This is a genomic window from Romboutsia weinsteinii (genome assembly GCF_002250835.2).
GTDB lineage: Bacteria > Bacillota > Clostridia > Peptostreptococcales > Peptostreptococcaceae > Romboutsia_A > Romboutsia_A weinsteinii.
The window spans coordinates 1-56,861 of record NZ_NOJY02000021.1 but is presented as its reverse complement, the minus strand read 5'-3'; the positions used below and the strand labels follow the sequence as shown (position 1 = coordinate 56,861).

Genomic DNA, 56,861 nt, shown 5'->3' with positions numbered 1-56,861 from the left:
AACTCTATGGGTGCAGTATTAATGGTATTACCTACGTTTTTACAAGGTATAGCAATGTTTATTGCAAACTTATTTATTAATATGTTTATAACATCTGGTAGTGGACAAGCTGCAGTTGTAATGCCTATGTTTGTACCTCTTGCTGATATGGTAGGTATTACAAGACAAACTGTTTTACTAGCGTTTAACTTCGGAGATGGTTTTTGCAATTATGTATTACCTACGTCAACGGCTCTTATGGGGATATTAAGTGTGTCTAATATTCCGTATGATAAATGGATGAAGTTTATGTGGAAGCTATTTTTAATATGGATGGTAGTTGGAAGCTTATTGATGCTAGGAGCTCAGATAATAAACTTAGGACCTATGTAAGCTTGATGTAAACAGCATGATTTCTGTATATAACTGAAACCATGCTGTTTTTTTGTTTTTAATAAGCGCTTATTAAAATTACTAATAATTTTTAACAAAGAAGATACTATCAAGTTATTTGCTGATAGTATCTTCTTTATTATAGAGAGTTGGAACAAGTCACAAATTAATTTGAATTAGAATATATTGAATTAAAAGTTTAAAAAGGGGGAATCCACAATGAATGTTAGCGGGAGAGTGCTATTTAGTCCAAACAATAGCTCAAACGTGTACGAAAATATGGGAAATCCGATAGCTAATGTTCCTATAGTACTTCAGATAAAAGGGGACACATCAGCTATTGGAGCTACATCAGGTATGGGTGTAGCAGCTCTAACTGATAGTTCTGGAAACTATACATTTACGGATGTTCCATCAGGAGAATATAGATTAATAGAAGCATGGGGATACTCAGGTGCAACTTCTAGTGTTGTAAGTTATTCTAATGCAGACAATATTACTGTAACTCCAAAAGATCCTGATGTATCTGCAGTCTCAAATCCACCAGCAAAAACTAATAATATCCATTCACTAAGTCCAAATACCTTATTTATCACAGTATCAGGTGATGTAACCAATCAATTTTTTCTAGATGCTCCAAATCAAGAGATACCACTAGCATTAAATACTTATATAACGGTAGGAGATAATCAATTTTTAGAGATAAGTTATGGTACTTTTGGAAATATGCCTAATGGTACACCAGTACAAACAAGTGGGCTTATTGCACCCTTCCCTATTCTTACATCATTTATTTATACACCTTATCAGTGGTATAGACCTTCGGATGGTGAATACTCAATAGTAAATACTGTGACAAATAGCAATTTTGATGGGCACTGGTTTAATTTATCTGACCATACAACGGGTGATGAAACTGGCAATATGGCAATTATAAATGGGAGTAATCCAGGACAAGATATTATTAGAACAATGGTGTTTGTAAAAGCTAACACTAACTATGTTTTTTCAGCATGGGTATCAAATATAGATAAACTAAAAGGTGAAGAATTGCCTTTATTTAGAGTAGAAATACTATCAGGTGATGGAGACGTATTATATGATGAAGATCTTGCGGGAAATTTAGAAGCTACAGATATTCCGACGTGGAATCAAATTGGATCAGTATTTAACAGTGGTAATAATAGATTACTTACAATCAGGTTTTTGAGTGAAGGTGGAGCAGCCAATGGTAATGACTATGCACTAGATGATATAAGTCTATATGAATTAGCGCCAGCGCCTGTTACGGATTTAGTAAAAAGTGTAGATAAAAATTTAACAGAAGCGGGAGAAGTACTGACATATAATATCGTATTTGAAAACACTGGTATTGCAGATATACAAAGTGTAGTATTTAGTGATATTATACCGGATTTTACAAGTATAATTCCTGGAACGCTTTATATTAATGGGGAATTAAAAGATGATGCTCAGATAGAAAATGGAATACCAGTAGGAGATATATCATCTGGTGATAAGGTAGAGATTCAATTCCAAGTCTTAGTTGAGAGCGATGCACCACTAGGAACAGAAATTGATAATACAGCACAAATTAATTATAAATTTATTGACTCTACAGGGGTAGAAAGAGAAATAACTACTTCTAGTAATACTGTTACAACCATAGTAGTAGAACAAACTTGTCCAATATGCCCAACAGGACCAACAGGACCGATGGGACCAACGGGAGCAACAGGGCCAGGTAATGGAGCAACTGGGTCAACAGGCCCAACAGGAGCAACCGGTCCAGCAGGAGGACCAACAGGGGCGACAGGCCCAATAGGCCCAACAGGCCCAGCAGGAGGCCCAATAGGTCCAACTGGTGAAACAGGTCCGACAGGCCCAACAGGCCCAACAGGACCTACAGGACTTAGAGGTCCAAGAGGATTTATAGGAGCAACAGGTGTAACTGGAGAGATGGGATTACCTGGTCGAGCAGGTTCAACAGGAGCGACAGGAAATACTGGTGCAACTGGTCAAGCAGGAGCTACGGGGTCAACTGGTCCAACTGGGCCACAAGGGTTGCCTGGCCAAATAGGACCGATTGGACCATCAGGAGAGCAAGGAATTGTAGGGCCTGTAGGTCCTATTGGAGATAATGGAAGTACAGGACCAACAGGACCAACGGGACCATCAGGAGGACCAATAGGTCCAACAGGTTCAACTGGTGAAACAGGTCCAGCTGGACCAACGGGACCATCAGGAGGACCGATAGGCCCAACCGGTTCAACTGGTGTAACAGGACCAACAGGTCCAGCAGGAGGTCCAATGGGTCCTACTGGAGCAACGGGTAATACAGGCCCAACAGGTACACAAGGTCAGGCTGGAGAAATAGGAGCAACAGGAGATAGAGGTCCTATGGGTCCAACAGGACCAAAAGGAGATAAGGGTGATACAGGGTTATTTGGAGACTCAGGAGATAGAGGACCAACCGGTCCAACAGGACCAAAAGGGGATAAAGGAGTAACAGGTTCACAAGGATTAGTAGGAATGCCAGGTGAAATTGGACCAATAGGTCCAACCGGAGCAACTGGTGTATGTGAATGCTTCTTAAATAATATTTACGGTGAATATGATATTTGTAGTGAATGTCTATGCTGTTCGTATAATAAATTGTACTTTAAAACTGATATTTCGGGTTCACACTCATTATATAATTCAGGAAAAGATATTGAGCTTGAATTAGGATATATATATTTAATAAATTACAATCTAACTTTTAATGTTTGTACAGGTAAGAGTTTTTACACAGTTGGAATTGCTTTAGATGGAATAGAAAATAGAAAGTACACGCAGAAAATAAAAGAATCAAGCGACGAATGGAAAGAAGCAAATATTAGAAATACTATAGTATTAAGTACTCCATATGATAGTCAATCATTATCATTATTTGTAAAAAATATAAATAATAGCAACTGTATAGAGATTGTAAAGGGTGTGCTTAGTATAGTTGCTATAGGAACAATATAGTAACTAAAAGTAAAAGATAATACTAGAATTTTAAATTTAATAAAAATTAATAAAGAGATATCATGTAATTGCATGGTATCTTTTTGTTGATAAATAATAGCACTTTATATAATTCTATATTGAAAATGGATTAATCAAAATTATTTACTCCTAGGGGGTACATAGTCTCAGAAAACAAATTAATTATAAAGAAATATGAGAAAACAAATTAATTATAAGAGATTTTGGGAATAATATTAAAAACAAATGAAAACGAGGATACATAATATAGAGAGGATGTAAAATATGGGTATATTAGAAAATGCATCTAAATTAAGTGAAATGGTGCAAAGTGTAGCAAGTGAAAAGGGAATAACTAAACAAGAGGCCTGGGATGAAGCTGTTGTTGAATATAAAGAGAAATATGAAGAAAGTAAACATGATTAGAAGTATGAATTAAGGTAGTAAAGATTAATTACTACCTCAATTTATATTAGCTCAACTAGATATATATTATGATAATACAGTCTTAAAGAGAACCTGTCCAATTGGTTTGTTTATTACTAGAGATGCTTTATTATCAAAGTTAATATTATCTTTATTTATTACTACTATATTTTTTCCCCTAAAGTAGTTGATAAAGCTTGCAGCTGGATATACCTTTAAAGATGTACCACCAATTATTAATAAATCAGCATTTCTTATACTATTAATTGCTTTAGTGATGACATTATCATCTAAAGCTTCTTCATAAAGAACTACGTCGGGTTTTACGACTCCCCCACATAAATCACAATGAGGTATAACTCCATCTAGATTTAATATATCATTTAATGAGAAAAATTTATTACAGTCAGTACAATAGTTTCTATGAACAGATCCATGAAGCTCTAGGACATTGTTACTTCCTGCCATTTGATGGAGCCCATCAATATTTTGTGTTATTACAGCTTTTAACTTACCTGACTTTTCAAGTTTAGCTAAGGCTATATGTGCATTGTTAGGTCTAGCATCTGGATATATTAGTTTATCTTTGTAAAATTTAAAAAAATCTTCAGTATATCTATTAAAGAATGTACGAGAAACTAATTGCTCTGGTGTGAAGTTTTTATTTAGTTTTTCATTAAACAAACCAGAAGAACTTCTAAAATCAGGTATATTAGATTCTGTACTAACTCCAGCACCTCCGAAGAAAACTATGTTATCACTATTTTTTATCATTGACTTTAATTTTTCAATATTCATATAAACATCACCTTTTATCTGTAAAATTTATGTTAGACTTTCTATATATTATTATATAGAAAATAAAGGCATTCAGAAATTTTATTTATAAATTTTCGGATGTCTTTTGTATATAAAGAAGTATATATTAGCAAAAAAATGGTATAATTAAGCATTCAAAAATCACTTAGAGGAGGTAGTATATGAGTATTTTCAATAAGGTTATGGCTTCAGCTTTGGGGATAGGAGCAACTAAGATAGACACAATGGTTCAAACTAAAAATTTGATGCCAGGTAAGAGAATAGAAGGTATTTGCAAAATAACGGGTGGGAAAATAGAACAATACATAAACCAAATAGCAATAGGTGTATATACAGGATATCAAAAAGAAGTGGATGATAAAGTTATTAATGAAAGTCAATGTATTCAAACACATTATATAAAAGTAGAAAGAAATATAATGCCTGGCGAGGTATGTGAAGTTGACTTTAGTTTTATTTTATATAAAAGAGTTCCAGTAACTAAGCATAGATCTAAGGTTTGGCTATCAACATACTTAGATATAGAAAAAGGAGTAGATACATCTGATAGAGATTATTTAAATATAGACTACAATGATTATATGAAAAATGTGGTAGATGCTATAGATGAGCTAGGTTTTTCTATAAGAGAAATTGAAAATGAGTATTGCAAAGCAAAATTAAACGGCTTTAAATTAGTACAAGAATTTGAATTCGTACCTACAAGAGGATATTTTAGAGGTAGATTAGATGAACTAGAATTAGTGTTTATACCTACAAATCAATATGTGGATATACTTCTACAAATAGATAGAAAGGCTAGAGGTATTATGAGCTTTATAAGTGAGTCTATGGGTATGGATGAAACTAATTTAAGAATCAGGATAGAAAACTCTCGTAGATACACTGTAGATGAGCTTAAATTTGAGATAGATAACGTGTTAAGAAGATATTCTTAAAAATATTAAGAAGATAAAATCAACAAATATAATGACTTATTTAAAATGAGATTATAATAATCTCATTTTTTTTATTAAAATAGAGGGTTATTTAAAGGTTTGTGTAGAATACATTTATACAGGTAATTTGTTGAAAGATAAATATAATAGATTAGAAATATCTAATAATAGTAAATTTTGTTTAATATAGAAAAAAGGAGTGTAATATTATATAAGGATACCTAAAGAATACTATCCTTATATGGTACTAAAGTATGAAAAAAATAACATAATTTATATATTTATGTTAATGGAAATATTTACTAAAGTATAAAGCTGTCGTATAATTATAATAAATGTTAATGAACGTAAATTTAAAGGGGGAAATGCGATTGAAAAAGAAAATTGCCTTAGCCACGTTGGCAATACTACCTATGACAGCTACTAGCGCTCATGCAAGTGGTGAAACTGGGATAGTTACAGCAACGTCTCTAAATGTTAGAAATGGCGCAAGTACAAGCCATACAGTTCTATTTACTGTAAAAAAGAATGACAAAGTAGATATAACAAGCTCATCAAATGGGTGGTACAAGATAAAAACTAGTGCTGGTAAAGAGGGATGGGCTTCAGCTACATACATCTCAAAAACAGGATCTAGCTCAGATACATCATCATCAACTATTAAGCAAGTATCAGTTGATAGACTTAACATGAGAAGTGGTGCAAGTACAAGCTATAGAGTAATAACAGTACTTACTAAAGGTACAAATGTAGAAGTAATGTCAGAAAGTAATGGCTGGTCTAAGGTAAAGCATGATGGAAGGATCGGATATGTTTCTACAGAATACATAAAAGCAGTAAATACAGATAGTACTAATACAGTTACAAAAAAAGTAAACACTAATAACCTTAATGTAAGAAGTGGGCCAAGTACAAGCTACAGTGTAATTGGAAAGCTTCAAACAGGTGCAAAGGTAGAAGTAATATCTGAAAGTAACGGCTGGTCTAAGATAAAACATAGTGGTAGAGAAGCGTATGTATCTAGCATGTATTTAGATAATATAGGTGGAAGTACTACACCAGAAACACCGGATAATAAGCCTGAAGAGATAAAAGAAACAAAGGTAGTAAATACTAATAACCTTAATGTAAGAAGTGGACCTTCTACAAGTAATAGTAAGATAGGTACTTTAGCTAAAGGAACAAAAGTAGGTGTAATATCAGAAAGTAACGGATGGTCAAAAATAGACTATAATGGAAAAGAAGCTTATGTATCTAGTCAATACTTAGATAAAATAAGTACAACACCAGAACAACCGGAGAAACCAGAAACTCCAGAGGAAACAAAAGAGACAAAAGTAGTAAACACATCAAGCTTAAATGTAAGAAGTGGTCCATCTACAAGTAGTAGTAAAATAGGAAGTTTAGCTAAAGGAAGTAAGGTTGAAGTACTATCAGAAAGTAATGGATGGTCAAAGATAAACTATAATGGTAAAGATGCTTATGTATCAAGCCAATACTTAGATAAAGTAGGTACAACACCAGAACAACCAGAACAACCAGAAACTCCAGAAACACCAGAGGAAACTAAGGAAATGAAGGTAGTAAACACATCAAGCTTAAATGTAAGAAGTGGACCTTCTACAAGTAGTCAAAAGCTAGGTAGCTTAACTATGGGCACAAAAGTTGAGGTACTATCAGAAAGTAATGGATGGTCAAAGATAAATTACAATGGTAAAGAAGCTTATGTATCAAGCCAATACTTATCTAAAGATAATGGAAGTACAGGTGGTGGTTCAAACGTTGGTGGAACTGAAAATGTAAATGGAGCAACTATAAATTACAAAGGGTTAAACTACACATTAGCTTCTCATGTAGATAAGCAAATGGATAGAGTAAGCCAAGGTGGAAATGTAATAGATTCAAGTAAGCCAAGAAGCGTCGATGCAGCAGTTCAATCTATGGAAGCTGCTCAGGCAAGAGGATTTATAAAAGCAGATAGAAGTGATATAGAATACTTCTTAAATCCAGCTAACTTTACTAAAAGCTCTAAAGGCATGATGCAGTTCTTAAGACTTGATAGTTACAAGGGTGGAATTACAGCAGATGAGTTAAACTCATACTTCAATAGTTTAGGTGTAGGGTCACAAGGAACTAATGTATTCCACGGTCAAGGTCAATCATTTATAAATGCTGCACAAAAGCATAATATAGACTTAGCATATTTAGTATCTCATGCAATGTGGGAAACAGGATATGGTAAATCAGTATTAGCTCAAGGTCAAACAATAACATCATATAAAGGTCAACCACTAGATAAGCCAACTAAAGTGTATAACTTCTTTGGAATAGGTGCAATAGACCAAAGTGCCAACGTATCAGGTGCAGAAGCTGCATACTCAAATGGTTGGACAAGTGTAGAAGCTACAATAGATGGTTCTGCTCAGTGGATAGCTCAAAATTATATAAAGAGCTCTAAGTACAATCAAAATACTATATACAAAATGAAGTGGAACTATGATTATACATGGCATCAATATGCAACAGATGTAAACTGGTGTAATGGTATATCAGGAATAATGAATAAAATAATAACTATGTACGATACAGGAAATAACTTAGTATTTGAAGTACCACAATATAAATAAAAAGGAAGAGACTATAGACTATAATTTTATTATAATCTATAGTCTTTTTTGATTTTTAGAGACTAATTAACTAAAACATAAAAATATCAAAAAAATTATGACGAAATATGTAAAACGTTAACTATTATTGTTGAACTGCATATAATGTAGTGAGAAAGCTTATTAAAAGCTTTTTCTAATAATATTAATATGCGGAGATGAGTAAATGAATAATAATTATAGATGGAATAAGAAAGATAACAAATGTTTCAAGCAATATAAAGGATGGAATAATGATTGTTGTAAACATAACTGGGAAGATAAATGCTGTAAAAATGATTGGGAAGACAAGTGTGATAAAGACGACTGGAAAGATGATTGTGAGTGCAATTGTAAGTGTGAGTGTAAGTGCAAGTGTAACTGTGACAAAGATGATTGCAAAGATAAATGGGATAAGGACGACTGTAAATGCAAGTGTGACAAAGATGATTGTAAAGATAAATGGGATAAAGACGACTGTAAATGCAAGTGTAAGAAAGATGATTGTAAAGATAAATGGGATAAAGACGACTGTAAATGCAAGTGGGACAAAGATGATTGTAAAGATAAATGGGATAAGGACGACTGTAAATGCAAGTGGGACAAAGATGATTGTAAAGATAAATGGGATAAAGACGACTGTAAATGCAAGTGGGACAAAGATGATTGTAAAGATAAATGGGATAAAGACGACTGCAAATGCAATTGGGATAAAGATGACTGCAAAGATAAATGGGATAAAGACCATTGTAAATGCAACTGCTGCAAACATAATTGTAAATGCAACTGTAAGTGCAACTGCTGTAAAAAGAATAATCATAGATAATTGATATAAGAAATAAGTCCACTCGTAATTAATTTTGTAAGATACAGTAGTTTATGCTGTAGATTATTATAGTGATTTACAGACGTATTTATAATGTTATTAAAATGATCATAATAAACTCCTTTATAGCTATATCTAAATCGCTATAAAGGAGTTATATGTTTACACCACCTAAAACCTCAATACTGGCGTTTATTTGTACTTATTATTGCCAGGATAGAGGTTTTATTTATTATGCAAAATACCTTTTATACTTGAAAAATACATCTAAATTATGTTCACGGACAATGTTTTTTATAGTGCCAAAGTTGTAAGTAGCAAGTGCGTACTCTTTCATCTTGTTAAAGATATACTCTTCTTTAGCATCTTCAAAAGTTACAAATCCTTTAGCTATATCCCACGCTTTAGACTCACGGTCAATTAAATTCTTTTTTAAATCAAGTACAGCATCTTCTAGATCTATAGGCAGGTTTGATTTATAAAAATCAGCATTTGTAACATCTATATCATACTTTAGTAATAAATCAATGATGTTTGATAATATTTGGCTGTACTGAGATCTAGTCTGATATATTTCTGGATCTAATATATGACCTACCTCATGAGAAATAACAAATTTGGCTATAGACTTTATACTAGCTGTATTAATGGAGATGTTGTAATTATAAGCATTGGCAAAAGTATAGAAGTTATAACAAAATGACACAAAGCCACTTCTAGAACTTAAGACAAGTTTTAGTCTAGGCAGTGCACATATAGGGATATTTCTTCGTTTTGAGTAATAAAGGTGTACATGTTTGTCTATTTTAAATTCTTTTAATGAAGTTTTGAATAATTTTTTTTCGCCTAATTCCATGTATGAAAAGAGGATTTTTCTGAAGGTAGAATCAATAGAACTGGACATATTAACACCGCCTATCTTTTAAAGATATATTATAGTTATTATATATAGTATTAAATGCACTTTGATTTGTAGCTAATCCAATTAAAAATAGTAGTAAAATGAAAGTAGACTAACTAAGTTTAATTTAAAAGTCATGTATTTAAATAATACACACATAGGGTATAAATTACACTAGCTTAATATAGAAAGGATATGGATATATGTATATAGATGCACATTCTCATTTAGATTTTTTTGAAGAAAATATAGAAGATGCAATAGTAGATATAAATAGTAATAAGATATTAACGTTGGCTATGAGTATGGATATTGAAAGTTATATTAAAAATAAAGAATATAGTAATAAAAGTAAATATATAAAACCGTGCTTTGGAATACATCCATGGAGTGCGCATAAGGTTAGTGAAAGCTTAGAGACTTACATACCTTACATAGAGGAAAGTGAAATAATAGGCGAGATAGGTCTTGATTATGTCTGGTCAGAAGGTAGCCATACTTATGATAAGCAAAGGAAAGTATTTTACTTTATGCTAGATGAAAGTATAAAGAGAAATAAGGTCATAAATCTACACACAAAGGGTGCAGAAGAGGAAGTATATAATGCCCTTAAAAAATATAATTACAATAAAGCTATAGTACATTGGTATAGTGGAGATTTAGATATATTAGATAAGTATATAGAGCTTGGTTGTTATTTTACAATAAGTGTAGATATAGGCTATAGCGATGCTACATATAAAATATTAGATAAATTGCCAAATGAAAGATTATTAGTTGAAACTGATGGTCCAACAGCTCTTAAGTGGGTAAATGGTCAATATGGATACCCAAGTATTATAAAATCCGTAGTTAAAAAAATAAGCGATTATAAAAATATAGATGTAGATGAATTAAGTAAAATAATAGAAAACAATTATAATAGATTATTAAGTTTATAATTTTGAAGAATCATTTTATTTAACTTAGCATTTAAAATAGTCGTGATGCCCATGCATGTGATATAATATTTAGTCTGGAGGAAGGTGATTTTATGGAAAGTGTAAAAGATTACTTAGATAAATTAGAGATAAATAATAATGTCTTAGGCAAGCAGCTTAAAGAAGTTTATATAAATAGAGTAGTTTATTTTAAGGAAGACAAAATAGTTTACTTTTATTTGTCTTCAAAGGAGATAGTTTCAAATGAACTTTTAGACAGGTTTAGAGAAGAGCTTAGGGACAAGCTAGATTATTTTAAGGATATTAAATTAAAGATAAGATACACTGGATTAGAAAGAAAAGCTAACAAAGATGTTATAAAAAAATATTGGATAAATATAATCTATATATTAAGAAGCTTGTGCCCATCTATAGAAGGATGGCGTAAGCAGGTTGAATATTTATGTCTAGAGGATGAATTAAAGATAAAGCTACCTAAGGGAATATTCTATGAGAGATTAATGAAAAAGAATGTTATTCATGTACTTAAGACCGTGTTAAGCGAAGAACTAGGGATAGATTTTAACATTAAAATTGAAAGAGCAATAGATGAAAAAGTAGATGTAAAGAGATTAATTCGTAAAACTGATAGAGAACTTGAAGAAAAAATAAGAGAGATGGAAATAAACGAAGTAAATAAGGAAGTAGAAATAGAAGAAGAAGGTTACGTTATTAAGCCTGAGATTGATGAGCAGATGATTTATGGAGAAAATGTAAATGTAATGCTTGAGCAAGCTTGTAAGCTAAATGCAACTTCAGGAACTGTTGGTATAATAGGAGAGGTATTTGACGTAGAAACTAAAGAACTTAAAAATGGTAAGATACTGTTAATTGCAGGAGTTACAGACTATACAAGCTCTATAAGTTGTAAACTTTTCTTAAATGATACTAACAAAGATAAGGTACTAGACCAAGTTAAAAAAGGTGCTTACTTAAAGATTAAGGGAGACGTAATCTATGACACTTATCAAAGAGAAGTAACTATGACTATAAGTGGTATTAGAAAAGAAAGTAAGCCAGAAAGAAAAGATACAGCACAGAGTAAAAGGGTAGAGCTTCATGCACACACTCAAATGTCATCAATGGATGCAGTTTGTAACGTAAAAAAACTAGTAGAGCGTGCTGCTAAATGGGGACATCCTGCAATAGCAATAACAGACCACGGTATAGTGCAGTCTTTCCCAGATGCAATGAGTGCTGGTAAAGCAAATAACATAAAGATACTTTACGGTGTGGAAGGATATCTAGTAGAAGATGATGCGCTAATAATTGAAGATGCTAATGATAAGGATTTATCGCAAAGCTTTGTAGTATTTGATATTGAGACTACTGGTTTTTCTAATACTAATGATAAGATAACTGAGATTGGTGCGGTTAAAATAGAAAACTTTAAGGTTGTCGATAGATTTAGTGAGCTTATAAATCCTGAAAAAGATATATCTTACAAAATACAAGAACTTACTGGAATCACTAATGATTTAGTAAGGGATAAGCCTACAATAGAAGAAATACTTCCTAAGTTTATGGAGTTTATAGGAGATAGTGTTTTAGTAGCCCATAATGCAGAGTTTGATACAGGGTTTATTTCTCAAAAATGTAGAGAGCAAGGTCTTGAGTACAACAATAGTGCTGTAGATACATTGACTCTTGCTAGAGTATTACTTCCAAATTTAAAGAGGCATAGATTAAATGTAGTAGCAAAGGCTTTAGGAATACCTCTACTAAATCACCATAGAGCTGTAGATGATGCTGAGGCAACTGCTAAAATATTTTTAAAGTTTTTAGAGATGCTTACAAAACAAGGTGCAAATACTTTAAATGAAGTAAATGATGTACTTGGTAGAATAGATTACACAAAGCTTAGAACCAATCATATTACTTTGATAGCTAAAAACTATGTAGGACTAAAAAACCTTTATAAGATAGTATCTGATGCTCACGTAAATCATTTTTACAGAGCACCTAGAATACTTAGAAGTGTATTAAATGAATACAAAGAAGGTTTGATAATAGGTTCTGCATGTGAGGCAGGAGTAGTATTTCAGGCTGTGAAGAAAAATGTAAGTGATGAAGAGATGGAAAAAATAATTGATATGTATGACTACATTGAAGTTATGCCAATTGATAATAATAGATTTATGATTGATAAGGGCGAGGTAAGAGACGAAGAAGAGCTTAGAGATTTAAATAGAAAGCTAATAGAGGTTGCTAAGAAGTTTGGTAAGATACCTGTTGCAACAGGGGATGTTCACTTCTTAGACAAACATGAAGCAGTACTTAGAACAGTACTTAAGTACTCACAAGGATTTAAGGTAGAAGATGAAGAGACTTATCTACACTTTAGAACTACTGATGAGATGCTTGAAGAATTTAAATATCTAGGAGAAGAATTAGCTCACGAAGTAGTAATAGAAAATACTAATAAAATAGCTGATATGGTAGAAGTAATAAAACCAATACCTGATGAGACTTACCCTCCAGTAATAGAAGGGTCTGATGTTGAACTTAGAGAGATGTGTCAGAAAAAAGCAGAGAGAATCTACGGTACTCCAGTACCTGAAGTAGTACAAGCTAGACTTGATAGAGAGCTAAACTCAATCATTGGTAATGGATATGCCGTGATGTATATAATCGCTCAAAAGCTAGTTACAAAATCATTAAGTGATGGGTATCTAGTTGGTTCAAGAGGATCAGTTGGTTCTTCGTTTGCAGCAACAATGAGTGATATAACAGAGGTTAATCCGCTACCTGCTCACTATATATGTGAAGATGAAGACTGTAAATACTCACACTTCTTTGAAATAGGGGAGTGGGGTTCTGGAGTAGATTTACCAGATAAGGATTGTCCAAAATGTGGTAAGCCACTTAAAAAAGATGGTCACGATATACCATTTGAGGTTTTCCTTGGATTTGAAGGGGATAAGGAACCCGATATAGATCTTAACTTCTCCGGAGATTATCAGCCAGTAATCCATAAGTATACAGAAGACCTATTCGGTGAAGGTTATGTTTACAGAGCGGGTACAATAGGTACTGTAGCTGAAAAAACAGCTTTTGGATATGCTAGAAAATATATTGAAGAAAATAATCTGAATGTACCAACAGCAGAAGCACTAAGACTTGCTAATGGATGCACTGGAGTAAAAAGAACTTCTGGACAGCATCCAGGTGGAGTTATGGTTATACCACATTACAAAGATGTGTATGATTTTACACCGATACAGTATCCAGCCAATGATACTACTTGTGGAGTAATAACTACACACTTTGATTACCACTCAATAAGTGGTCGTATACTAAAACTTGATATACTAGGGCACGATGCCCCGACCATGATAAGGATGCTAGAGGATTTAACAGGAATAGTTGCAACTGATATTCCACTAGATGACCCAGAGACTATGAGTCTTTTTACTTCTACTGATGCACTAGGTGTTACACCAGAAGAAATAAACTGTCCTATAGGTTCTCTTGCAATACCTGAGTTTGGAACTAAGTTCGTTAGACAGATGCTTCTTGATACGAAGCCATCTACATTTGCAGCACTAGTTCGTATATCAGGACTTTCTCATGGTACGGACGTTTGGCTAAACAATGCACAAGATTTAGTTAGAGAAGAGATAGTTGGAATAGACGAGGTTATATCTACTCGTGACGATATAATGAACTACTTAATATTTAAAGGATTAAAGCCTAAAAATGCCTTTACAATAATGGAAAACGTAAGAAAAGGTAAGGGACTTAAGCCTGAACATATTGAAGAGATGATTGAAAATGATGTACCAGAGTGGTATATAGGTTCATGTCAAAAGATAAAGTACATGTTCCCAAAGGCTCATGCCGTAGCCTATGTTATGATGTCCTTTAGACTTGCTTATACTAAAGTACATTACCCAGAAGCATTTTATGCTACTTATTTCTCAACTAAGGCAGAAGATTTTGATGCTGATTTAATTGTTAAAGGAATAGGTGCAATAAGAGGAAAGATACATGAAATAGAAGCACTTGGAAATGATGCAACTACGAAGGAAAAGAATATGCTTACGGTACTTGAAGTTGCATATGAGATGTATGCTAGAGGTATTAAGATACTGCCTGTAGATATCTACAAATCAGATGCACAGTTATTCCAAGTACCTGGTAAAGGACTACTGCTTCCTCCTATGATAGCCCTACAGGGGGTTGGAGAAAATGCAGCACTAAATATTCAAAGAGAAAGAGAAAATGGAGAATTTATATCTAAAGAAGAATTAAGAAAGAGAACTAAGATTTCTAAGACTGTTGTAGAGACCCTTACTATGCATGGCTCTTTAGAGAACATGAGTGACGAAAATCAACTTTCTTTATTTTAGATAAAAAGGATAAAATTTATGAACACTCATATTTAATTAATATGAGTGTTTTTAGTATATACATTTAAGTTAATGGAGTATTGATAGTATATCAAAAGTTAAGAAGTAATAATAATTTTAATATAAATTGTAGAAATTTGGAGAAACCCCTTTTAATAAAATGGAAAATATTGTATAATAATTTAGAAAATACAATTAAATCTGGCAAATCTAGAGAAATCTAGAGACGCAAAGCTAAAGGGGCTAAGGTTAATTTTAACTATGCCAGCCAGTTGCTGAAGAATATTTATTCTTTGTTTTCATAAACCAAACTTATGGTGTATAAACTATGTTTATTTTCCATAAGATTTATTATGATATTTAAATTAAACGGCAACTACCCTTTAGAGGGTAGTTTTTTTATTGAAAATATTTATATTATCAATGTATCTAATTTGGGAGAAGAACATTGAATATGAAACAGATTTTTATTCTTAGAATTGGTAGTATGACCCTTAGTTATGCAAGTATAGAATGTGTTAGAACATTGTACTTACAAAATTATTTAAAGTGAGGGAGAATATTATGAAGAAAAAAATATCATCTATACTAGCGGTATCGTTGATAGCAACAAATATTTCACCAGCAATAAATGTATTTGCTAACGAAATAGATAAAGAAAAAGTAAAGCTAATAGAAGAAAGTGTGGCAAATCAAGCTAAAATATCACCTTTTAATCTAAATAGTCATAGTAACTTTGAAGGATACAATAAAATATATAGAGTTGCTACGAATCAAATTAAATCAATTTCTAATAATGGAGGCCAATACTCATCTAATTCTATAGATAAAGCTATAGATGGAAACCTATCAACTCATTGGGAGACTGGAAAACAAAATACCGCATCATTTAAAAATGAAGTAGTAGTAGAATTTAATCAGCTTGAATCTATTGATAGAATAGCCTATGCAACTAGACAAGATTCGGCTAAAGGGAAAGGATTCCCAACTGAATTTGAAATTTATGCATCTACAACAGGAGAAGATGAAGATCTTAAGCTTATGACAACAGGAAGTCATACTTCAACAGGCAATATGCTTGAATTTAAATTTGAAACTATTACAGCAAAAAAAATTAAGTTTGTATTTAAAGAGGCTAATCAAAACTGGGCAAGTGCATCAGAGTTTTGGTTTTATAGAGAAGATAAAATCATAGATAAAATGAGCAATATATTCACTAACGATAATAAAAATGAGCTTTCAGAGCAGTTTAATACATTAGAGAAGTTAGATGCTTTTGATGGAGAAGCTCAAAGTCACCCTTTATATAGCACAATAAAAGAAGATATAGAAAATGCAAGAATATTATTAACTCAAGATGAAGCTCATTATATGGATGCAATAGTAAGTAAATTTGTACCTTTTAATGATCAAAGACTTAACAAATATGATGAACTATTTAAGTTATCTAGAGAAGAGATAAAAGCTATATCAACAAATGGTGGAAATTATGCCAATAATGTAATTGAAAGAGCAATAGATGGAGATCCAAGTACACAGTGGCACTCAGGTAAAACTAATAGCTCGACTCATACAAATGAAGTAACAATTACTTTAAAAGAATTAACGGAAATAAACAGAGTAATGTACACAAATAAGGCTTCTAGAGGATTTGCAACAGAGTTTGAGATATACGTATCTAAAACTTCAACAGGAGATACTTTCCAAAAGGTAACAGCAGGAAAGCACAATGTTACAAGTGATACACTAGAAATATTATTTAATCCAGTACAAGCAAAGAGAATTAAATTTGTATTTGCAAAAGGTCATGAGAACTGGGCACTAGCTCATGAATTTGGAATATACAAGCAAGATACTCTTAAAGAAATAATGGATAGATTATTTGTAGATTCTAATATGAGTGAAGTAAATGGTCAATTCGCTACTATTGGTGCAATAGAAAGCTTAATGGAAGAAGCAAAAGAGCATCCATTTAAAGAAGAATACATGGAAAAATTGGAATTAGCTAAAGAACTTGTAGAGTTTGGACAAATACAGTCTGGAACTTCTAACGTTAACAAGTTTACTCCATTTTATACAGATTATATAAACCAATATGATGATACATATAGAGTTAAAAATATTTCTATAAGTAACAATGGTGGAAAATATGGAAGTTCTGTGATCGAAAAAGCAATTGATGAAGATGTTAATAGTCACTGGGAAACTGGAAAGCCAAATAGTGATAGCTTCAAAAATGAAGTAGTATTAACTCTAAAGCAAGCTGAGGCTATAAATCGTCTGACTTACAAATCTAGAAATGGTTCAAAAGGATTTGCAAAGAAGTTTAGCATATACGTATCACCAGTTGCTTCAGGAGACAACTTCCAAAAGGTTAGTGACGGTGGATACACTATAACTAACGATATGATGTCTATACAATTTGATAACATAAAAGCGAAAAGAGTTAAATTTGTATTTGATGAAGCAAATCAGGATTGGGCTTCAATAGGAGATATAAGAGTTTATAAGGAAGATAAAGTATCTGAGAAAATGGAAACTTTATTTACGAATACGGGAATGTCTGAAGTAAGCGAAGAGTTTAACTCTATAGAGAAATTAAGTGCTTTAGAAGAGGAAGTTAAAAATCATCCTTTAGCTCCAGTATTTTTAGAAGATATAGATATGGCTAAAGAAATTTTAAGTGGTACTTTACAAAATATAAAGACTGTAGTTGCAGAGCAAGTAGGGGATAGAAATGCCCATGCTAACAGTAACTTAAAATTTGGTTATGGAAATAACTACCAACCAACAGGTGTAATGGCTCTAGCTGGAGAAACTGTAACAGTATATGTTGATGTAGAGCCTGGTCAACCACTACCTCAGTTAATGTTCTCTCAACAGGAAGGTAGTTTTGCAAGCTGGGGAGTACATGTAAGTTTACACCCAGGTAAAAATGTAATAAAAGTACCTAAAATAAGCCAAAATGATGGTTGGTACAAGCACAGTGTAACTCCTGGTGGACCAATTTATATAGTTAACCCTTACACTGAAGAGCAACAAAGTAAAGCACCGGTAATAAGATTTGCTAGTGGTGCTGAGTTATTCCCATTCTTAGATAAAGATACTAATGAAGCTGAATTAATATCGTTTATAAAAGAGTATAAGAAAAAGTTAGAAGAAGATAAGAAACAAAATCCAGATGTAATGGACAGAAAAGTATTAGATTTATTTGAATTTGCATCAGACCGTATAGTGTTTACTGGTACAGCAACGGGTGCTTATCAAGCATATGTTACTGGTAACAAGAAGCCACTAAGTACATTAAATATGTGGGATGATCATATGGATATGTTATTTAAGTATCAAGGCTTAGATGGAAGAAGTGAAAAGCACGATATCAAAAAGACTAGAGAGAATATAAGATTAGCTCAACCATTTGGGTATATGTATGCAGCTGGTGGACATATAGGTGTACAAAAAGATGTCATGTCAGGTATGTTAACTAGTGTAGGTGGTTGGGGTGTTGACCATGAAATAGGACATAAGATGGATATAGGTGTAAGGACAGTAGGAGAAGTAACAAACAACATGTTACCTCAACATTCTTCTTATTACTATAATTCTCCAGATAAGAGAATTCCTTTTGAAAGTCATGTATTTAAAAATGTTATAGATACTGATAATAATGAATACAACTCAGGTGGATTCTTCGAGAAGTTAGCAGTATTTTGGCAATTAGAAATGATATATCCAGGTTATTGGGCTAAGTTAAATAGCTTATATAGAGAAAATAATGTAGTTTTAGACCCTAATAATGCAAGCAACGATAAATTAAATCAATTAGCTAAGTACTCTAGTATAGCTTTAGAGTTAGATTTAACTGAACACTTTGAAAGACATGGATTCTGGGTGTCTGATGAAACTAAAGAATTCTTAAGCAAGTACCAAAAGCCAGATAAGAAGACATGGTATGCAAGTTATGACTATATTGAATATAAAGGTGATGGACTTACAGAAAATCCTAAAGTAGATATAGGTTTCTATAGAATGAACACTAGCTTACAATTAAACCTAAAGGTTGATTCAAAATATAGTAAAGATATCATGGGATATGAAATATTAAAAGATGGTGAAGTAATAGGATTTACTAGTACAAATAGTTTCATAGATGTAAATTCTGAACCTAACGAGTCAGCAACTTATAAGGTAATTCCTTATGATAAAAAATTAAATGATATGGAAGGAACTGAAATAAATTCACAAAGTCCTGGTTTGAGATTACAGCAAGATATAATCAATCTTAAGTTAAGAGAAAACTTTGACCCAATGGCTTTAGTTAACGCTGTAGATTATATGGGCAATGATATAGATAGTAAGGTGGAAGTAACTTCTAATGTAAACCAAAATGAAAAAGGAGAATATGAAGTTACTTATTCAGTGACAGATAGAGGTATAACTGTTAGTAAAACAGTAAAAGTAAATGTAGTAAGTGATTACGATTACTTATCTGATAGTGAATGGAAATCTGTTGAAACTCAATATGGAAGTCCAAGAAGAAACTCTAATATAAAAGGTAGAGTAAATGGAGATATAACTACATTTGAAAAAGGATTTGGAATCCATGCAAAAGGTAAAATAGTTTATGACTTATCAGATAAAGATTATGATACTTTTGAAGCTTTATTAGGAGTTGATGTAGGTATTGCATCTCAAGAGAAATCTAGTATAACATTTAAGATAGTAGGAGACGGAAAGACTCTAGCTACAACTAATGTATTAAAGCATGCTGATAATATGACTCATATAAACGTAGACGTTAAAGGTGTACAAGAACTAGTTATAGAAATCAATGATGGTGGAAATGGAAATTCTTCAGATCATGCTGTAATAGCTAATCCTAAATTAACTACAAACAATGCAAAGCCAGTTATAACTGCTAATAGTAAAGAATATTTATTAGGATCAGATATAAACATATTAGATGGTGTTAGTGCTTTAGATACTGAAGATGGAGACTTAACTTCATCTATAGAAATAGTATTAAATAATTATGAAGAAAACAAATCTGGAAGATTTGAAGTTGTTTACAAGGTTACTGATAGTGATAATAACTCTGTAGAGAAAAAAGTATACATCACAGTATATGAAAACTTAAATGTAGACAAGTCTAAGTATGGTAAATTTGATAATTTAGATAAATATAATGAAGAATTTAAAATACCAGCAGTTTCAGTAAGTAACAATGCAGGAAACTATGGAAGTAGTGTAATAGCTAAGACTATAGATAATAAGATAAATACTCATTGGGAAACTAATAAAACCAACAGTGAAACATTTAAAAATGAAATAATATTTGATTTAGGTGAAACTAAAGAAATATCAAAAATAGCTTATGCTGCAAGAAGAGATGCAGGCGGTAAAGGATTTGCTAATAAATTTGAAATATACGTTTCAAATGAGTCAGAAGGTAATGATTTTATATTAGCAGGAAAAGGCGAGTATAAAGGAAGTAATACTGATGTTGTAGAGTTTAATATATCTAAAACAAATGCAAGAAGAGTTAAGTTTAAATTTGTTGAAGCTAATCAAGGATGGGCAAGTTTAAGTGAGATTTCATTCTACAAAGAAGATGTTTTAGCAAATAAAATAAATGATTTATTTACAGATAACACTAAAACTGAAGTAAATGAAAAATATAATACTTTAGAAAGCGTAGATGCCTTAAAAGAAGAAGTAAAAAATCATCCAGCATATAAATTATTTGAAGAAGATTTAAATAAGGCAAAAGAAATAATTGAAGCTAAGTTCCCAACATTAAAGGTTGAAGAAGTCACTTATATTAAGTTAAATAATGAATTTGATTTAATGTCAGGAGTTAGTGCAAGTGATAAAGAAGATGGGAATATAACATCTAGTGTAGTAGTTAACAGCGGTGAATTTACAACTAGTAAAGCTGGAGAATACACTATTACATATACAGTAACTGATAGTGATAAAAATATAGCTACTAAAGAAAGAAAAATTGTAGTTTATAGTGAAGATAAACATATGTCTGATATAAACTGGGAATCAGCAGTATCAGGATGGAGAACTGTAACTAAAGATACGGCAGTAGCTTCAAATAACAAAATAAAGCTTAATATCAATGGCAAGATACAAGAGTTTGCCAAAGGTATAGGTGCTGCAACAAATGCAGAAATAGTTTATAATCTAAACGGAGAGTATAGTAACTTCTCGACTTATATGGGTACAGATAAAAACTACAATGATAATAGAACAAGTATAATCTTTAAAGTCTTTGCAGATGGAAAAGAAGTATATACTTCAGATGTTATAAGAAAAGATAGCAAAGCAGAATTTGTAAGTTTAGATGTAACTGGTGTTAAAGAACTTAAGCTAGTAGCAAATGATGCTGGTGATGGTGGACTTGGAGATTATGCTTCATGGGCAGAACCGAAACTATATTCAACAAATGTTAAGCCAAAGCTTACAATAGAAAAAGATATAGCGGTTAAATTAGGAGATAGTATAGAAAATGTAATAGGTGAATTCTCTGCTACAGATGCAGAAGATGGTGACCTAACAAATAAAGTAGAGATAGCTGGTCAAGATAAAGTTAACTTTAATAGAGCTGGTAAGTATAAAATAACTTTCACAGTAACTGACTCAGACGGAAATAAAATAGAAAAAGTTAGAACTATATCTGTTGTTAATATGGAAGACTTCAAATACTTAACTGATTACGATTGGAAGTCTGCAAATCAAAGTCATGGAAGTACTAGAAAAGATAGTGCTGCAAGTGCCAATGCTTTAAGATTAACTAAGGAAGATGGTACAGTAGCAACTTACGAAAGAGGTATAGGTGCTCACTCAAATGCTACAATAGTATATGATTTAAGTGATAAAGAGTATGACTTCTTCAGTGCATATGTAGGTGTAGATAGAGCTATGCATGGAACTGTAGGAAGTGTTCAGTTTGAAGTATATGTTGATAATCAAAAAGCATTTGATAGTGGTGTAATGAATTCTAGAGATGCACAAAAGTATGTTGAAGTAAGTATAGCAGGTGCTAAGGAATTAAAGCTTGTAGTTAAAGATGGTGGAAATGGAATAGGTTCTGACCATGCATCTTTTGGAGATACTAAGTTACATTTTGCTAATGATGTACTAGACTTTACTGAGTTAGAATCAGTAATAGAAAATGCTGAAAATATCAACAAAGAAAATTATACAAGTACAAGTATAGAGGCTTTAGAAACTGCATTAAATAAAGCTAAAGAAGTAGTTAGTTCAGCTGATGCGACTCAAGAATTAATTGATGAAGCAGCAAAAGACTTAAAGGATGCATTGGATAATATTATAGCTTTAGATAATTTCAAAGAGCTAGAAAGCTTATTAGAAGAAGCTAATAAACTAAAGATATATATGTATACTAAAGACTCTAGAGATATTTTAGAATCTTCTAAAGCTAAGGTAGAAGAGATTTTATCTAGTAAGTCACAAACAGTAGAAGAAATAAAGGTGGCTGTTGAAGAATTTAGAAATATTTTAAATTCACTAGAGCTAGATGCTGATAAGGTAGCTATACAAGAAAAGCTTGAAGAAATAAAAGACATAACTAGAAATGATATTGTTGGTGATAAGCATGTAGAAGTTAGATGGAGTAATTTCCAGATTGCTAAAGAAGATTTAGAAAAATTACTAGTAAACACTAATGCCACAAAACAAGAAATATCTAATGCTATATTTATGATGGATTACTTTTTAGATGATCTAATTGGAGATTGGTATAAATAATATTGTAGATTCTGTGAGGCATAACTTATTAAACTAAAAAAATAAAAATTTAATGTTAGTTATATATAAATGTGGGTATTTATATATAAGATTAGATTTGTATAAAGATAATCCCACAAAAGAATGATATATCTTATTGCTTGCCATGATAAGGTATAATATAGTTAGTAGTAACCTAAAAAAGAGCAGAGTCGTTGATATTGTATCAATTGACTTTGCTCTTTTTGCATAATGGTATGTTTAGGTTGTGAATGTTATACTAGATTGCTACAATTACTGGTATATATGATTAGGGGGTTGATTATGAGGGGAAAAAAGGTTATTTCGTTTTTTTTAGGTACTATGATGTGCTTTTTAGTTGGCTGTACCTCGAGTAATACTATAGAAGTAGAAGAAAATAAAACACTATCTAAAGATTTCAATAACATTAACATTATGATAGATCCTAGAATAGAATTACTTTCAGTAATTTTCTATTTAAGCCCAACCTACAACAATGAAACATCAAGTATAATACCAGAAGACATAAGTTATAAAAAAGACGTTGAGAAATATTTTAAAGAGTATAAAGATCATAAAGCTGTAAAGATGTTTGAATTAATGTATAAAGAAGGCTTTGCTTATGATGCACCACCAACAAGTATGTTATTTTTAACTAACACACCAGTACTAAAGATAAAAGAAAATATTGATAAAGATGACTATATGTATACGCAGTGCATGGAAAGAGCAGGAGGAGAAGATAGATTTATTAGATTTATTGAAGAATTAAATAAGTTTTGTGAGGAAAGTAATTTCTATGATTTTTACAATAAGCATATAGATTACTACAATAAGATTTTAGATAATACAATAAAAGGCTTAAAAGATGTAGACTATATAAGCCAGATGGAAGAATATTATGGAAAAAAACAAAACAGCTATAATATAATTCTTAGTGGTATGCTTTATGCAAATAACTATGGACCTAGAATAAAAGATACTAGTGGCAACTTCGATATATATTCAATACAAGGTAGCTTTGACATAGAAGATGATTTACCTAAGTTTGATGATGAGGAATTTTTCAAATACTTAGTAAGGCATGAGTTTGGTCATTCATTTGTAAATCCTGTTACAACGGACAATATAGATACTGTAAATAAATATGAAAACTTATATACACCAATAGAAAGCGAAATGAAAAAACAAGCATACTCCAATTGGGACACTTCATTAAATGAACATATAGTAAGAGCTGTTGTGATTCGTATGACAGAAATAAATGATGGAAAAAATGAAGCTGAGAAATATATTGATAAGGAAAGAAAAAGTAGCTTTATTTACATAGATGATATAGTTAATCTTTTGAAAGATGAATATGAACCAAATAGGGATAAGTACAGTACTTTTGAAGATTTTTATCCTAATATATTGAAGTTGTTAGATGATTTGTCTAAGAAGTAATGCTGTTTAATAAATACTATAATGCTAGTAATAGTGAAAAAGAGTCTGCTTAACATTTATTAAGTAGGCTCTTTTTGGAATAGGGATTTAATATCCTAAATATATCTGAATTTGATAGTTCCATTGTAAAATCCCGGAGACAACAATAAGTTGTACTGTAAATTCTGGATTGACATTATACTGCTTCTTTGCCGTTTTCATTAATTCACCTAATACAATATCTCTGTTTTCTTCGGTACAATCAGCACATAGATATGTACCTGATGGCAATACTTTCAATCCGTCTATATCTGCATGACTAATACATACAGCAAACAAACGAGAGGTTTCTCTTTGAGTATAAATACCCGCCAAATCCTCAAAAGTAAATAAGTCCTTTATAGAAGGGTCAACTTGATTATAAAAATGGCTAAGATAATTCCAAAGATTATCAAGGGTTGGAACTTCCATCGTGTCAGATAACATAATAACACGCCTTGAAAAGTATTTGGTAAAAAACTCCTTGGTGTTTTTTTGTCCATGAAGTTTCCTTTCATAATTCGCTTTTGCTAATTGGATTTTTGACTTACTGAATTGAAGCCTTGAAATTTTTTCGTCTGCTTTTTTCTCTACTTCCGTTAAAAATTCAACGATTCTTTCAAGATCATCGTATTCTAAAGCTTCTTTAATTTCTTGCAATGATATATCCATCTGTTGTAAAGCATGGATGGTATTCAAACGAACAATATCCAGTTTCGTATAATAGCGATATTTAGTACACTCATCCTTTCTACTTGGTTTTACCAAATCGATACGGTCATAATAGCGAAGGGTTTCGCTCGTCATATTTGCTATTTTTGCTGCTTCACCGACGGAAAAATAATTTTTCATTTTTCGCTCCTCCTATTGACATTTGTGTAACACAAAGGCTTACGATATTATAACATAGAGAATTAAGAAGAATCAACAGTCCACACAGACGGTGATTAGGAGGAATAAGTTTTATGATTGAACTGTCAAATGTAAATAAACAATACGGGCAGGCAACGGTATTGAAAAACATCAATTTAAGGATAGGCGAGCCGGGAATATACTGCCTTCTCGGTAGAAATGGAGTAGGAAAAACAACGCTACTTAAATCAATAGCTGGTTATCAGAATATTTCTGATGGAGAAATACGTGTCGATGGAAAGGAAATCACAACAGCAACATTGGACACAGGCGTAAGTTATATTGAAAACTTGTCAAAGCATTTTAATCTTCCGGTAAGAAAGCTTTTGAGTATTGCAGGAGAGGTAAACCCAAGCTATGATTTTGACTTCGCCTTTGAAATGATGGATCGTTTTGAGCTGGATGGGAAAAAGAAATTCAATAATCTTTCTTTCGGTATGAAAACGATGGTTTCTACAATAATATGTCTGGCAAGTAATAAAAAAGTAATCCTTTTAGATGAGCCTGTCATAGGATTTGACGCTATTATGCGTGCTGAGTTTTACGATATGCTGGTAGAAAGCTATAAGAAACACCCAAGGATTATTATTGTATCTACACATATCATTGATGAAATTGAAAAGACCATAGAAAAGCTGATTATCATTGACAAAGGAGCAATAAGATTTTTCGATACGCTTAAAGCTGTTGAAACAGAGGCAAACTCTTTGGGAATACAGCAACTATCTTTGCAGGACTTTTTTATTCAGATGGTTAGGCATAAAGGAGGGGATACAAAATGAATATGATTTTTTCGATTGTAAAAAGGATGATTGCAAGCAATAAAGTCAGTTTTATCATCACTGCAATTGTTGTACTTTGTGCTACAACTTCTAAGGATTCTGCGATTGCTTTAAGTAACGGAAATTATACTTGGTTACTTGCAGTTATGACGCCATTTAGTTTCGTGTTTTATGCTTACCCAAAACTAATGCACTTGGGGGCAAGTAAAAAAGACTATTATATTGCAAGCATATTAAGTTATGGATTGCTGGCTCTATTTATTTCAATTGTCAACACGGCAATACACTTGCTGATTGATCCGATAAACAATACTCAGACTGTTATCAATTTGATGGAGTTATGCGGCTGGACACAAAACGGGATGCTTGTAGCTTTTCTACAACAAGTCTTATTCTTGATGCTTGGCATGATTTTTCTTCATGTGCTTTTGTCTATGCAGACACATTGGTACGGATGGCTTACAGGTGGTGTGTTGATTGCTATTATCTGCATTTTTACGCCGATTGAGCCTTTACGCCATATACTAGTAGGATTTTTCAAGATTATTATGTTCAATAGTAATGCTCTGTTACATATGGGAGTTTGTGTATTGTTGATCGGGGTACTGTCTATGATTGATCTTGTGATTTTAAAAAGAAAAACGCTTTAATTTTGGAGGGGATTGCTATGAAAAAACTATTTTTTATTTCTATTTTAATGTTAATGGGAGTTGCTTTATTAACTGGATGCTCCAATAGCAAAGACGACTTTCAGCAGGAGGGATATACTGCTGACCCAGCACAAATAAAAGAAATCAATATTAATGTTAGGGATAGAAAAATTGAAGTATCAATATCAAGAGACAATCAAATTCATATTGACTATCATAAAAGTAGCAAGGAATATTACGATATTGTTGTTTCTGATAATAATATGCTAACTATGACTGCTGCAAGTAATAAGGATTTGAAAGATTATATTGGTGGTAAAGCATCAGGTAGAAATCGAACAATATACTTGCAGATACCTGAAGAATTTTTATCATCACTGGTACTGTCTACAACGAATGAGGACATTTTACTTTCGAATCTGACTATAACTGATAATCTTTCCCTTTCTACCAACGGAGGAGATATTGTATTTGAAAAATTGAATGTTGGAAATGCTTTAGCCTTAAAAACAAAGAATGGGGATATAAATGGTACAATTATCGGAAGCTATGATGATTACTTTATCTCATGTGATATAAAAAAAGGTGAAAGTAATTTGCCGTCAAATAAGGACGGAGGAAGTAAAGCTCTGAACGTATCAAATAATAACGGAGATACTGAAATTGAGTTTATAAATGAATAAATTACTTACAACATAAATCAGTGTTTTACTATCAAAAAAGGCTTGTCTCATTACAGGGAGATTCCATCAGTATAGATAAACACACATATCACCTTATAAAGGTTAATAGCTATCTTGAGCTTGGCTGGATTTTTCAGTTAGGCTCTTTTGTATTTTACTCAAAACTTTTCAAAAATTATTAGTATTTTGGCAAATATCATATAAATGCATATCCTATAATTAAAATATTATAAAGTAGTTGTAAAATTTTTCTATTAGAAGTATACTATAAATATATTTAACTATTTAGTTAAATATTTAATAAGGAGGGATTTATGGTAAAGGTTTTTAAAGCATTAGGTGATGAAACAAGAAGAGAAATTTTAAAATTACTCAACGAAAAAGATATGAATGCAGGAGAAATAGCTAGTTATTTTAATATGTCAAAGCCTGCAATATCAAAGCATCTAGACATTTTAAGAGATGCTGAACTTGTCAGCTCAGAGAAAAAAGGTCAGTTTTTGATTTACTCTATAAATACCACAATTATTCAAGAAGTGCTTGGGGGATTTCTAGATATTTTTAAATAATAGAAAATTATTATATAAAGATAAAGAGTTGAGTATTAATAGGCTACAATATTTATAGCCTAATTAAAGGGGAACTAATAAAATAAAAAGGAGTATATTATGGAGATTATTGGATTTATTCTTTTAACTAGTTTACTAATTCGAAATTATATAAAAATGCCTGAAATATTAGGATTATCAAAGGATAACCCTAAGGTTAAAACTGCTAGATCTTCGCAAATATTGTTTTTAGTATTTGTTATTGGAGTAAAACTAGCACCTGTTTTAGGATTAGATGAAATATTTTCATCTGAAATTAATGAGAAGATATATATAGGTTTTTATGCTGTTATACTAATGTATTTTGGAAATATCTTACCTAGGATGACACTAGCTGAAAAGACAGGAATAAACCTGCCATGCTACCAGTTTGAAAAAACATCTTGGAGAAAGATAACTAAGATATCTGGTTATTTATTTTTTATTTTAGGATTCACAATGTTTATTTTGAAATTTTGTTTTAACTTGAAGCAAGTATATGAAGTGGCACTTGAGATGATATTTTTTGTATTGTTTGTAGTATCTTTAATATGTATACTAACGTATTATCTAAAAATAATATTTCTTAGAAGAGCAAAATAAATATAAATCATATTGTAACAAAAGGGCTACAACCTAATTTTAAGGAAGTAGCTCTTTTACTTTTGTCAAATATTTAGACTGTAACTGTTATATAATTTTCAAACTTTAATATATTTATATAAAGTATAACCATATAGTATATACTTTTGTATCAAAGGGGGGAGATGGATGCCAAATTATATATTGGTTCAATTTGGGTATATAGGTAGAGTTGTTCTTGCTGGTTTATGTGGTGCTTTAATTGGATATGAAAGAAAAAATAGATTGAAAGAGGCTGGGATTCGAACACATTTTATAGTTGCACTTGCATCAGCGCTTGTTATTATTATTTCTAAGTATGGATTTTATGATATAGTTGGTACTCCAGGGATAGGTTTAGACCCTGCCCGTCTTGCGGCACAGGTTGTAAGTGGAGTAGGTTTTTTAGGTGCAGGCTTAATATTTATTAGAAACCAATCAATAAATGGACTTACTACAGCAGCAGGTATATGGGCTACTGCAGGTACTGGACTTGCTATTGGATGCGGATTATATTTGCTTGGTATTGTTTCAAGTATTTTAATAGTAATTGCACAAATTGTACTTCACAGGAGCAGAAGATGGATGAAGCTTCCTACAGCAGAACAAGTATTTCTTAAAATCTGTAATAGTAAGGATTCAATAGGATATATTGAAGATAAATTTAGAGAATCTAAAATTGAGATTATAAATATGAAGGTTAATAATCTTGAAGGTGATTGCCTAGAAGTAATAATCTATGCAAAATTACCAAAAGGATATAAGAAAACTACTTTATTAAAGTTATTTAGTGATAATCCTCTTATAAAATCACTAGAGGTATAAGAAATCCATCCGACAGAATTTATTGGATGGATTTTTTTAATGAAGGTTTTAGAATTGGAAATTAATTGAATATCATGTATAATATAATCAAATTCGAAATTATTATATACTATAAATTTTAAATATAATATTTCATTTCACAGTTCATTTTGGTGGAGTTTCTAGCAAGTATATATACCAAAAATATTTAAAAGGTAAACTAAATAAATTATAGGGGGAGGTAAAATTATGATTGATATTATCATTATTATTTTACCATTGATGGCTGTTGGAATTACAATGCTTTTATTAATACATAGTCTTAAAAAGAAAAATGAGAAAAGAAACAAAGACGAACAAAGTATAAATGAAGATTATATGTCATTAGGAATGTCGTTAGGAATGTGCTTTGGTGTAACCATAGGTTCAATCTTTTCGAATACCTTTGGTCCAAATTCTATTACTTATGGCATATGTTTTGGAATGTTAGGCGGAATGCTTATAGGAATGACAATAAAGAAAAAGTAATGCCTAATCGCAACAAACAAGAGTTTATGATATAAGAAAGTTCGCAATTATTACATATATAAATATTTACAAGAGGGGGATGAGGATTAAATGAGTACAAAGAAAAAGATATTTCTATTTTTTATTATAGTATTATCAATAATATTTATATCATCAGAAAGTCAAATAGTAAGTAGCATATCAGCCTTTGGAGTAGTATTACTAATTTTATCAATGCAACTAAGTGAGTATATTTTAAGGAAAAAGCTTATTAAAAAAATAGAAAGAGAAAACATAAAATATATTAAAGCAAAAGAAAATAATAAATGGATGATTATACTTATGCCAATTTTAATATTTAATATATATAGAGCAATTAAATCTAGATATGTATTCTTTAAAGGTGAGTATAGCTATACAAATATATTAGCTTATATAAATAGTTTTGAATCAGATGAAAAAGTGGTTCTATTAATGGCTATTATAGTTATTATATTTTTAATTATTACAATGGGACAAGTACTATTAAATCCATGCATAGTATCTAAAGATAAAGTAATATTCTGTGATGGATTAGTACTGGATACTGATAAGATAGAAGAAATAGAATATAAGGACTCATTTATTAGAAAAAATAAAAAGATAATTACAATCTCAAAAGGATTTACAGATAGAAAGATAATAACGAGTATAGAAGATTTTAATAAAGTAAAGATGTTATTAGAGTACAAAAGTTAATTTAATAATATAAATTGCAAATCAAAGTATATAAAAATAGCTAGGGATTAGTTAATTCCTAGCTATTTTTATTTTTTATTTAAATAAATTTATTGAAAATCTCTGCAAAAGTAATCATTATAAATGAGAAACTTAAAATTAAAACTACAGTACCAATTATCTTTTGTGATGCTAACTTAAAGCTATTACCTATCTTGTATGATAAAAAACCTATTGTAGCTCCTATTGAATTTATAATTATATCTGTTGTATCAAAGCTACCAAGATACGTTACCATTTGAAGGATTTCTAATGAAAATATAGAGATTGCAAAAATAAATATAAATTTATGATACTTAATATCAAATATCATAGGTATTAGTATACCAAAAGGCACAAAACCTAATAAATTTCCTAAGCTAAAAATCCATAAAAATGATAATGTTTTCGGAAACCATAAAGGTATTCCTGTAGGTATTATTGAAAAACGATATCCATGAATATTGTTATGTATATTTGGTCTACCAAATCCAAAAAACATAAAATAGATTATAGCAATTGAATAAATTACTAATAATGCTACTAGTATATTTTGTCTTTTTTTAGTCACTTTCTTACTCCTTAATTTGATGATGAAATTTATAATAACATAAACATAATTACTAATCTATAATAGTGACTAAAATTATATATTACATAGGAACATTTAAAAGTTATAAATACAATATTAGAGAAATTTTTGAAAAAAATAATAGAAAAAAAATTAAAAATTAAGTGAACCTTTTATAGTAAAATTTTATCTAATAAGTGTAAGGTAAAAACGTAGCGCTACGATTTGCTTAGAAAGGTAGGAAAGGATTTGGATAAGGCCACATTTACAAAACATATTTTTGAATTAGAAGGAAGTTTATATCGTATATCAAAGTCAATTCTAAAAAATGAACAAGATTGTGAAGATGCAGTAAATAATGCAATTTTAAAAGCTTATGAAAAACTAGATACACTTAAACAAGAACAATATTTTAGGACTTGGCTAATTAGAATAGTAATAAATGAATGTAATTCATTAAGAAGTAAACAATTAACTTTTTTATCATTTGAAGAAGTATTTAAAATTAGAAAAATAGATGAAAAAGAAGATTACAGTGATTTGTATGTTGCTATTCAAAATCTATCGTCAAAAATTAGAATCCCGATAGTTCTCTATTATATTGAGGGATATTCCATAGAAGAAATAAAAGAGATACTGGATATACCTGAAGGCACTGTAAAAAGTAGATTATCAAGAGGTAGAAAATTACTAAAAATTAAGCTAGAAAACAGGGAGGTAATATATGAGTAAGAATAATTTAAAGGGATCTTTTCCAAAGGTTCCAAAGGAGTTTCATGATAAATTGAGTGAAACATTAAATAATTTACCAGAGAGAGAGGAAGGTTTTAATATGATTAACAATAAAAAATATAAATTACCATTTAAAAGAGGATTAGCTGCAGCCTTGGTTGCTACTTTAACATTAGGTACAACAGCTTTTGCAGTAGGTAAAATTGCTAGTATAGTTGGTTCAACTAGTACTAAAGCAACTTACACATCTATTCCAACTGAGGATGAGATAAAAAAAGACTTTAAATTTACTACTACTATAGTAGATGAATTTGATAATGGTTATAAATTTGATGGTGGATATACTTCAAATGTAGAAGGATTAGATGAAAATAATAATGTTACTGCAAAGTCGAAGGAACTTCGAATAGATTATAAAAAAGGTAATGATGAAATTTATCTTAATACTGCAGATAAATTAATTGGTGAGAGTGATGAAAATCTTAAAATTGTAGATACATATGGGGATATAAAAATTTCTTACCTAGAATCTGAATATAAATTTGTTCCAGTGGATTATGAGCTAACAGAACAGGATAAAATTGATGAAAAATCTGGGAAATATATATTTAGTTATGGTTCAGATAAAGTAGAAGTAAGTGAATTTAAGTATTTAAGTTGGGAAAAAGATGGGGTTTACTATTCCTTTAACGCTCAAGACTTAAATATATCTATGGATGATTTAGTTGAGATGGCTTATGAAGTAATAGATAAAAATTAAAAGTACAGTTTTGACACCAACATATAAATAAAGATAGTAGAGGTAGGAGTGTTTTTGCTCCTACCTCTACTATTATCTGATTATACTTAATCCATTAATAGTTATTGCTAGTATAGTTACTTGCATTAAATATATCAAACGAATAATTTCATATTATGTAACAGCTACGAAATATAATATCTATCTACTTTCTAAATCACAAACTTTCTTTTCAAGACTAGAGATTCTAGCATTTACAGAAGCCTTTTTTTCTCTATGTTTTTTTATGAAGCTGTATATAGCGATTGGAATTAGTATCCATAGTATAGTATTGAATACTTGAAAAAATAACTCGTATGTAATAGACATATCACTCTATCCCCCTTTTTCATTATACAAATATATTACTTAATTTATTAAAGCTGTGCAACTATTATTAATCAATAAGCATTCAAGCACTCAGCTATTATATATACCAGTTTGAATAATAATTAAAACATTTAATAGAGATACTAAATAAAGTATTGAAATTATTTAATAAGTAAAAGGAGATATATTATGGATAAAAAATTTACAACAAGAACTTCTCTTATTATAGGACAGGATGGAATTGAAAAGCTAAAAAATTCAAATATATTAGTAATTGGAGTAGGTGGGGTAGGAAGTTTTGCAGTAGAATCTTTGGTAAGAGCAGGGGTTTCAAATATAACTATAGTTGATTATGCAGAAGTAGAGATAATGGATATTAACAGACAGCTACCAGGGCTACACTCAACTTTAGGAAAATCTAAGGTAGAGGTAGTCAAAGAAAGATTACTTGATATAAATCCAAATTTAAAAATAAGGGCTGTCAAAGATACATTCAATGAAGAGAGTAGTGATGATATATTAGACGATAATTATGATTATGTAGTAGATGCAATAGATATGGTCACTTCTAAAATACATCTAGTAGAGGAGTGCTTAAAAAGAGATATAAATATAATATGTTCTATGGGGATGGGAAATAAGTTAGACCCTACACTGATAGAGGTAATTGATATTTCAAAAACTCACACATGCCCACTAGCAAAGGTTATGAGAAAAGAGTTGAGAGATAGGGGTATAGAGCATTTGAAGGTGGTGTTTTCTACAGAACAACCGAGAGAGGTGAAAGAGAAAATATCTAACGGTCATAGAATACTTCCGGGGAGTATATCATTTATGTCTTCTTCAGGAGGGCTTGTTATAGCTTCACAGGTTATTAGAGATTTGTTAGGAGAATAAATAATTTGCATGTTTAGAAAATGTTGATAATTTTAATTTAAATTTTGAGATGGGTATACATACACATATTTCAAAATGATTTTAGTTGAAGGACCCCTATATGGAATAAGAAGAAAAAGAACAATAAGAAGAATTATAATAATTATAATAAGAAATAAAAATAAATTTATACTAAGTCAGTTTTGTCATAAATATAGATTTATTTTTTAACAAAGGTTACAATTAACTAAAAGTAAGCTTGTTATGCCTATATAGTGAAATAAGGGGGAGAAGAATGTGGATTTTTGGAACTACATATTTATTGCTATGGGAATAGGTGAGATTATTGGTATTAAAGTTAGACGCTCAACAGGATATCGTAATAAAAAATATTTAAGTAAATTAGAATTAAAGTATGGCAATATAGATACAGATAGGGCAATTAAATATGATTTTTTATGTAATTATATCCATGCAGGTGTACTTATATTACTTGGATTATTGATAAGAGATATGATGATGGCAATAACTTCAATAATAACTGTAACAGTTTTAAGCGTAATCGGATATTACATATTTAGAAAAAGATACATCACAGTAAATGAAAATAATTAGATTGTTATTTTTATAAGTTTAAAGCTTGGGGGGATTATTATGAAAAGTGACATAAAAAAATTACAAAGAGGTATCTGGATAGATATAGCTGTATTTATGGTTTTATATATTCCTTGTGGTATGTTATTAGAGTATTTAGACCCACCAGTATTAAGTATCAGATTTTGGGCGATTATATTGCTACCACCTATATTTTTAATTATTAGTATATACAATAAATTAAAACAAATACCTTATACATGTAGAAATTGCAAAGCTTTAATACATATTAAATTTAGACATATGTTTAGTCTTCATGCAGGAAATCAAAGAAGGATGAAATGCCCTTATTGCCAAAAAGTAACATGGGCTGAGATAAAGGAAAATGAATAATTTATTAAACTGATTACTAAATTAGGGGGATTTATGAGTGATTATATAATAAAAAGTGTTAGCTACGATATTCTTGAGGAAGCTTTTTCCATGGTTATGAAGGTGTTTATGGAATTTGATGCACCAGATTATTCCAAAGAAGGTATTGAAGAATTTAAAAAAGAGATTATTGAAAGTGAGAAGTTTAAAAATAGATTTAAAACTGGAGATCAAATAATGATTGGTGCATTTAAGGAGGATAAGATTATAGGAGTCCTAGCTATAAGTGTACGAAATCATATTTCTCTGTTTTTTGTAGAAAAAGAGTATCATAGAATGGGAATAGCTACAGCTCTATTTGAGGAGCTTATTAAGAGAATTAAGCAAGAAAATAGTGTTAAAATCACCTTGAATTCATCTTTATATGCAGTACCATTTTACTCAAAGATTGGGTTTGTAGCTACTGATACAGAAAAAGTGAGTAATGGGATAAGATACATACCTATGGAAATTGTAATATAAATCTATTTTATTTTAAAGATTTCGTAAGAAGGAAACTATGAAAATCAGAAAGTATTTCAATGATTGAAGATATTATTTTTTCTATAAAAAATTAAGGAGTATGTCTATATGGAAAACATTACAATAAGAAGATTTAGAGAGTGTGATGCTCAGAGTGTATCAGAATTAGTTCGTAGAAACTCAATGGAAGTAAATATAAAAGATTATCCAAGAGAATATATGGAAAGATTAGCTGAAATATTTGACTATAATAAAGCGTTGAGCAAAGCAAATTCTTCTCATATGTATGTTGCTTGTATGGCTGAAAAAGTTGTAGGATGTGGATCTATTGTAAGTTTTTGGGGTAAAGAAGATGAAAGTATACTTTCAACTATATTTGTATTACCAGAATTTCATGGTAAAGGTATAGGTCGACTAATAATAGAAAGCTTAGAAAAGGATGAGTACTTTATAAGATCAAAAAGAATTGAGATTCCCTCTACTATAACAGCTTGTGAGTTTTATAAGAAGATGGGATATAAGTACAAGAATGGAATATCTAAACTTGATGATGAGGGTCACTACAGATTAGAAAAGTTTAATTAAGTAAATATACAAATTAAATAAGATAGCTAAAGCATAAGATGAATACTAAATTGGGGGAAAATAAATGAAGATAAAAAAAGTCTTATTAACTATAATGGGAGTAAGTTGTATAGGATTATTAGGAATGAGTGCAGTAGGATGTAGTAATGTTAAAAATGATCCATCCACTTTGAAAGGTGCTTATTTTAATATTACAGAAACTTATGAAAATAATGATGTAGTAAATTCAAATGAATTAATTAAGAATTTAAGTGAAGCTAAACTTAAAAGAACAAAAGATTCAGTTGAGCTAGAAACATATGAAAATGATGGAAGTCAAAGCGAGTATACTACAAGCAAGTATGAGTTTAAAAAGGGAAATGAAGTATTTCAGGTAGAGTATATAGGTGATGATACTAAAGAACCAGAACTAGAAAACTTATACTCAGCATATTATAGTATATTAAAAGATGGTAGTGAGAATGCTTATTTGAATATGTATTATTCAGAACCTATAGATGGTAGGTTGTTTTTGGATATGTATCTAGATTCTGTAGAGGAACAAAGAGAAGTAACTAATTTAATTTATGATAATAAAGAGATAAGTAATATGTATAAAGTATATTACAAGATTGCTCAAAGCATAGAGGATGATAGTAAGATTACAATACCTGAGATTGAAGAGCTTTTGGAAAATAAAAAGCTAGAAAAATTCGATGATTATTATAAGGATGCAAATCCTAATCTAGAGTCATATACATATACACAGGGTGGATTAACTATGGATATAGTTTACGATGGAAAAGAAAACCAGTGTTATCAGATAATACTTGAAGATATTGAATCAGGTAAAGTATCTTTATATTACTACAAAGGTATGAGCTATGGTATCCAATTGAAAAAGATAAATAAGGATTATAAAGAACAAGAGGCTATAGTTAATAAGTTAATGGAAAAGAGAGCGTCAGATGAAAAGTAAAGATATTATAAAGTTAGTTTTTATACTAATGGCTTTTTGTTGCATGATGTTTTCAGATGATGCAGTAATTAAAATTGTATCAGGAGTATTACTTTTAGGATTTATAATAGTATTTAGATTACATGGATACCGAGAAAGAAAAAATATTTTGAGTGAAATAGGCAATAAAAAAAGTACCTGTATGATGTATAAGGAAAAAGATACAGTTTCCATTTTATGTCCTATTTTGTTTATAGCAAACTCAGTAACTACTATAAAACAACTAATTGATACTAAAAATATGGATATTTTATTAAATGGAGAAAAAGAAATTAGTAGTGCCATAGACTTTATAAATAGAATTACATTTGATGAAAAAGTAAATATATTTACTTGTATAATACTAATCATTATAGGCGTTATAGCTATCGTGGAATCTAGAAAAAGTACTGCCTCAATAACTGATGATAAGATAGTATTTTATGATGGTCTTATATTTGAGTTCTCTCAAATAACTGCCTTAAAATACAAAGCCCCTTTATTCTCAATAAATAAAAATAAAATAATTAAAATATCTCAAAGGTCATATGAAAAAGAAATATTAGTTAATACAAAAGATTTTGAAAGTGTAAAAAATCATTTAGAATCAAATGTATCAATATGATAAATATTTAAAGAGCAAAGACTGTTAAAAATATTAACAGTCTTTGCTCTTTTATTTATGGTAGCAAGAATTATCAATAAAAACAGAAAGTATGTTCGGTAAAAAGCTATAAAAAAATACTAGTCCTCGGACTTGTCTACACACTCAAACCTAGCTATATCATGTTTGAAGCACTCTGGATACTTAAAATATATAATCATCAAGTAAAAGCTCTGCGGCAAATATATCTGCTTCTTTTATGTATTTTTCAATGTTATAACCAGTAACATCTTTCAAAGAGAAGATATTTACATCTGGATGAAGTATAGCGTGACCAAGGTTACTAGCATATGCTATCTTTGCTCTATGGTCGTCTAGATCAGGATTTATTAGTATGAACTTAACTCCTTGAGACTCAAAATAAATTCCATCCATACCTTCAACTGAAGATTTACACAGACTGCTATCACCTAAAAAGCTATGAATTATTTTTCGTTTTTTTATAATTTCTAAAGGATCTGAACTTTGGTAAAAATTCTTTATCCTTTTAACTAATTCTTTTATATCTTTAGCTAACAAATATATCTCCCCTTTATGTAGAAGCTATACAACTATATTAGGTTGTATAGCTTATTTTATTTTGTTACTTTCCTCTTCAATAGCTAGAAGCATGCCCATTTTCATACCTGTTAGAATATTGTCTATAGCTTCTTTTGAAGCTGGTTTACCAGAAAACATTATACCCTCTTTTTTTATCATGTCTTCAGTATTTTTTAATATAACTTCAATATCATTTTTAGGTTCATCTTTTAAGATTACTTTATTACTGCTCATATCATCAGTAATACCAAGTAAGTAATCTGTAGACACATCTAGAGCTTCTGCTAATTTGATTAGAACTGCTGCTTTTGGATCTCTTAATCCATTTTCATATCTAGATAAGCTTGCCTCTGTAATATTGGCTCTTTGGCTAAGTTCTTTTTGATTTAGGTTTAACATACGTCTAGCTTTAGAAATTCTTGCTCCGATACTTTCCAAATTAAACAACTCCTTAGATTTCAAATTACATAACTGTAAAATTATAAATTAATAATATCATAATTTTACCAAAAAGAAAATAAAAATATATAAATGGTAATATAGAAAAATAAAATTTGTCATTTTTGATAAAAATTACAAAAATGGAATTGACAATATAATAAAATAACTATACTATGAAATTACATAAATGCAATCTCAAGGGGCATAATCTAAATAAAAAATGTAGAGGGAGATAAAATATGAAACATCAACTTCTTAAAGCAAAGAGGGTATCCAATAATCTTACTCAAAAAGAGATGGCGGATAGGATTGGTATAAGTTGCAAAGCTTATAATTTCAAAGAAAATGGGAAAACACAGTTTGATTTAAAGGAAATTTTAAAAATAGTTGGTTTTTTAAAGCTTGATTATAAAGACGTGAATGAGATTTTTTTGATAATATAATTACCAAAAAGTAATATAAAATAAGGGGGAATAGGTTATGAATGAATTAAAAGTATTTACAAGTGATGAATTTGGAGAACTAAATGTTGTTATTAAAAATAATAAAGAATATGTAGAAGCTATACCAGCAGCGCAGATACTTGGGTATTCAAATCCGAGAGATGCAATCCTTAGGCACTGTATAAAAGACGGGGTCGTGTTTCACGACATGGGGGTAGTTACTGGTAAAAGGGTAGACAATACTGAGATTATACAATATGTAAAGAAAAAGTATATAGATGAAGGGAATTTATATAGATTGATTGTAAAATCAAAGCTTCCAAGTGCTATACAGTTTGAACAATGGATTATGGAAGAGGTGTTACCAAGTATAAGAAAATATGGGACATACATGGATGAAGATTTGCTTGGTAAAGTAAAAAAAGACCCCGAAGTGTTGCTAGAGATTATAAAAAAATATAAAGAAGCAAGAGATCAAAGAGTTGAGATGGAGAAAAAAGCTGAGAGATTAAAGACTTCTATAGAAGTAGACAAGCCTTATACAGAGCTTGGAAAGAGTATATCTGTATGTTTTGATTCAATAACAGTAGGTCAGTATGCTAAGTTACTAAATAACAATCATGTGACAATAGGTAGAAATAGGCTATATAGCTGGCTTAGAGAAAGTGGATACCTTATAAAAAGAGGCAAGGATAAAAATACTCCAAAGCAAGTCTATATAGAACAAGGTATTTTTAAAATCTCTGAAAATGTGGTAATTACATCTGAAGGAAAGAAAATCTGTACTACTACTATGATAACTGGTAAGGGACAAGTATATTTCTTTGAGAAAATTATTGGAGAAATGATAAATAATTTTTAGTGTAGGGGGAAGATTTTATGAGAAAATTTATAGACGCAAATATAATCTATGATACCAATAAAGGTACAACAAAAGAGTGGATTGAGGCAAGAAGATGTGGTATAGGAGGAAGTGATGCATCAAGCATAGTTGGACTAAATCCTCACAAGGGTGTAATTAGTGTTTACAATGATAAGCTTGAAGATGAAGATATTAGTGATTGTATAGAAAAATCAGAGCCTAGCTACAAGATGACTTTGACTAATAAGCTAAAAAATTTTGTAGCCAAGGAGTTTACTCTTAAAACTAATAAAAAGAGTAGAAGTATCAATGGGATATTAAGAAATGATATATACCCATATGCTATTGCAAATATAGATAAGGCTATTGTATCTGAAAGAGCTTTTTTAAAATGCGTGGTGACTAATAGTTTTATGAAAAATAAATGGGAAAATAAAATACCAGCTAATTATGAAGTACAATGTCATCACTATATGGCTGTAAGCGGAGCGACTCATTGCTATATTGCTGTGCTTATTGGAAATGAAGCACTTATAATTCATAAGTTAAATAGAGACGAAAAGATTATTGATTATCTTATGAAGGCTGAGGAGATGTTTTGGAAGGAATGTATTTTGGGAGAGAAGTTGCCATTACCAAGTGGTGACGAGGAGTACAGCAAATATCTGAGGGAGAGGTACAAGTGTAGTAAAAATGAAGATGTAAGGATATTTATAGAGGATGATAAGATAAGTCGTTATGATGAGATAGTTGAAAATATCAAGGAACTTGATAAAGAAAAGAAATCTATAGAGCAATTTATTCAGATGGAAATGAAAGAGTATGAGATAGGATATTTAGGAGATAGAAAGATTTCTTGGAAGAGTGTTAGTAGAAATACTCTAGATAGTAAAGCTTTGAAAAAAGATTATCCAGAGCTTGCAAGTAAATATATGAGGTGTACTACCTCTAGAGTGTTTAAGGTTTGCAGCTAATTAAAAAAAGTAGAGAAATTATCATAAAAATGTTATTTAAGATAGATTTATACAATATATAGGGGGATAAATATGGCTATATACAGGCAGGTTCATATAAATTATTGGCAGGATGGGTTTGTACTTGATTTGACTCCTGAGGAGAAGTACTTTTATATCTACATAATGACAAATAGCAAGACTAGTCAGTGTGGTATATATGAGTTGCCAAAGAGGATAATTGAGACTGAGACAGGCTATAACAGGGAGACTATAGAGAAGCTGATTACTAGGTTTGAGGATTATAAAAAGGTTATTTACTGTAAGGATACGAGAGAGATTTTTATAAAAAATTGGATAAAGCATAATAAGGTAGTTAGTCCTAAGGTTAAAAAATGTATAGAAAAAGAGATTAGAAATATTAAGAGTAAGGACTTGTTGGATTTGTTTTATAAAGAGTGTAATAAGTATGGATATGATATAGAAAAAGTTGATATAGATGATAGATGGCAAGGTGCTGATGAAGTAAAAGATAATGATGGTGGTCAAGATAAAAAGCCAGAGCAGTCACAAGATAGAAAGCTAGAGCAGTCAAGGGAAGGGGATGATATTAGTAGTCAAGTTACTGATAATAATAAAGAAGAACATAATGAAAAACTTGGGAAGATGTCAAAACTTTATGAGGCAAATGTTGGACTGATTAATGGTGTAGTTGGAGAATGGCTGATTGAAGTGAGTGAGAGTTTTGATGTTGAACTTTTTAAGAAGGCTATTGAGATAGCTACTGATAATGGCAAGTGTAATAGAGGATACATCAATGGCATATTAAACACTTGGAGAAGTAATAAAGTTAGTAATTATGAGGAATATAAGGCTTATGTAGTAGGACTAAAGAAGAGGGAGGCAAGTTATGGAAGGGATAATAGCAAGTCTAAATATGCCAGAGAGCTTGAAAATGAGGATGAGACAATTTACCAAAAACCAAGTGATGAGCAAATCAGAGCAGTCAGAGAATTGTGTAAGGGTGAGTAAGTACAAGTGTGATAAGTGCAGGGATTTGACTTTTATAATAGAAGATGGAGTGGCAACTCCTTGTGAGTGCAGGGCTCTTAAAGAGGCTAGTGACATACTTAAAAATAGTGGAGTTAGTGAGGAGTTTAGGAAGAAGAGCTTTGAGAATTTTAATTATGCTTATGATATGCAGACTATAGAGGCTTATAGGAAGGCAAGTCTGTATGTTAGGGAGTTTGAGAGTGTGAGAGATAGTCGATGTAATTCGATTATGTTTGTTGGACAGGTGGGGTCAGGAAAGACTCATCTGTCTATGGCTATTGCAAATAGCTTAATGGATGATGGTGTTGGGGTGGTTTACATGCCTTATAGGGATGTGGTGACTAGGCTTAAGCAAAATATTATGGATGAGGAGTACTATCAGAGGGCTGTTGGGAAGTACAAGAAGGCGAAGGTGCTTTTGATTGATGATTTGTTTAAGGGGAAGTTGAGTGAGAGTGATGTGAATATTATGTTTGAGATTGTTAATTATAGATATTTTAACAATTTGCCGGTGATTGTTAGTAGTGAGAAGGGAATGGAGGAGCTTGTTGAGATTGATGAGGCTATTGGGAGCAGGTTGATTGAGATGTGTAAGGGTAATGTTTTGGAGATGAAGGGTAAGAGGTTGAATTATAGGATATATGGTGGATAGGAGAGGATAATGATCCTTACCAGATTTTTAAAGAATATAAGTATTTTTTTATAGCCCGAAGTAAATAAAAATTTTAAAGTATATGTAACTATTTGATATACTTATATGTCTAATAAGTGTAAAAGAAATTGAAAGTATATCTGCAGATATATAGATACCAGGAGGAACGATGGACTTATTAATAAAAAGGGCTAAAAAAGGAGATAAAAATGCCTTTGTTCAGCTTATGAAAGAAAATGAACTATCTTTATATAAAGTTGCTAAATCTATATTAAAAAATGATGAAGATGTAGCTGATGCAATGCAAGAAACTATATTATCAGCTCTAGAAAATATATCATCTCTGAAACAAGATAAATACTTTAAGACTTGGCTAACAAGGATACTAATAAATAAGTGCAACACTATTTTAAGAAAGAACAGTAAAACTATACAATTAAAAGAATACTTTGATGCTGGATATACTGAGAACTTCATTCAAAGTATTTCAATTAAAGAAGGTATTCAAACTCTCTCAGATGAGCAAAAACTTGTACTTCACTTATACTATGTTATGGGGTTTAACTCTAGAGAAATTAGTGAATTACTAAATGAAAAAGAATCTACTGTAAAAGTAAGACTTTCTAGAAGTAGAAATAAGTTAAAGGATTTTTTTCAAGGAAATAAGAGAGGGGATGCAGTAAATGGATAAGAATACGATAAATGAAATACCTGAGGATGTAAGATTAAAATTAGACAATACATATAAAAATATATTAGAAACGGAAGAATCTAAAAGTAAGAAAGCATTAAATAAAATAGCTAGTATTATAATAGTAGGAAGTATAAGTATAGCAACTTTTCCAGTTGTAGCTAAGGCATTACATAATATAGAGTTAGCTATAAATAACTTTATAGAAAGTGCATTATCAGAACCATTTAAAGAAAAATTAAAAGGTAAAGATAGTGCTAAGAATATGGTGATTTATGATGATAATGCGACAATAACTTTAGATAGTAGTGCATTAGATAATGAAAGATTTGTTGCTAGCGTGACAATTGAAAGTGATTTTCTAAAACAATACAAAGAAAGTGATCAAAAGTATAGTTTGTACGCAGAGACAGAAGTATATATTGGGGACACAGAGAACTTCGTTGGTGGAGGAGCTAGCATAAAGTTAATAGATGAAAATAAAGCTAGTTTAGTACTATATAATAGCGTAGTAGGAAAGAACATAGAAGATAATGTAGATATAAATATTAATTTAAAAAGGATATATATAAAATCTAATGAATGGAAAAGTAACGAAGTAAAGGAACTTGAAGGAGATTGGCAATTCTCTTATAATTTAAACAAAGTAGATTCTATTAAGAAAATTGAAGTCAAAGAGAGTGTAGAAATAGACGGTAAAGTAATAACTTTTGAAACGATAGAAATAACTCCTTTAGGAAACTATATAAGACTAACGGCTGATGAAGAGATAAAAGATATATGGGCCTCAAATTATAAAATCATAGATAATGCAGGAAATTCTTATAGATACGAAATGCTAGATGGACATACCGATGAAAATGGATGGAACTTTACTTTTGAAGTATATGGAGATTTATCAGATGTTGAAACTTTAAGCATCACACCGTACTCAGGGGATACAATTATAGAGCAAAAAATTCATGGACAAGATACTGTAAAGATGATTACTAATATGGAAAAGGGTGCTCAAGTTGAAGATATAATAGTTTCGAGAAGTGTTGGAAAAAGGGATTTAGAAGTAGAGACAAAACCAGCTAGTAAATATGAGGGAGAAAAAATTAGCTATAATTTAGCTATAGATAAAGAGAGAAAGTTCTATACTATTGAAGAACTTATAGGTAAAAATATAGATACAGGAGATGGAAAAAGCGTAAGTATAAAAGATATAAAATCAGATAAGGAGAATACTACGATAACTCTTAAAGTAAATGGAGATTATAATTATTTAGGTCAAATTGTATTGTTTGATGAAGATATGAAAGATTATTATAGTGGTATATATGTAACACATAAAGGAAGATATCCATCTAATAGTCATAGGATTAATGTAAAGGATGTTTATTATAGTAATACTGGGACAGCAACATTTACAATTGATAAGATAGATGCTAATAAAAAATATAAGTTAGCAGTTCCACTTCAAAAAACAATTAATCTAAATAGTAATCATACTATGAAAGCTAAATTAAAGTAATATCAATCGAGTTTGATGATAAATGTTTTATCGGATGTATACTTAATCTATGAAAGTGATGATTATAATATATATGAGAGCTTAGAAGCTGATTTTCACTTTATAGATAGTTATATACAGGGACTTAACAAGTATGTATAATATTATAAGAGTGTATAACATTATTAATAAGAAATGAAAAATAAATTTTATACATTAACTAAACCATGAAGGTTTGTACACTATACATAGCTATAGGTACATCTTCATGGATTTTTTATTTAGGGGGATTAAAACATTATGAAAACTTGGGAAGAAGTAATCAACTTTCACGGACATGAATGTCCAGGTCTAGCCATAGGATATGTAGCATCAAAAGCAGCGGGGCAGTATCTAGGTATTGATTTTTCAGAAGATGAAGAAATAGTATGTATAGCTGAAAATGATGCTTGTGGGATAGATGCAATACAAGCAATGCTAGGCTGCACAGTTGGAAAAGGAAATTTATTAATTAGACTTAGGGGAAAAAGTGTATATCACTTCTATAATAGAAAAAATGGTAAGTCAGTTAGAATGTCACTAAAATTAAAGCCAAAAGATTTCGACAGAGATGAATATAAAAAATACTTACTAGACTCTAATCCAATAGATTTGTTTAATTTAACAGATACAAATATAGAACTCCCAGAAAAAGCTAGAATATTTTTATCAGAGGTATGTGAAATATGTAAAGAAAAATCTTCAGAGCAATTTACAAGACTTCAAGGTGGAAAAAAAGTTTGCTTGGATTGTTACAGTGACTATAAAAGATTCTTTTAAAGATTAATGTAAATAATGGGGAGTCGTGTTTTACGACATAGGGTTATATACCTTAATTAATAAAAAAGCATTACCAGTGGTAATGCTTTTTTTAGTGAAATAATTTAGATATGAACATTATATGAGAGTTTAGAAAATTATTTATATCTATTGGAAAATAAATGAATTTATGGAAGTGAGTTACTATTGAATGATCTTTATATTACTTTGTACTATTTATATAGATGCTACTTGCATAAGTAGCACCTATAATCCTAGAAACTTTGAAGTATAACTTATAATTGGGCACTTTAGTTATACAGAGTTAGTAGTGCAACCGGCTAGAAATATCTAGGAGGGATTGAGTAGTATGAAAGAGTCAAACAACAAAAGTAGCTCGCATAAAAGTAAACTTATAAAAAAGTTTACATCACTATCTATAGCAGTACTTTTAACATGGTTTATCCCAATACATTATGTATTTGCTAACGAACAAGATAGTGAAATGGTACCAGTAGATGCTATTATAAGCTATCATAACGCCACAAAAACTGTGTACATAGGAGAGAAGGTAGATACTCTAGTCTTTCCTAAAGAAGTTTCAATTGTCCATGGAGAAACATGGAAATCTGTATATGTAAGTTGGGAACCAGAAGTATCAATTGATGAATTCTCATCAGATGGAGTATTTACACAAACAGGAACAATAAAATATAAGATGATTTTACCAAAGGGATACTATATACCTGAGGGTGTAGATTTTTCTGAAACAACTGAAATAACGGTAAACATTGAAGAAAGTCCAAGTGAAGATACTCAAAAATACCCTTATGCAACTGTAGAAGATTCAATGATTAAGATTTATACATCTAAGTATAAAAGCCAATTAGCTTATTGCTATAATCAAAGCTTAGCAAGACCTGGTTTTGATGAAAAAATACCTTATGATACAGTTGAAGAGTATATAGGTCAAGAAAATCAAAATGCAGAAATAATCAAATCATTAATAAATATAGGATATCCATTTGATGCACTAGGACTTAGAGGAAAGTATAATGTATCAAGTGATATGGAAGCTTATGGAGAAACTCAGGCTGTATTATGGGGAATACTAAAAGGTAATGAACCTTTATTTTTATCTGACTATGGAAAAGAACTATATAATACAGCTATAAATAATCAAGGAAGTATACCAAATAGAGGAGAATTTTCTTTGAGTGACACTCCAAGATTTACTTATATAGAAGATGGAGACTATTATGAAAGTCAAGAATTACAAATTATAGGATATAATGGTGAAGTAAATTTAAACTTACCAGAGGGTGTTGAAATTTATAAAAAGAGTAAAACTTCTTCTAATATTGTATCTACAAAAGATATCTTTAAACTAAGAGTTTCTTCAGATGCAGTTAAATATAATGGTAAATTTATTATGTCTATTGATAAGTACTTGTATGAATATCCAGAGAAAATAACTTTCTACAAGTCTAATAAGGTAAATGAAGATGGAATAGCGTATCAAAATCTATTAAGTTTTGAGAAAACATGGATTCAATTAGAAGATGAAAGATACTTTGAGATAAATGTAGAAGACTCAAGTATGGAGGAAGTAGAAAAACCGGAACAAGTACCAGACAAAGATGAGGATACAGACCAAGAACAAGAATCAAAGCCGGATCAAGTACCAGACCAAGGTGAGGACACAGATCAAGAACAAGGCTCAAACTCAGAACAAGTACCAGGCAAAGATGAGGACACAGACCAAAATCAAGATTCAAACCCAGATATAGCACTAGCGCCAGACCAAAATCAAGATACAGAGCCAGCTAAAGAACCAAATCAAAGTGTAGACTCTGACCAAAGCAAAGATAATAGTAATAATATTGATAGTACAACATCACCACAAACTGGTGATACAGGAATCACTATATATGTAGGCTTAGGTATACTAGCTTTAATATTTTTAGGAATAAGTAAGAAACACAAAATATAAATAAAAATAGCATATAAATTTTATATATTTACACTAACAAAAAAGCATTACCAAATCGGCAATGCTTTTTTACTATTAAAATTTATTTAGCATCATATATTTCTGTTTCAACATCAATAAACACCTTAGCAATTACTCCATAAGCTTCTCCCCAAGCCTCTAACACTTCATCAGTTGCAGCATCACCTAATACTTCCTTTATAGCTAGTAATAAATTTTTACCTACTATAGGGTAATGCTCTGGCTTAACATTTGTATTTACATGAACCTGACCTATTTTCTTTACAGCTGGTAATAAAACCTCTAAATTATCTATATTTTGAGCTGCAGCTAATACTGTCATAGCTAGTGCTTTAGGTTGAGCCCCTGATTCTTGCTTATCCATATTAAACATTTCTTTAACTTCTGGATTGTTCCTAAACATTATTTTGTAGAATGTAGTTGTTATTTCCATTCCATGTTCTTTTAACGCAGGTACTGTACTTTTTACTATATCTATTGTTTTTTGACTTAACATAATTAATCTCCTTTATAATGTGCATTTTAAATACTCTTTTAAATGTATTATATTTATACCTACTGTTTTTGCTTTTAAACATATTTATCTTTATATCTATACATAAGTTTTAATTATGGTATAAAATAATAATATAACTAAAATAAAAACATTAATCTGTGGAGGCATTATGAATTTATCAAAATTTACCGACTATAGTTTTAGAATACTGATATATTTAGGTAATAATCCCAATGAACTTTTTACAGTAGATGAACTATCAAATATTTTAAATTTATCTACTCATCATATAAAGAAAATAGTTTATAAGCTAGCAAAAAACAATTACATTGTATCTTCAAAGGGGAGAAATGGTGGTATAAAGCTAACATCTGATCCTTGTGATATAAATTTAGGAGATGTTTTTCAAACTATGGAAGAAAATTTAAGCATTGTTGAATGCTTTTCTACTGAAAGCAATACTTGCAATGTTGCTGGTTCTTGTAAGTTAAAACCTATTTTAAATGAAGCCTTAGAATCATTTAGATTAAAGTTAAGCGAGTACACTCTAGAAGACTTACTTTAAAATAGATGATTTAAATATATAAGGAAAGTATCTATAAAAAATACTAGGGGGAAAATTTATGGCAAAGGAAGTTTTTAATGTAAACATATCACCAATAGAAGTTAATAAAATAATCAAAGAGAAAATTAGAGCAGAGATGGTAGATTATGAAGAGTGTAAATTAGAGAGCAATAAATACATAACGGTTACAACTTTTCAAAAGTATTATCTTAGAAACAACAGTAATGCAGCATTAGTACTAATTTGTGATAATACACTGGGAAATACAAGGGTAAAAGCAGTTGGTACAGGAGGGGGAACTGCGGGACTTGCGTTTGACTTTGGAGCAGGGGATAGTTTTGCAGCTAAAGTAAAAGAATTGCTTAAATCATATATTGTAAATTAGTAAATATAGATTGAGCTGAATACTTAACAAACTCGATCTACAGATATATAAACCGAGTAAATAAAAGGCTATAGCTTAGAAGCATTATAGTATCAACAAAGTAAGCTGTGAGGAATATCAGTTCCCACAGCTTATTTTTTTATGTTAGTATCTCTAAATAATACTAACATTATATTAGATAATCATACATGGTCAAAAATCAGAAGTTAGATTATTATTTAATAATTCTAAAACTATTTACATAATATACCAAGTAATAAATGGAAAAATACAGAGGAAAATACAAAATTCGACAGAGTGTATATTATATAATAAATGAGCTTGTTTAAAACATAATAATACAAAATAGGAGGAATTTTTTATGTCATTAAAAAGTAAAATATTAAGCCTGGCAATTATATCGCTAATAAGTGTGACCGCATTAGTAGGATGTAGCTCAAGTAGTGACAATCCATCTTCTAACAGTTCTCAAAAACAAAATGAAGAAACTAAATCACCTGTGTTAGTAAAGGATATAGAATTTGTTGATGCAAAAGTACTAGAACCAGATTCAGTAGGTACTATATATTTTGAAACACAATTTAAGAATAACTCAGATAAAACTATAAAGGGTATTAGTATAGAGCTTGAGTTAGATAATAAAGAAGTAGCATATCTATCATCTTATGACACTATAAAGCCAGGAGAAACAACTTCAAAAACACAATGTTTTGGACCTACTACTGGAAATAAAGATGATATGAAGGCTAAGTCAGTGAGCATTACTGCAATTGAAGGTGATAAGGAAGTGTACATAGACTATGATGTAAAATTAGATAAGTATGATGTTATAGAGGGAGATGTGGCATCTAATACTGTAAAATCACCTGTAGTAGTATCAGATATTGAGTTTGTAAATCCACAAATATTAGACCCAGACTCAATAGGAAGTAGGTATTTCAAAACTCAACTAAAAAATAACTCAAAATCTATTATAACTTCAGCTAGCTTTGAATATGAGATAGATAATGGAGAAGTAGCGTATTTATCATCATATGACACATTACTTCCAGGGGATACAAGTTCAAATACAGAGTGTTTTGCTCCGACTACAGGTAATAAAGATGATATGAAGTTGAAAACTGTAAGCATAACTGCACTTGATGAGAATAAAAAAGAAATATACATAGATTATGATGTTAAATTAGATAAATATGATGTAGTAGAAAGTATAGATTAATAATATAATAAGGGAGATTTTATCATGATAAAAAAAATTAAGCTAGTATGTATGGCACTATGTACAATATTTATATTAACAGGATGTGCATCTCAAAGCCCATCAGATGTTGTGAATCAGTATTTTAAAGAAATAAAAGAAGGAACTAATGCTGATGTAAGCAAGTATTTAATGGAATCGATAGAAGAGCAAACAAACACAGTGGAAAATACTGAAGAAGATAATGAGTTAATAGATGTAGTATTCTCTAAACTTGATGCAAAGGTACTTAATGAAAATGTAGATGGAGATACTGCAACTGTAGAGGTTGAGCTAACAGGAGTAAACTTTGGTAATATAATGTTAGAAGTGATTCAAGAGAGTATTGGAAATATGTTTAGTGGAACAGAATCTACTGAAGAAGATATGACTAATTTGATGCTAGATAAAGCTAAAAATAGTGAATTACAAACGAGAACTGGAAAGATTAATTTAAGTAAAGTAGATAAAAAATGGCAAATTGAGACTGATGAAGATGTGATGACTTTAATGTTAGGTACAGTAGAATAAGGACGTAGAAATTACGTCAATTTATTCTCAGACAAATCATTAGATTTAAAAGCATCTACATCGGGTATATAAATAGAATAGAGTAAATAAGATAAGCTATACTTTAGAATTAATTTTAAAGTATAGCTTATTTGAGCATTAGTAATTACAATTAACTCACAAGCTGCCATACGTGAGCCGCTTAAGTTATCGCTAATAGCAAAGATTATATGATAATATTAAATTATATACAATCTTAATATTATCATATAATCTTTGCTAAAACTAATACTTCATACATATAATTCTTATAACAGATACAAAAATATCATAGCTTAAGAGGTGATATATGAAAAAATATATAAAGAAATATTACAAACTATTTTTACTATCTATATTCTTCGTAACACTAGAAGCTTTAATAGATCTTATACAACCGGGTATAACTTCAAATATTATAGACAAGGGAATAGCTCAAAATGACATCAATTACATCTTAAAAGAAGGTAGTAAGATGTTTATTATAACAGTGTTTGGAGCGATATTTGCCTTGACTAGAAACATAATCTCAACAAACGTTTCTCAAAGATTTGCATATGACCTTAGAAATGATCTATTTACAAAAATAAATACATATTCATTTAAAACAATAGAAAAATTCAACAAAGCCTCACTAATAACTAGACTAACCAATGACGTAACACAACTACAAAACTTTGTTCACGGTATGATGAGAGTATTCATAAAATCACCAATCCTTTGTATAGGAAGTCTAATAATGGCTATAAGACTAAATCTAAAAATGTCTATAGTACTAGTAGTTATGATAATAGGAGTATTTATAGTAATAAGTACTAACCTAAAAATAGGCTATCCATTATTTAAAAAAGTACAGAAAAACATAGACAACTTAAACTCTAAGATAAGAGAGTATCTAGGAGCAGTAAGAGTAGTAAAGACCTTCAACAGATATGAGTATGAAGTAGATAAATTTGAGCATACAAATGAAGAACTATACAACACATCAACTAAGGCTATGAGAGTTATGTCTGTGTTTAGTCCTTTTATAACCTTCATAGTAAATATGAGTATAGTATTAGTCTTGTACCTAGGTAATATCCCTACTTTTGACATAAAGATAGGAGTAATAGTAGCGTACATAAACTACATGACTAGGATACTTACCTCTCTTATTATGATATCTCATATATTCAACGTGTTTGTAAGAGCAAAGACCTCTTATGAAAGAGTCAATGAAGTACTTAAAGAAGACGGTGATATAAAAGAAAACCTTAAAAATATTGATAGGATAGATAGTATAGAATTTGAAGATATAGACTTTTCTTATAACAAAGACAATGAAAATACAGTACTTAAAAATATAAATCTAAAGATAAGTAAAGGTCAAACCATAGGGATAATAGGATCAACTGGGAGTGGAAAAACCTCTATAATAAATCTTATACCTAAGTTTTACAAGATAGACAGAGGAACTCTAAAAATTAATGGAATAGATATCAATAAGATAAGTGATAAGAGTCTAAGAAAAAGTGTTGCTATTGTTCCACAAAAGAATACCTTATTTACAGGAAGTATTGCTGACAATATAAGGTGGGGAAGTGAAAAAGCTACATATCATGAAGTAAAACAATGTGCTCAAATAGCTGAAGCTGAGGAATTTATAAACTCCTTTAGAGATACTTATAGCACTCACATTGGTCAAGGTGGAGTCAATGTATCAGGCGGACAAAAGCAACGTATATCAATATCTAGAGCACTTATAAAAAGACCTAGCTTATTAATATTAGACGATGCAACTAGTGCCCTAGATGCAGGCACAGAGGCAAATATAAAAAACAATTTAAGCAAATACATAAAGGATTTAACATGTATAATCATAGCTCAAAGAATATCCTCAGTAATAGACTGTGACAACATATATGTATTAGAAGAAGGGGAAATAGTAGGGCAAGGAAAGCATGATGAATTGATGAAAAGCTGTAAAGAATACAAAGACATATTCAAGTCTCAAGTAAATAGGAGTTTGGGAGATGAAGAGTAGTAACAAAAATAGATTTAAGGAAAAGGTGAAGCCTAAAGATTTTAGAAATACAATAAAAAGGCTATGGGGATACTTTAGGTCAGAGAAAAAGCTACTATCAGTAGTATTGTTACTGGTTATATTAGATGCACTATTAGTAATAGCATCGCCTTACTTAATAGGAAAGGCTGTAGATTATATTGATATTAAAAATCTAAATCTACTAAAAATAACGCTGATAGTATTGATAGTATCTTATCTAATAGACGTAGTAGTGGTATTTTTACAAAACTTCATAATATATGGCATGAGTCAAAAGGTAGTAAGAAATATAAGAAGCAAAGTATTTATTAAATTTCAAAATTTACCTATATCATTCTTTGACAAAAATTTAAATGGAGATCTTATGAGTAGAGTAGCCAATGATGTTGAGAACATAAGCTCAGGTATATCAGATTCTCTAACAAGCTTACTATCAGGTGTACTAACAATAATTGCTACACTAATAATTATGCTAATAACAAGCCCTATACTAACCTTATGTACAGTAATTTCAATACCTTTGGTACTAATTTTAACCAAGTCAATAGCAAGAAGAACAAAGGTGTTATTTAAAGACCAACAAGTAGAACTTGGAAAGCTAAATGCTCATGTGGAAGAGATGATAGGCGGTATAAACATTGTAAAGGCATTTAATTATGAAGAAAAATCTATAAAAAACTTTAAGGTTATAAATGATAGAATACTAAAAATAAGTATAAAAGCACAGATATACTCAGCAATGCTTATGCCTATGATGAACGTTATTAATAATCTATCATTTGCACTTATATCTGTAGTAGGAGGGATACTTGCCACTAAAAATATCATAACAGTAGGAGTAATAGCAACTTTCTTAAGTTACTCTAGAAGTTTTACTAGACCACTTAATAACCTTGCCAACCTTTTTAATAATTTTCAAAGTGCGCTTGCAGGTTGTGAGAGGGTGTTTGAAGTATTAGATGCAGAAGATGAAAAAGAAGATAATGAAGGTTGTAAGGTGTTTGATAAGATAAATGATGAGCTGGTATTTGAAGATGTAAGCTTTGGATACAAAGAGGAAGAGCCAGTATTAAAAAATATTAATCTAAGAATAAAAGCAAATACCTCAAATGCAATAATAGGTGAAACAGGATGTGGAAAGACCACTATAGTAAACTTAATAACAAGATTTTATGATGCAACTGAAGGTAGCATAAAGATAGATGGCACAGACATAAGAGATTATTGTAAAGAAAGTTATAGAAACTCCTTTGGTGTAGTTTTACAAGACTCTTATTTATTTAATGACACTGTAGCTCAAAATATTAAGTACGGAAATTTTGATGTAAGTGATGAAGATGTAATTAATACTTGTAAAAAGGTAGGAGTACATAACTTGATTATGAGATTAAAAAACGGATATAACACAAGAATCAATGAAAGTGGTCAAGAGCTAAGCCAGGGAGAAAGGCAACTTCTTACTATTGCAAGAAGCATTATAAAAAATCCTAATATATTGATACTTGATGAAGCTACTAGTAGTGTAGATACAAAGACTGAGCTTAAGATTCAAGAGACTATGATAGAGATAATGAAGGGAAGAACTAGCTTTATAATAGCTCACAGGCTAAGTACTATTAGAAATTGTGATAATATAATCGTAATTCAAGATGGTAAAATATCTGAGATGGGAAACCACAATGAGCTTATGAAGTTAAAAGGATACTACTATAATAATATCAATATCTTAGATAATGAAAGAAAATAATAGAAGCCTATCCATATATTTTAAGAATTATAAATATATGGATAGGCTTTTGTAATATACAAAATCTTTTGATTTGTCACAGATTGTCATTTCTAGTCATATGTTAAATTAAACAACTTTGTTGAGTAATTCTAAGCCTAGGAGGTATAAACTTGAATAAAAATGAATTACTAGCTACAAAAATAAACATGCCTATTGAGCATATTGAAGAAGTCGCTATAGCAGAAAACGAAGATAATAAAATAGCCGACTCATACGAAACTATTATAAGAAGTAGAAATCAAATAAATATTAAAAATCAAGTAAGCCAGTACCAATCAGCAGATAAAATAGAAAAAAAGGATGATAACTATAAAGAAATCTATTATAGATACGGTAACTACAGTAGTAAAATGCAAATACTTGCTTATGTAGCAAATATAGATAGTATATCAGTAGTTGATATATTATCAGGTAAAGAAGTAATAAGAATTCCTTTAGATGTAATTCCGCTTGATGTTGTAGTAAGCCCTGACAAAAAATATGTTTATACAACATACCCTGATGATGCAGCGATTGGTGTAATCTCTATTGAGTGTAATGAAGAAATAGCTAGAATAAATCTTAATAAACCTCCGTTTACATCTCAGGTACCTTTAGCTGTTGCTGTATCACCCAATGGAAGATTTATTTATGTAACTAATTTTGACAGTCAAAATGTTTCAATAGTTGAATATAAAAATCACATGTGGAAGGTAATAGGTGAAATACCTCTTACAAGTAACGCTGAAAGAATAGCAATAAATCCTGATGGAAGATTAGCATATGTTACACTTCCAATTATCAATGAAATTGTAGTCATAGATTTACTTTCAAATCTTCCAATTAGCACTATGTCTTCAGGTGAATTACCTATCAGTGTAGCTATAAGTAAAAATTATGTTGGGATATCAGCTAATCCAAGAAGTGATGATATAACAATATTTAATTCAAAGCTTGCCATTGCATCACCAGTTAATATACCGGTTGGTGATAGACCACCAGGTGTAGCATTTAATAGTAAGGGGAATTTAGCTTATGTAACTAATAGAAATGGGAATAGTGTATCTGTAGTAAATGTATTTTTACACAAGGTTGTTGCTACTATACCTGTTGGAGTAGGACCTATAGGAGTTGTTGTTACAGAGGATAATAGATTTACTGTAGTAGCAAATTCAGAGGATGCTACTATATCTATTATTGATAATACAATAAAAAGAGTAGTTAATACAGTAGCTGTAGGGTTAGAACCATTCTTTTTAGATACAATTACAGTAGATAGATGTATAAAGTAAAGATTAAGTAGATTATTAATATATTCGAAAACTTGTACGTGATTTAATTTGATATGGTATGTATAAAGCTAGTTTAGATATTTAAAATATCTAAGCTAGCTTTTTTTACATATAAAACTAGAAAACGATTTATACAAATACATCATCCAAAAGTCAAAAACATAATTAAAAATTTGATTTTAAAAAAAGTTGCAAATGCAATTAATTGTGTTATAATTAAATCTTATGACGAAGAACTAATAAAAATACAAATTCTAATAAAAAGAAAATAAATATACTTTGGAGAGTATATAAAATATAAATAAATATGGAGGAAATTATGGATAATAGTCAACAAGTTTTAGGTACAGAGCCAGTAGGCAAACTACTACTAAAATATTCAGTACCAGCAATAATAGGTATGATGGTAAATGCACTTTACAATGTAGTAGATAGAATGTTTATAGGTAATATACCGGGAGTTGGACCAATGGCAATAACAGGTCTTGGAGTAACAATGCCAATAACTACAATAATAATTGCTTTTGGATCTCTTGTAGGTATAGGGGCAGCTACTAATATGTCTATAAAATTAGGACAAAGAAAAAAATTAGAAGCAGAAGATACAATAGGAAATGCTATAACACTAGCTGTAATAATAGGTATAATAGTAACAATAATAGGTCTAGTATTTTCTGATAAGATACTAACAATATTTGGAGCAAGTGAAAATACATTATATTATGCACAGTCTTATATGAATGTATTATTATTTGGGACAGTATTTA

52 protein-coding genes, 1 pseudogene and 2 riboswitches are annotated in these 56,861 nt (G+C 30.4%); of the genes and pseudogenes, 45 read left to right on the top strand and 8 right to left on the bottom strand.

Annotation, left to right across the window (positions count from 1 at the left end):
* The 3 genes and pseudogenes from CHL78_RS12390 to CHL78_RS20995 form a co-directional block, all read left to right on the top strand.
* Positions 1-372: pseudogene (locus CHL78_RS12390) on the top strand (YfcC family protein); the annotation flags it as partial.
* A gap of 219 nt (positions 373-591) precedes the next feature.
* Positions 592-3,384: a DUF11 domain-containing protein gene (locus CHL78_RS21355; protein WP_094366644.1), complete on the top strand. Its 2,793-nt coding sequence runs from the start codon at positions 592-594 to the stop codon at positions 3,382-3,384.
* Positions 3,385-3,669: 285 nt separating this feature from the next.
* Positions 3,670-3,810 carry a hypothetical protein gene (locus CHL78_RS20995; protein WP_094366645.1) on the top strand — a complete coding sequence of 47 codons (141 nt, stop codon included), beginning with the start codon at positions 3,670-3,672 and terminating at the stop codon, positions 3,808-3,810.
* A 66-nt stretch (positions 3,811-3,876) separates the two neighbouring features.
* Here the strand turns inward: CHL78_RS20995 and CHL78_RS12370 are convergent, their stop codons facing one another.
* Positions 3,877-4,608 carry an NAD-dependent protein deacylase gene (locus tag CHL78_RS12370; RefSeq protein WP_094366646.1) on the bottom strand — a complete coding sequence of 244 codons (732 nt, stop codon included), beginning with the start codon at positions 4,606-4,608 and terminating at the stop codon, positions 3,877-3,879.
* Between the two features lie 182 nt (positions 4,609-4,790).
* Between CHL78_RS12370 and CHL78_RS12365 the strand changes: the two genes are divergently transcribed.
* The 3 genes from CHL78_RS12365 to CHL78_RS12355 all read left to right on the top strand — a co-directional run bounded on the left by CHL78_RS12365 (position 4,791) and on the right by CHL78_RS12355 (position 9,042).
* Positions 4,791-5,567: a sporulation protein gene (locus CHL78_RS12365; RefSeq protein ID WP_094366647.1), complete on the top strand. Its 777-nt coding sequence runs from the start codon at positions 4,791-4,793 to the stop codon at positions 5,565-5,567.
* Between the two features lie 371 nt (positions 5,568-5,938).
* Positions 5,939-8,194 (top strand): SH3 domain-containing protein, encoded by a 2,256-nt coding sequence (locus CHL78_RS12360; protein WP_158540694.1) that lies wholly within the window; start codon positions 5,939-5,941, stop codon positions 8,192-8,194.
* Positions 8,195-8,526: 332 nt separating this feature from the next.
* Complete coding sequence (locus CHL78_RS12355; RefSeq protein ID WP_158540693.1) at positions 8,527-9,042, top strand: hypothetical protein; 516 nt, start codon at positions 8,527-8,529, stop codon at positions 9,040-9,042.
* 228 nt (positions 9,043-9,270) lie between these two features.
* Here the strand turns inward: CHL78_RS12355 and CHL78_RS12350 are convergent, their stop codons facing one another.
* Positions 9,271-9,942: a hypothetical protein gene (locus CHL78_RS12350; RefSeq protein WP_094366650.1), complete on the bottom strand. Its 672-nt coding sequence runs from the start codon at positions 9,940-9,942 to the stop codon at positions 9,271-9,273.
* 200 nt (positions 9,943-10,142) lie between these two features.
* Between CHL78_RS12350 and CHL78_RS12345 the strand changes: the two genes are divergently transcribed.
* The 4 genes from CHL78_RS12345 (at position 10,143) to CHL78_RS12330 (ending at position 24,496) form a co-directional block, all read left to right on the top strand.
* The gene (locus tag CHL78_RS12345) at positions 10,143-10,880 is read left to right on the top strand and encodes a TatD family hydrolase (RefSeq protein ID WP_094366651.1); all 738 of its coding nucleotides are present in this window, start codon (positions 10,143-10,145) and stop codon (positions 10,878-10,880) included.
* Between the two features lie 92 nt (positions 10,881-10,972).
* Positions 10,973-15,271, top strand: a complete 4,299-nt coding sequence (locus tag CHL78_RS12340) for a PolC-type DNA polymerase III (RefSeq protein ID WP_094366652.1) — start codon at positions 10,973-10,975, stop codon at positions 15,269-15,271.
* Between the two features lie 193 nt (positions 15,272-15,464).
* Positions 15,465-15,551: riboswitch (cyclic di-GMP riboswitch) on the top strand.
* A 284-nt stretch (positions 15,552-15,835) separates the two neighbouring features.
* Positions 15,836-23,050, top strand: coding sequence for an NPCBM/NEW2 domain-containing protein (locus CHL78_RS12335; RefSeq protein ID WP_094366653.1), 7,215 nt, complete (start codon positions 15,836-15,838; stop codon positions 23,048-23,050).
* A 303-nt stretch (positions 23,051-23,353) separates the two neighbouring features.
* Entirely contained in the window at positions 23,354-24,496 is a 1,143-nt protein-coding gene (locus CHL78_RS12330; protein WP_158540692.1) for a DUF4932 domain-containing protein, read from the top strand.
* Positions 24,497-24,583: 87 nt separating this feature from the next.
* On the opposite strand, the gene CHL78_RS12325 is transcribed toward CHL78_RS12330, so the two are convergent.
* On the bottom strand, positions 24,584-25,366 hold the full coding sequence (locus CHL78_RS12325; protein ID WP_094366655.1) for a MerR family transcriptional regulator: 783 nt from the start codon (positions 25,364-25,366) through the stop codon (positions 24,584-24,586).
* A gap of 113 nt (positions 25,367-25,479) precedes the next feature.
* On the opposite strand from CHL78_RS12325, the gene CHL78_RS12320 reads away from it, so the two are divergent.
* The 8 genes from CHL78_RS12320 to CHL78_RS12285 all read left to right on the top strand — a co-directional run bounded on the left by CHL78_RS12320 (position 25,480) and on the right by CHL78_RS12285 (position 30,798).
* Positions 25,480-26,208 carry an ATP-binding cassette domain-containing protein gene (locus tag CHL78_RS12320; RefSeq protein ID WP_094366656.1) on the top strand — a complete coding sequence of 243 codons (729 nt, stop codon included), beginning with the start codon at positions 25,480-25,482 and terminating at the stop codon, positions 26,206-26,208.
* Positions 26,205-26,858, top strand: a complete 654-nt coding sequence (locus CHL78_RS12315; RefSeq protein WP_094366657.1) for a hypothetical protein — start codon at positions 26,205-26,207, stop codon at positions 26,856-26,858. Before CHL78_RS12320 ends, CHL78_RS12315 begins: the two co-directional genes overlap by 4 nt.
* A 2-nt stretch (positions 26,859-26,860) precedes the next feature.
* Complete coding sequence (locus tag CHL78_RS12310) at positions 26,861-27,541, top strand: DUF4097 family beta strand repeat-containing protein (RefSeq protein WP_147295822.1); 681 nt, start codon at positions 26,861-26,863, stop codon at positions 27,539-27,541.
* 314 nt (positions 27,542-27,855) lie between these two features.
* Positions 27,856-28,110 (top strand): autorepressor SdpR family transcription factor, encoded by a 255-nt coding sequence (locus CHL78_RS12305; RefSeq protein WP_094366659.1) that lies wholly within the window; start codon positions 27,856-27,858, stop codon positions 28,108-28,110.
* A 99-nt stretch (positions 28,111-28,209) separates the two neighbouring features.
* The gene (locus CHL78_RS12300) at positions 28,210-28,731 is read left to right on the top strand and encodes a hypothetical protein (RefSeq protein WP_094366660.1); all 522 of its coding nucleotides are present in this window, start codon (positions 28,210-28,212) and stop codon (positions 28,729-28,731) included.
* 168 nt (positions 28,732-28,899) lie between these two features.
* On the top strand, positions 28,900-29,574 hold the full coding sequence (locus tag CHL78_RS12295; protein ID WP_094366661.1) for an MgtC/SapB family protein: 675 nt from the start codon (positions 28,900-28,902) through the stop codon (positions 29,572-29,574).
* A 228-nt stretch (positions 29,575-29,802) separates the two neighbouring features.
* Entirely contained in the window at positions 29,803-30,081 is a 279-nt protein-coding gene (locus CHL78_RS12290; RefSeq protein ID WP_094366662.1) for a hypothetical protein, read from the top strand.
* A gap of 90 nt (positions 30,082-30,171) precedes the next feature.
* Entirely contained in the window at positions 30,172-30,798 is a 627-nt protein-coding gene (locus CHL78_RS12285; protein ID WP_094366663.1) for a hypothetical protein, read from the top strand.
* A 79-nt stretch (positions 30,799-30,877) separates the two neighbouring features.
* Here CHL78_RS12285 and CHL78_RS12280 read toward each other — a convergent pair whose 3' ends face one another.
* Positions 30,878-31,387, bottom strand: a complete 510-nt coding sequence (locus tag CHL78_RS12280; RefSeq protein ID WP_094366664.1) for a VanZ family protein — start codon at positions 31,385-31,387, stop codon at positions 30,878-30,880.
* Positions 31,388-31,636: 249 nt separating this feature from the next.
* Between CHL78_RS12280 and CHL78_RS12275 the strand changes: the two genes are divergently transcribed.
* Positions 31,637-32,119 carry an RNA polymerase sigma factor gene (locus CHL78_RS12275; RefSeq protein ID WP_094366665.1) on the top strand — a complete coding sequence of 161 codons (483 nt, stop codon included), beginning with the start codon at positions 31,637-31,639 and terminating at the stop codon, positions 32,117-32,119.
* Positions 32,112-32,879, top strand: a complete 768-nt coding sequence (locus tag CHL78_RS12270; RefSeq protein WP_094366666.1) for a hypothetical protein — start codon at positions 32,112-32,114, stop codon at positions 32,877-32,879. Before CHL78_RS12275 ends, CHL78_RS12270 begins: the two co-directional genes overlap by 8 nt.
* Positions 32,880-33,059: 180 nt before the next feature.
* On the opposite strand, the gene CHL78_RS20790 is transcribed toward CHL78_RS12270, so the two are convergent.
* Positions 33,060-33,227, bottom strand: a complete 168-nt coding sequence (locus CHL78_RS20790) for a hypothetical protein (protein ID WP_158540691.1) — start codon at positions 33,225-33,227, stop codon at positions 33,060-33,062.
* A 189-nt stretch (positions 33,228-33,416) separates the two neighbouring features.
* Here CHL78_RS20790 and CHL78_RS12265 point away from each other — a divergent pair, with 189 nt between their 5' ends.
* From CHL78_RS12265 to CHL78_RS12235, 7 genes are all read left to right on the top strand, one after another.
* A complete protein-coding gene (locus CHL78_RS12265; protein ID WP_094366667.1) occupies positions 33,417-34,124 on the top strand; it encodes a tRNA threonylcarbamoyladenosine dehydratase in 708 nt (235 codons plus the stop codon).
* A gap of 276 nt (positions 34,125-34,400) precedes the next feature.
* Positions 34,401-34,718 (top strand): hypothetical protein, encoded by a 318-nt coding sequence (locus tag CHL78_RS12260; RefSeq protein ID WP_094366668.1) that lies wholly within the window; start codon positions 34,401-34,403, stop codon positions 34,716-34,718.
* Positions 34,719-34,757: 39 nt separating this feature from the next.
* A complete protein-coding gene (locus CHL78_RS12255) occupies positions 34,758-35,090 on the top strand; it encodes a hypothetical protein (RefSeq protein WP_094366669.1) in 333 nt (110 codons plus the stop codon).
* A gap of 33 nt (positions 35,091-35,123) precedes the next feature.
* Positions 35,124-35,591, top strand: a complete 468-nt coding sequence (locus tag CHL78_RS12250; RefSeq protein WP_094366670.1) for a GNAT family N-acetyltransferase — start codon at positions 35,124-35,126, stop codon at positions 35,589-35,591.
* 108 nt (positions 35,592-35,699) lie between these two features.
* A complete protein-coding gene (locus tag CHL78_RS12245) occupies positions 35,700-36,176 on the top strand; it encodes a GNAT family N-acetyltransferase (RefSeq protein WP_094366671.1) in 477 nt (158 codons plus the stop codon).
* A gap of 64 nt (positions 36,177-36,240) precedes the next feature.
* Positions 36,241-37,134 carry a hypothetical protein gene (locus CHL78_RS12240; RefSeq protein WP_094366672.1) on the top strand — a complete coding sequence of 298 codons (894 nt, stop codon included), beginning with the start codon at positions 36,241-36,243 and terminating at the stop codon, positions 37,132-37,134.
* Positions 37,124-37,777 carry a hypothetical protein gene (locus CHL78_RS12235; RefSeq protein WP_094366673.1) on the top strand — a complete coding sequence of 218 codons (654 nt, stop codon included), beginning with the start codon at positions 37,124-37,126 and terminating at the stop codon, positions 37,775-37,777. The genes CHL78_RS12240 and CHL78_RS12235 overlap by 11 nt, the downstream gene beginning before the upstream one ends.
* 183 nt (positions 37,778-37,960) lie before the next feature.
* On the opposite strand, the gene CHL78_RS12230 is transcribed toward CHL78_RS12235, so the two are convergent.
* Together CHL78_RS12230 and CHL78_RS12225 are read right to left on the bottom strand one after the other, a co-directional pair.
* Positions 37,961-38,335, bottom strand: coding sequence for an ImmA/IrrE family metallo-endopeptidase (locus tag CHL78_RS12230; RefSeq protein ID WP_094366674.1), 375 nt, complete (start codon positions 38,333-38,335; stop codon positions 37,961-37,963).
* A 51-nt stretch (positions 38,336-38,386) separates the two neighbouring features.
* The gene (locus CHL78_RS12225; protein WP_094366675.1) at positions 38,387-38,794 is read right to left on the bottom strand and encodes a helix-turn-helix domain-containing protein; all 408 of its coding nucleotides are present in this window, start codon (positions 38,792-38,794) and stop codon (positions 38,387-38,389) included.
* A gap of 242 nt (positions 38,795-39,036) precedes the next feature.
* Between CHL78_RS12225 and CHL78_RS12220 the strand changes: the two genes are divergently transcribed.
* The 10 genes from CHL78_RS12220 to CHL78_RS12180 all read left to right on the top strand — a co-directional run bounded on the left by CHL78_RS12220 (position 39,037) and on the right by CHL78_RS12180 (position 47,737).
* Positions 39,037-39,240, top strand: a complete 204-nt coding sequence (locus tag CHL78_RS12220; protein ID WP_094366676.1) for a helix-turn-helix transcriptional regulator — start codon at positions 39,037-39,039, stop codon at positions 39,238-39,240.
* A 37-nt stretch (positions 39,241-39,277) separates the two neighbouring features.
* Complete coding sequence (locus CHL78_RS12215) at positions 39,278-40,102, top strand: phage antirepressor KilAC domain-containing protein (RefSeq protein WP_094366677.1); 825 nt, start codon at positions 39,278-39,280, stop codon at positions 40,100-40,102.
* Between the two features lie 17 nt (positions 40,103-40,119).
* Positions 40,120-41,076 carry a YqaJ viral recombinase family nuclease gene (locus CHL78_RS12210; RefSeq protein WP_094366678.1) on the top strand — a complete coding sequence of 319 codons (957 nt, stop codon included), beginning with the start codon at positions 40,120-40,122 and terminating at the stop codon, positions 41,074-41,076.
* Between the two features lie 72 nt (positions 41,077-41,148).
* Positions 41,149-42,087, top strand: a complete 939-nt coding sequence (locus tag CHL78_RS21135; protein WP_094366679.1) for a DnaD domain protein — start codon at positions 41,149-41,151, stop codon at positions 42,085-42,087.
* Positions 42,080-42,760, top strand: a complete 681-nt coding sequence (locus CHL78_RS12200; RefSeq protein ID WP_243446432.1) for an ATP-binding protein — start codon at positions 42,080-42,082, stop codon at positions 42,758-42,760. The genes CHL78_RS21135 and CHL78_RS12200 overlap by 8 nt, the downstream gene beginning before the upstream one ends.
* A 169-nt stretch (positions 42,761-42,929) precedes the next feature.
* Positions 42,930-43,451 (top strand): RNA polymerase sigma factor, encoded by a 522-nt coding sequence (locus CHL78_RS12195; RefSeq protein ID WP_094366681.1) that lies wholly within the window; start codon positions 42,930-42,932, stop codon positions 43,449-43,451.
* Positions 43,444-44,967 carry a DUF5643 domain-containing protein gene (locus CHL78_RS12190; protein WP_094366682.1) on the top strand — a complete coding sequence of 508 codons (1,524 nt, stop codon included), beginning with the start codon at positions 43,444-43,446 and terminating at the stop codon, positions 44,965-44,967. The genes CHL78_RS12195 and CHL78_RS12190 overlap by 8 nt, the downstream gene beginning before the upstream one ends.
* A gap of 15 nt (positions 44,968-44,982) precedes the next feature.
* Positions 44,983-45,108, top strand: coding sequence for a hypothetical protein (locus CHL78_RS21350; RefSeq protein WP_274541853.1), 126 nt, complete (start codon positions 44,983-44,985; stop codon positions 45,106-45,108).
* A 138-nt stretch (positions 45,109-45,246) separates the two neighbouring features.
* Positions 45,247-45,765, top strand: coding sequence for an FmdE family protein (locus CHL78_RS12185; protein ID WP_094366683.1), 519 nt, complete (start codon positions 45,247-45,249; stop codon positions 45,763-45,765).
* 247 nt (positions 45,766-46,012) lie between these two features.
* A riboswitch (cyclic di-GMP riboswitch) is annotated at positions 46,013-46,096 on the top strand.
* 18 nt (positions 46,097-46,114) lie between these two features.
* Complete coding sequence (locus CHL78_RS12180) at positions 46,115-47,737, top strand: thioester domain-containing protein (RefSeq protein ID WP_094366684.1); 1,623 nt, start codon at positions 46,115-46,117, stop codon at positions 47,735-47,737.
* A gap of 82 nt (positions 47,738-47,819) precedes the next feature.
* Here CHL78_RS12180 and CHL78_RS12175 read toward each other — a convergent pair whose 3' ends face one another.
* Positions 47,820-48,254 (bottom strand): globin domain-containing protein, encoded by a 435-nt coding sequence (locus CHL78_RS12175; protein WP_094366685.1) that lies wholly within the window; start codon positions 48,252-48,254, stop codon positions 47,820-47,822.
* A 169-nt stretch (positions 48,255-48,423) separates the two neighbouring features.
* Between CHL78_RS12175 and CHL78_RS12170 the strand changes: the two genes are divergently transcribed.
* From CHL78_RS12170 to CHL78_RS12135, 8 genes are all read left to right on the top strand, one after another.
* Positions 48,424-48,819: an RrF2 family transcriptional regulator gene (locus CHL78_RS12170; RefSeq protein WP_094366686.1), complete on the top strand. Its 396-nt coding sequence runs from the start codon at positions 48,424-48,426 to the stop codon at positions 48,817-48,819.
* 58 nt (positions 48,820-48,877) lie between these two features.
* The gene (locus CHL78_RS12165; protein ID WP_094366687.1) at positions 48,878-49,204 is read left to right on the top strand and encodes a DUF6054 family protein; all 327 of its coding nucleotides are present in this window, start codon (positions 48,878-48,880) and stop codon (positions 49,202-49,204) included.
* Positions 49,205-49,565: 361 nt separating this feature from the next.
* Positions 49,566-50,423, top strand: coding sequence for a hypothetical protein (locus tag CHL78_RS12160; RefSeq protein WP_094366688.1), 858 nt, complete (start codon positions 49,566-49,568; stop codon positions 50,421-50,423).
* Positions 50,424-50,447: 24 nt separating this feature from the next.
* A complete protein-coding gene (locus CHL78_RS12155; protein WP_094366689.1) occupies positions 50,448-50,972 on the top strand; it encodes a DUF4878 domain-containing protein in 525 nt (174 codons plus the stop codon).
* Between the two features lie 328 nt (positions 50,973-51,300).
* Positions 51,301-53,013, top strand: a complete 1,713-nt coding sequence (locus CHL78_RS12150; RefSeq protein WP_094366690.1) for an ABC transporter ATP-binding protein — start codon at positions 51,301-51,303, stop codon at positions 53,011-53,013.
* A complete protein-coding gene (locus tag CHL78_RS12145) occupies positions 53,003-54,781 on the top strand; it encodes an ABC transporter ATP-binding protein (protein WP_094366691.1) in 1,779 nt (592 codons plus the stop codon). Before CHL78_RS12150 ends, CHL78_RS12145 begins: the two co-directional genes overlap by 11 nt.
* Positions 54,782-54,933: 152 nt before the next feature.
* Positions 54,934-56,094 (top strand): YncE family protein, encoded by a 1,161-nt coding sequence (locus CHL78_RS12140; RefSeq protein WP_094366692.1) that lies wholly within the window; start codon positions 54,934-54,936, stop codon positions 56,092-56,094.
* Positions 56,095-56,413: 319 nt separating this feature from the next.
* On the top strand, positions 56,414-56,861 hold a 448-nt coding region (locus CHL78_RS12135), incomplete at its 3' end, for an MATE family efflux transporter (protein WP_243446431.1).

Excerpts from the sequence above, each read along its gene's own strand:
- CHL78_RS12290 (WP_094366662.1), top strand. The coding sequence starts at position 29,803 with ATGATTGATATTATCATTATTATTTTACCATTGATGGCTGTTGGAATT.
- CHL78_RS20790 (WP_158540691.1), bottom strand. The coding sequence starts at position 33,227 with ATGTCTATTACATACGAGTTATTTTTTCAAGTATTCAATACTATACTA.
- CHL78_RS12155 (WP_094366689.1), top strand. The coding sequence starts at position 50,448 with ATGATAAAAAAAATTAAGCTAGTATGTATGGCACTATGTACAATATTT.
- CHL78_RS12285 (WP_094366663.1), top strand. The coding sequence starts at position 30,172 with ATGAGTACAAAGAAAAAGATATTTCTATTTTTTATTATAGTATTATCA.
- CHL78_RS21135 (WP_094366679.1), top strand. The coding sequence starts at position 41,149 with ATGGCTATATACAGGCAGGTTCATATAAATTATTGGCAGGATGGGTTT.
- CHL78_RS12305 (WP_094366659.1), top strand. The coding sequence starts at position 27,856 with ATGGTAAAGGTTTTTAAAGCATTAGGTGATGAAACAAGAAGAGAAATT.
- CHL78_RS12350 (WP_094366650.1), bottom strand. The coding sequence starts at position 9,942 with ATGTCCAGTTCTATTGATTCTACCTTCAGAAAAATCCTCTTTTCATAC.
- CHL78_RS12175 (WP_094366685.1), bottom strand. The coding sequence starts at position 48,254 with ATGTTAAGTCAAAAAACAATAGATATAGTAAAAAGTACAGTACCTGCG.
- CHL78_RS12195 (WP_094366681.1), top strand. The coding sequence starts at position 42,930 with ATGGACTTATTAATAAAAAGGGCTAAAAAAGGAGATAAAAATGCCTTT.
- CHL78_RS21350 (WP_274541853.1), top strand. The coding sequence starts at position 44,983 with ATGATAAATGTTTTATCGGATGTATACTTAATCTATGAAAGTGATGAT.
- CHL78_RS12235 (WP_094366673.1), top strand. The coding sequence starts at position 37,124 with ATGAAAAGTAAAGATATTATAAAGTTAGTTTTTATACTAATGGCTTTT.
- CHL78_RS12185 (WP_094366683.1), top strand. The coding sequence starts at position 45,247 with ATGAAAACTTGGGAAGAAGTAATCAACTTTCACGGACATGAATGTCCA.
- CHL78_RS12215 (WP_094366677.1), top strand. The coding sequence starts at position 39,278 with ATGAATGAATTAAAAGTATTTACAAGTGATGAATTTGGAGAACTAAAT.
- CHL78_RS12145 (WP_094366691.1), top strand. The coding sequence starts at position 53,003 with ATGAAGAGTAGTAACAAAAATAGATTTAAGGAAAAGGTGAAGCCTAAA.
- CHL78_RS12340 (WP_094366652.1), top strand. The coding sequence starts at position 10,973 with ATGGAAAGTGTAAAAGATTACTTAGATAAATTAGAGATAAATAATAAT.
- CHL78_RS12365 (WP_094366647.1), top strand. The coding sequence starts at position 4,791 with ATGAGTATTTTCAATAAGGTTATGGCTTCAGCTTTGGGGATAGGAGCA.
- CHL78_RS12220 (WP_094366676.1), top strand. The coding sequence starts at position 39,037 with ATGAAACATCAACTTCTTAAAGCAAAGAGGGTATCCAATAATCTTACT.
- CHL78_RS12370 (WP_094366646.1), bottom strand. The coding sequence starts at position 4,608 with ATGAATATTGAAAAATTAAAGTCAATGATAAAAAATAGTGATAACATA.
- CHL78_RS12245 (WP_094366671.1), top strand. The coding sequence starts at position 35,700 with ATGGAAAACATTACAATAAGAAGATTTAGAGAGTGTGATGCTCAGAGT.
- CHL78_RS12255 (WP_094366669.1), top strand. The coding sequence starts at position 34,758 with ATGAAAAGTGACATAAAAAAATTACAAAGAGGTATCTGGATAGATATA.
- CHL78_RS12165 (WP_094366687.1), top strand. The coding sequence starts at position 48,878 with ATGGCAAAGGAAGTTTTTAATGTAAACATATCACCAATAGAAGTTAAT.
- CHL78_RS12180 (WP_094366684.1), top strand. The coding sequence starts at position 46,115 with ATGAAAGAGTCAAACAACAAAAGTAGCTCGCATAAAAGTAAACTTATA.
- CHL78_RS12300 (WP_094366660.1), top strand. The coding sequence starts at position 28,210 with ATGGAGATTATTGGATTTATTCTTTTAACTAGTTTACTAATTCGAAAT.
- CHL78_RS12250 (WP_094366670.1), top strand. The coding sequence starts at position 35,124 with ATGAGTGATTATATAATAAAAAGTGTTAGCTACGATATTCTTGAGGAA.
- CHL78_RS21355 (WP_094366644.1), top strand. The coding sequence starts at position 592 with ATGAATGTTAGCGGGAGAGTGCTATTTAGTCCAAACAATAGCTCAAAC.
- CHL78_RS12265 (WP_094366667.1), top strand. The coding sequence starts at position 33,417 with ATGGATAAAAAATTTACAACAAGAACTTCTCTTATTATAGGACAGGAT.
- CHL78_RS12240 (WP_094366672.1), top strand. The coding sequence starts at position 36,241 with ATGAAGATAAAAAAAGTCTTATTAACTATAATGGGAGTAAGTTGTATA.
- CHL78_RS12190 (WP_094366682.1), top strand. The coding sequence starts at position 43,444 with ATGGATAAGAATACGATAAATGAAATACCTGAGGATGTAAGATTAAAA.
- CHL78_RS12210 (WP_094366678.1), top strand. The coding sequence starts at position 40,120 with ATGAGAAAATTTATAGACGCAAATATAATCTATGATACCAATAAAGGT.
- CHL78_RS12270 (WP_094366666.1), top strand. The coding sequence starts at position 32,112 with ATGAGTAAGAATAATTTAAAGGGATCTTTTCCAAAGGTTCCAAAGGAG.
- CHL78_RS12335 (WP_094366653.1), top strand. The coding sequence starts at position 15,836 with ATGAAGAAAAAAATATCATCTATACTAGCGGTATCGTTGATAGCAACA.
- CHL78_RS12295 (WP_094366661.1), top strand. The coding sequence starts at position 28,900 with ATGCCAAATTATATATTGGTTCAATTTGGGTATATAGGTAGAGTTGTT.
- CHL78_RS20995 (WP_094366645.1), top strand. The coding sequence starts at position 3,670 with ATGGGTATATTAGAAAATGCATCTAAATTAAGTGAAATGGTGCAAAGT.
- CHL78_RS12345 (WP_094366651.1), top strand. The coding sequence starts at position 10,143 with ATGTATATAGATGCACATTCTCATTTAGATTTTTTTGAAGAAAATATA.
- CHL78_RS12160 (WP_094366688.1), top strand. The coding sequence starts at position 49,566 with ATGTCATTAAAAAGTAAAATATTAAGCCTGGCAATTATATCGCTAATA.
- CHL78_RS12170 (WP_094366686.1), top strand. The coding sequence starts at position 48,424 with ATGAATTTATCAAAATTTACCGACTATAGTTTTAGAATACTGATATAT.
- CHL78_RS12330 (WP_158540692.1), top strand. The coding sequence starts at position 23,354 with ATGAGGGGAAAAAAGGTTATTTCGTTTTTTTTAGGTACTATGATGTGC.
- CHL78_RS12325 (WP_094366655.1), bottom strand. The coding sequence starts at position 25,366 with ATGAAAAATTATTTTTCCGTCGGTGAAGCAGCAAAAATAGCAAATATG.
- CHL78_RS12320 (WP_094366656.1), top strand. The coding sequence starts at position 25,480 with ATGATTGAACTGTCAAATGTAAATAAACAATACGGGCAGGCAACGGTA.
- CHL78_RS12150 (WP_094366690.1), top strand. The coding sequence starts at position 51,301 with ATGAAAAAATATATAAAGAAATATTACAAACTATTTTTACTATCTATA.
- CHL78_RS12315 (WP_094366657.1), top strand. The coding sequence starts at position 26,205 with ATGAATATGATTTTTTCGATTGTAAAAAGGATGATTGCAAGCAATAAA.